The following is a 53,273-nucleotide window of genomic DNA, read 5'->3' as shown; positions in this document are numbered from 1 at the left end:
CAAGGGCGTGATTAGCCGGTGCCAGGTGGGTCCCAGTCAGGCCGTCATCGTGGTCCCAGATCGGGTTGACACAGCCAACCGCCGGCAGGCGCCGGTGCACGGTCTCGAGCCGCTCCAGCAACGCCAGGCGCTCCGGGGTGGTCAACGCCGTGCAATCGAGGTCGACCACCGCGTCCACGGCCGCCTCCAGAGCGTCGTAGCAGGCGGTGATCTCCTCCCGCGCGTTGATCGAACTCATGTTCTAAAACTAGCGCGACCCCCCGACATCACCCCACATCACCACCGCAATAACCACCGCAATAACCACCGCCACCGCCACCGGTCAGCAGAGTTATCCCCAGTACCCGAACCATCCCCAAACCAAGCCGACAAAAATCAGTACGGCTCCGGGGCGCCGGGCGGTGCGGGTTAGGTTTTCTCCTCGTCGCTACGTGGGAAGCCCCCACCCTTGGGGAACAACGGGAAGACGACGTCATCGAGGGTGCCCGCGTCGCCGAAGCTGCGGTTGACCGTGCCGGCCCAGATGTTGCCGTCCGGGGACAGTTTCAACGACCAGGCGTGACCGTGATTCTCCCCGTCGCGGACCACTTCGGGTTCACCGGTGAGCGCACCGGTGTCCTTCGACACCGACAACACCACCGTCTGTTTGGTGTTCACCAAGTTCACCAGCACCGTGCCCTCCAGGGCCGCGCACCCGGCCACCCCCGGCTTGTCCGGCCAGGTCCAGACCGTCGACACCTCGGATTTCTTGGTGATGCGCTGCAGGCGGTCGCCGGTCGGGCTGCGATCGGTGACATACAGCGAACCGTCGGCCGGGTCGATGCACAGCCCGCCGCCGGCCCCCAGGCCGCTCAGCGCCGTCGTCGGTGGCGCCTGGCCGACCGTGGTCGGCTGTTCGATGCGCAGCAGCTTGCCGGCCATCGATGCCGGATCAGCGGCCGCGGCGGGGTCACCGGCGTCGCCGGTCAGCACGACCAGGGTGGTCGGGCTGGTGAAGATCAGCGCGCCGGTGTTGCCGGTCGGGCCCTTGGGGATACCGGTGAGGATGTCCTTGGGAACGTCGCCGTCGGCGATCCGGATGACGCGGTTGTCGGTCGGGGTGCTGATGTAGGCATACATCAACCGGTCCTGCTCGTAGGTCGGCGACAGCACGATGTCCATCAGCCCGCCGTCGCCGGCGGGGTCGACGTCGAGCACCGTTTTCACGGTCGGCTCGGCGTCGGTGGCGATCTCCTTGATCGCCCCGGTGGTCCGCTCGGCGACCAGGGCGGTTTTGCCGGTGGGGCCCATGATCAGCCCGCTGGTGGGCTCCAGGCAGCCCTGCATCACCCCCGGTGCCGGGCACTCCTTCGGGAACGGCTTGCCCGGTAACGGCGGTGGTGGAGGGGTCGACGACGGTGGCGGCGGAGCCAGCTGCGGTACCTCGGTGAACGGCTCGGATTGGGCATCGTTGAATCGGGCGCACCCGGAGGCCACGAGCGTCAGCGCACAGCCGAGCGCGACCATCCACAGAACCGGCCGGTGCGATCGCATGCCCGCCAGATTACGGACCGTGGTCCGACGCTCGCCACGGAGATGTGTGTGCAGAAGGTCACGGTGTGGATACGCCCTGGATAAGAGGGCAAATCAAATCGCCAAAACAGGGGGGCGGGGCTCTACCCTGTCAGGCGTGCCCCGTCAATCCGATGACCCACAATGGCAGCGACCGGAGGAACCTGTGGCCCCCAGCAACGTGCAATCATCCGGTTCGGCGAGTTTGGTCGATCCCGAGGACGACTTGCCGTCGGCCACCTACGCCGGCGACTTCGAGACCACCGCGATCCCGTCCTATGACCCGCACAACCCGCCCTATCCCAGTTCGGGGTTCAGCCTGCTGGCCGATCAGGAGCCGCTGCCGTATGTGGGGCCGCAGGACCCCGGGGCGCCGCCGGACTGGCACGCCCAGGAGGAGCGGGTCCGGGCGGCCGGGCGCCGCGGCACCCAAGACCTCGGGCTGCTGATCCTGCGGGTGACCCTGGGTGGGCTGTTGATCGGGCACGGCCTGCAGAAACTCTTCGGGTGGTGGGGCGGATCGGGGCTCACGGGCCTGAAGAATTCACTCTCCGACGTCGGCTACGAGCACGCCGACATCCTCACCTATGTCGCCGCCGGTGGTCAGATCACCGCCGGGGTGCTGCTGGTGCTGGGGCTGTTCACGCCCCTGGCGGCCGCCGGCGCACTCGCGTACCTGATCAACGGCATGCTGGCCGGGGTCTCGGCCGACTCCGGGCGGTTCGCGTTCTTCCTGCCCGACGGGCACGAATACCAGGTGACGCTGATCGCTCTGGCGGTGGCGATCATCCTGGTCGGGCCCGGCCGCTACGGGTTCGACGCCGGCCGCGGCTGGTCGCGGCGGCCCTTCATCGGCTCGTTCCTGGCGCTGCTGCTCGGCATCGGCGGCGGGGTGGCGATGTGGGTGCTGCTCAACGGGGCGAATCCGCTGACCTGAGCGGCCGTCTCACCGGTACGGGTTGGGTACCCGCCCGGCGCTGGCCTCGGCGAGGCGCGGCAACGTCGCGAACGTGACCGCGGGCAGGAGCAACTCGGTGCCATCGGTGAGGTGGGCGCGGGCCCACGATCCCTTGGTGAACCGCAATCCCTCGACGTCGTCCCAGCCGACCGTGCGGCTGGCCGCCAGGGTGCGCGCGGTCACGCCCGCCGAGTCGGCGACGGTGCGAACCCGGATGATCCAGACCGACGCGGCGACCGGCACCAGCAGCAGGGCAGCAGCCGGCGGCCAGACCGCCGCCGGTGCCACCAGGCACACGGCGACGAACCCGACCGCCAGATGGGCCATCGGCGAGATCCGGATCACGACCGGTTCGGTGCGCGCGCGGGATTGGCTGGTCACCCCGGCATCATCGCACCATCGGCGGCCGCCGTCGGCGGCGGGCATATTTGACGGTTGACCTGTGGGGACGCTACCGTCGAGGCATGAACAGTCGCGGCATGCTCGTAGTACTTGGTCAGCGCGTTGGCGGCTGACTGACCCAACCGGGTACTCGAGCACCGACGCGCAACCCTCGTGCAGCAGCTGCTGGCGGGGGTTTTTGTTTGTCTCGGCACAGAATCTTCGACAGCAAAGAAGGACACCGTGAGCGCACCCACCACGCGGCCGCCGGCCGATCCGCGACCTGCGGATAACGGCGCCGCCGACTCCACCGACGCGAAGACCGACGCAAAGACCGCGACGAAGACCGACGCAAGGACCGCGAAGGCCCGCCGTGTCGCTCCCGAGCAGGTGACCGGCGCCGAATCGGTGGTCCGGTCGTTGGAGGAGCTCGACGTCGAGGTCATCTTCGGCATCCCCGGCGGTGCCGTGTTGCCGGTCTACGACCCGCTGTTCGACTCCCGCAAGCTGCGCCATGTCCTGGTCCGCCACGAGCAGGGTGCGGGGCACGCCGCCAGCGGCTACGCCCACGCCACCGGCCGGGTGGGGGTGTGCATGGCCACCTCGGGTCCGGGCGCGACCAACCTGGTCACCCCGCTGGCCGACGCGCAGATGGACTCCATCCCGGTGGTCGCCATCACCGGGCAGGTGGGCCGCCAGCTCATCGGCACCGATGCGTTCCAGGAGGCCGACATCTCCGGGGTGACGATGCCGATCACCAAACACAACTATCTGGTGAGCAACGGCGACGACATCCCCCGGGTCATCGCCGAGGCGTTCCACATCGCCGCATCGGGGCGACCCGGCGTGGTGCTCGTCGACATCCCCAAGGACATCCTGCAGGGGCCGTGCACGTTCTCCTGGCCGCCGACGATGGAGCTGCCCGGCTACAAGCCGAACACCAAGCCGCACAACCGGCAGATCCGGGAGGCCGCCAAACTGATTGCCGCCGCGCATCGCCCGGTGCTCTATGTGGGCGGCGGAGTGATCCGCGGCGACGCCACCGCCGAGTTGGCCGAACTCGCCGAGCTGACCGGCATCCCGGTGGTCACCACCTTGATGGCACGCGGCGCCTTCCCCGACAGCCATCCGCAGCACCTGGGGATGCCCGGAATGCACGGCACGGTCGCCGCGGTCGCCGGACTGCAGCGCAGCGACCTGATGATCACCCTGGGTGCGCGATTCGATGACCGGGTGACCGGACAGCTGGATTCGTTCGCCCCGGACGCCAAGGTGATCCACGCCGACATCGACCCTGCCGAGATCGGTAAGAATCGGCACGCCGACGTGCCGATCGTCGGTGACGTCAAGGCCGTGATCGCCGATCTGCTGGCGGTGCTGCGCCGTGACCAGATCAGCCTGGACATCGACGAATGGTGGGGCTACCTCAACGAGATCAAGACCACCTATCCGCTCAGTTACGGTCCGCAGAGTGACGGCAGCCTCGGCCCGGAGTACGTCATCGAGCACCTCGGCCGCCTTGCCGGGCCCGACGCGATCTACGTCGCCGGCGTGGGGCAGCACCAGATGTGGGCTGCGCAGTTCGTCAACTATGAAAAGCCGCGCACCTGGCTGAATTCCGGCGGCCTGGGCACGATGGGCTTCGCGATTCCGGCTGCGATGGGCGCCAAGATGGGACGGCCCGACGCCGAGGTGTGGGCGATCGACGGGGACGGCTGTTTCCAGATGACCAACCAGGAATTGGCGACGTGTGCGATCGAGGGGCTGCCGATCAAGGTGGCGTTGATCAACAACGGCAACCTCGGGATGGTGCGTCAGTGGCAGACGTTGTTCTACGGCGAGCGGTATTCGCAGACCGACTTGGCCACCCATTCCCGCCGCATCCCCGATTTCGTGAAGTTGGCCGAGGCGCTCGGCTGCGTCGGGTTGCGTTGCGAGCGTGAGGAAGACGTCGAGGACGTCATCAACCAGGCGCGTGCGATCAACGACCGGCCGGTGGTAATCGACTTCATCGTCGGGGCTGACGCCCAGGTGTGGCCGATGGTGGCCGCCGGAACCAGCAACGACGAGATCCAAGCGGCGCGCGGAATCCGTCCGCTCTTCGACGACGACGACAACGAGGGGCACGCCTGATGACCACTGTCACCACACACACCCTGTCGGTGCTGGTCGAGGACAAACCCGGTGTGCTGGCCCGGGTGGCCTCGTTGTTCTCGCGCCGCGGGTTCAACATCGAGTCACTCGCGGTCGGTGCCACCGAGACCAAGGGCATGTCGCGGATGACGATCGTCGTATCGGTCGAAGACACCCCGCTGGAGCAGATCACCAAGCAGTTGAACAAGCTGATCAACGTGATCAAAATCGTCGAGCACGACGAGACCCAGTCCGTCTCCCGAGAGTTGGCGCTGATCAAGATCCGCGCCGATTCCACCACTCGCGGCCAGGTCGTCGAAGCGGTGAACCTCTTTCGCGCCAAGGTCATTGACGTCTCCACCGAGTCGTTGACGGTCGAGACGACCGGAACCGAGGAGAAACTGGAGGCGCTGCTGCGGGTCCTGGAGCCCTTCGGCATCCGCGAGATCGCACAATCCGGACTGGTCACCTTGTCCCGCGGTCCGCGGGGCATGGGGTCCGGCAAGTAATCTGCTCGGGGCGCGAGCAGTCAAAACTCACGAACTACCACCTGAAAACGATTAGAGGAGAAGAGACACGTGGCAGTGCAGATGTTCTACGACGACGACGCGGATCTGTCGATCATCCAGGGCCGCAAGGTCGGCGTGATCGGATACGGCAGCCAGGGGCACGCCCACTCGCTGAGCCTGCGCGACTCCGGTGTGCAGGTCAAGGTCGGGCTCAAGGAGGGCTCGAAGTCGCGGGCCAAGGTCAGTGAGCAGGGCCTGGAAGTCGACACCCCCGCCGAGGTCGCCAAATGGGCTGACGTGATCATGTTGCTGGCCCCCGACACCGCCCAGGCGCAGATCTTCACCGAGGACATCGAGCCGAACCTCAACGCCGGTGACGCGCTGTTCTTCGGTCACGGTCTGAACATCCACTTCGGGCTGATCAAACCGGCCGACGAGATCACCGTCGCGATGGTCGCCCCCAAGGGGCCGGGGCACCTGGTGCGCCGCCAGTTCGTCGACGGCAAGGGCGTGCCCGCGCTGATCGCGGTCGCCCAGGATCCCACCGGTGCCGGTGAGTCGCTGGCACTGTCGTATGCCAAGGCGATCGGCGGCACCCGGGCCGGGGTCATCAAGACCACGTTCAAAGAGGAAACCGAAACCGATCTCTTCGGGGAGCAGGCCGTGCTCTGCGGCGGCACCGAGGAATTGGTCAAGGCCGGTTTCGAGGTCATGGTGGAGGCCGGCTACGCCCCGGAGATGGCCTACTTCGAGGTGCTGCACGAGCTCAAGCTCATCGTGGACCTGATGTACGAGGGTGGTATCGCCCGGATGAACTACTCGGTGTCCGACACCGCGGAGTTCGGGGGCTACCTGTCCGGGCCGCGGGTCATCGACGCCGACACCAAGCAGCGGATGCGCGACATCCTTCGCGACATCCAGGACGGCACCTTCGTCAAACGCCTGGTCGCCAACGTCGAGGGCGGCAACGCCGAACTCGAGTCGCTGCGCAAGGAGAACGCCGAGCACCCGATCGAGGTGACCGGCAAGAAGTTGCGCGACCTGATGAGCTGGGTGGACCGCCCCATCACCGAGACCGCCTAGCCGCGGAGACCGAAGGGCACCCCCGCGGTCAGGGGGCCAACTCGGGGAGTTCGCGGATGCCGAACTCGCGGCGCAACACCGTGCGGGCGGCGTAGTAGCCGGCCATCCCGTGGACCCCGGCGCCCGGGGGAGTCGCCGCCGAACACAGATAGGCCCCCGGGATCGGTGTGGCCCAGGGGTTGGCGCGCGGGGTGGGGCCGGCCAGGGCGCGCCAGGCGTTGTTGGCGCCCACCCCGATGTCGCCGCCGACGTAGTTGGCGTTGTGGTCGGCCATCCGGGCCGCGGGCGTGCACCGGGCGGCGACGACGACGTCGGCGAATCCCGGGGCGAACCGCTCGAACACCGCGCGCACGGCGTCGGTCTGATCCCGCGGAGAGCCGGCGGGGACATGCGCGTAGGTCCACAGCGGGCGGCGTCCGGCCGCATCGACACGCCCCGGGTCGGTCAGGTGCGGCAGTGCGGCAAGCACCATCGGCTCGGCGGCATGCCGCCCGGCGGCCACCGCGGCCTCCGCGCGGGCCATCTGTGCGCGGTCGCCGCCGAGATGCAGCGTGGGTGCGGTTGCCAACCGAGGATCGGCCCAGGGGATCTCGTCGGAGAGAACGAAATCGACTTTGGTCACGCCGGCGCCGAATGTGTAGCGGCGCAGCGAATTCTGATAGCGGTTCGGCAGCTGATCGCCGTAGATGTCGAGTAGCGCAGTCGGTGCGGTGTCGTAGAGGACGACACCCGGCGGTGGCGTGGTGACCTCGGTGTCGGTCTGCACACTGGCGCCGTGCGCACGCAGATCCGCGAGGAGCGCATCAACGATCGCCTGACTGCCGCCGGCGGGAACCGGCCAACCCACGGTGTGTGCCAGTGTCGCCAACAACATGCCCGCTCCGGCCGAGGTCATCGACGGCATCGTCGAAATGGTATGGGCGGCAACACCGGTGAACAGCGCTCGTGCGTCCCCGGCGGGAAGGCTCGCATTCCACGCCGGGGTGCCCTGCCAAAGCATCCGTAGTCCCAGCCGCGCTACGGTGGTCAGCCCGAAGGGCAGTGATCGTTTATCGCCGAGCAGGAACCCCACCACCGCGTCAGGGTGCTCCACCAGCGGCCCGAGAAGGCGCCGCCAGCCACGCCCGTCGGACAACTCCTCACAGGTGTGATCGAAATCGCGGTAGGCGATGGCCGCGGGCCGCCCCGGCAGCGGGTTGCCGTAGGAGACGGCCGGGGAGACCAGGTCGACACCGCGGGCCGGTAGATCGAAGGCGGCGAAAAACGGCGACGCCAGCGCCAGCGGGTGCACGGCCGAGCAGATGTCATGACGCACGCCGGGGAACTCCGGGTCGGCCATCGTGCGGGCGCCGCCGCCGAGCGTCGATTGCGCCTCGAGGACCTGTACCGACAAACCGGCCCGGGCGCAGACCACGGCCGCGGCCAGACCGTTGGGGCCGCTGCCGACCACGGTGACATCCATGCCTCGATGGTAGGGGCCGCGCACTGACACGCTTTAGAACGTCATCCCGGAGAACATCACCCGGCCGGGATCGTACTTCTGGCGCACCGCGCTCAGTCGGGAAAGGTTGGCACCGAAATACCGTGCCGGTGACTGGTTGGCCTCCACGTAATTGACATAGCCACCCGCTGAATACCGTTGCACCGCTTGGTGTGCGGTATTGAGCCACGCTGTGGCCGCCGACGGTGGCCCGGCGGTTTCGACGTACCACTGCACCAGCGCGGAGTGCCGGCGCCAGGGGAAGGCGGTGGCGTTCGGTGCGACGCTGGCCAGCGCGCCGTCGAGGGCGTGCATGATCACGAACACCCGGCCCGCCCCGGGCGGGAACGCGTCGCGCGCCGCGGCGATCGCACGCGCGACGTCGGCGGTGATCGCCGGCAGCACATCGGAGCCACCGACGTAGGCCAGCGGCGCCGGGTTGAGGTTGCCGGCCAAAAAGCGCACCAGATCCAGATGGCTGAAGGTGTGGTGTTCGGTGCCGGTCGGTTGAGCGCCGACAGCGGCCACCAGGGCATCGGCGGTGGCGGGGCCGGAGCCCACCGGACCGGTCGCCAATATCCGGCACTGCGAACCGTGGCCGTCGGCGACGGCGTCGGCCAACGCCCAGCGGCTGCGGTCGGCCGAGCGCAGCCAGTTCTGCCAGCCGAGCAGGACCCGCGCGAACGCCTCCGGCGGGAACGTGAGGTTGACCACATCGACGTCGCTGGTGGGGAAGGTGGCGAAGGTCAGCGAGGTGACCACACCGAGGTTGCCGCCGCCGCCCCCGCGCAGCGCCCAGAACAGATCGGGGTTGGCCGAGGCCGACGCGGTGACCGACTGGCCGTCGGGCAGCACGACCGTGGCCGATCGCAGCGCGTCCGACATCAGGCCGGCGTGACGCGAATCGGCCCCGAGGCCGCCGCCGAGCGCATGTCCGGCGGTGCCCACGGTGGGGCAGATCCCGGTGGGGATCCCGCGTCCTGCGCCGGCCAGCGCCTCGTGCAACGGGTAGAGGCCGGTCGCGGGGGAGACCGTGACCTGCCCGCTGGCCTGATCGATGTCGATGGTTGCGGGCAGCGGGCGCAGGTCGAGCACCATGGTGCCGTTGGCGGTGGAGGCGCCGACGTAGGAGTGCCCGCCGCTGCGGGGCGCGACCTTCAACCGGTGCGCCGCGGCGAAGGCCATCGCCTTCTGCACGTCGGCGGCGGAGGTGGCGGTGACGATCGCCGCCGGCGTCGCATCGTTGAAGTTGGTGTTGAACACCTGTTTCGCGCTCGCGAACTGCGGCCCGTCGGTGGGGCGCAAGACCTGCCCGCCGATGGCGCCGGCCAGCGGGTCCCACCCGCCGGTGTTCGGGTCGGCGCCGGCGCTCCCCGGTCGCAGCAGCGCCCCGGCCACCAGCGTCCCGGCGGCGCCGCGCAAAAAGGTCTGGCGGGTGATCTCACGGGCCACGATGCGGGCCCGTCATCGGTCTCATGGGGGAATTGTCGACGGTCCACAACCGCAGGTGGGCGAGGCGGCCGGTGTGTCGGGTCATCCGTTAGACGGCTGTGACCTTGTGGTTCCCGGGGGGTGCGGGAGCGTGGCCTGCGCCCGGCTCCGCGACCCGATCACCCGGCCCTTTAGGCTGTCGGGGTGAGCCTGCCCGTTGTGTTGATTGCCGACAAACTCGCCGACTCGACCGTTGCCGCCCTGGGTGACCAGGTAGAGGTGCGCTGGGTCGACGGCCCCGACCGGGAGAAGCTGCTGGCCGCGGTCCCCGACGCCGACGCGCTGCTGGTCCGCTCGGCCACCACCGTGGACGCCGAGGTGCTGGCCGCCGCACCCAAGCTCAAGATCGTCGCGCGCGCCGGCGTCGGGCTCGACAACGTCGACGTCGACGCCGCCACCTCCCGCGGGGTGCTGGTGGTCAACGCACCGACCTCCAACATCCACAGTGCCGCCGAGCACGCGATCGCGCTGATGCTGGCCGCGGCGCGCCAGATCCCGCCGGCCGACGCCTCGCTGCGCGAACACACCTGGAAACGGTCGTCGTTCTCGGGCACCGAGATCTATGGCCACACCGTCGGGGTGGTCGGGTTGGGCCGCATCGGACAGCTGGTCGCGTCGCGGCTGGCCGCGTTCGGTGCGCACATCATCGCCTACGACCCGTATGTCTCCTCGGCGTTGGCCGCCCAGCTCGGTATCGAGTTGCTCAGCCTCGATGAGCTGCTTCAGCGCGCCGATTTCGTCTCCGTGCACCTGCCGAAGACCCCGGAGACCGCGGGGCTGATCGGTTCCGAGGCGCTACGGAAGGTCAAGCCGGGGGTCATCATCGTCAACGCCGCCCGCGGTGGGCTCATCGACGAGGCCGCGCTGGCCGAGGCGATCACCGACGGGCGGGTCCGGGCGGCGGGCCTCGACGTGTTCGCCACCGAGCCGTGCACCGACTCACCGCTGTTCGAGTTGCCGCAGGTCGTGGTCACCCCGCATCTGGGGGCATCGACCGCCGAGGCGCAGGACCGGGCCGGCACCGACGTGGCCGAGAGCGTCAAACTCGCGTTGGCCGGTGACTTCGTGCCCGACGCGGTGAACGTCGCGGGCGGTGCGGTCGCCGAGACCGTCGTGCCGTGGCTGGACCTGGTGCGCAAACTCGGGGTGCTGGCCGGGGTGCTCTCCGCGGAGCTTCCCGCCTCGCTGTCGGTGCAGGTTCGCGGTGAATTGGCCACCGAAGAGGTTGAGGTACTGAAACTTTCGGCGGTTCGGGGACTGTTCTCGGCGGTGATCGAGGATCCGGTGACGTTCGTCAACGCACCCGCTCTCGCCGAGGAACGCGGGGTGAGCGCGGAGTTGACCGTCGCCACCGAGAGTCCCAAATACCGCTCCACCGTGGAAGTCAAGGCGGTCGGCGCCGACGGCGTCGTCACCACGGTGGCGGGCACGCTGGCCGGACCCGAGCAGGTCGAGAAGCTCGTCAGCATCAACGGCCGCAACTTCGATCTGCGCGCCGAGGGCATCAACCTGATCATCAACTACGACGACCAACCCGGCGCGTTGGGCAAGATCGGGACGTTGCTCGGCGGTGCCGACATCAACATCCATGCGGCGCAACTCTCCGAGGACGTCAGCGGCCCCAACGCCACCATCCTGCTGCGCGTCGACCGTGAGGTGCCCGCCAACGTGCGCGCGGCGATCGGCGCCGCTGTCGACGCCAGCAAGCTCGAGGTGGTGGATCTGTCGTGAAACTCGCGGTAATTCCCGGCGACGGGATCGGCCCCGAGGTGGTCGCCGAGGCGGTCAAGGTGCTCGACGAGGTCCTGCCGGGTACCGAGAAGACGAGCTATGACCTCGGTGCGCGGCGCTACCACGCCACCGGGGAGGTGCTGCCGCCCACGGTGCTCGACGAGTTGCGCGGCCACGACGCGATCCTGCTCGGCGCGATCGGTGACCCTTCGGTGCCGTCGGGGGTGCTCGAGCGGGGGCTGCTGCTGGCGACACGGTTCGCTCTGGACCACCACGTCAACCTGCGCCCGGGCCGGTTGTACCCGGGTGTGGCCAGCCCTCTCGCCGGTGAGCCCCACATCGATTTTCAGGTGGTGCGTGAGGGAACCGAAGGGCCCTACACCGGCAACGGCGGGGCCATCCGCGTCGGCACCGAGCATGAGGTGGCCACCGAGGTCAGCGTCAACACCGCATTCGGGGTGGCCCGGGTGGTGCGGTACGCCTTCGACCGGGCCCGGGCCCGGCGCAAGCACCTCACGTTGGTGCACAAGAACAACGTGTTGGCCTTCGCCGGGTCGTTGTGGTCTCGCGTGGTCGCCGAGATCGGCGAGGACTACCCGGATGTCGAGGTGGCCTACTGCCACGTCGATGCGGCCACGATCTATCTGGTCACCGACCCGGGGCGGTTCGACGTGATCGTCACCGACAACCTGTTCGGCGACATCATCACCGATCTGGCCGCGGCAGTCTGTGGCGGAATCGGACTCGCTGCGTCGGGCAACATCGACGCGACCGGTTCCAACCCGTCGATGTTCGAACCGGTGCACGGCAGTGCGCCCGACATCGCCGGGCACGGCGTTGCCGACCCGACCGCCGCGATCATGTCGGTGGGTTTGCTGCTCAGCCACCTCGGTGAGCACACCGCAGCCGAGCGTGTGGATCGTGCCGTCGAGCAGCACCTGGCCACCCGTGGCGACACCGCGCGGTCCACCTCGGCGGTCGGTGACCGGATCGTCGGGCTGCTCTAAGGCGCTCTAAGGCCGCGGCGACGACTTCGGCGTCCGGGCGACATTCGCCGCGCTGTTAAGCTGCCCGAATGTCCAATCCGTACTATGGCAACCCACCCCACGGGGGCAGCCCGGGGCAACCGGGCGCCGTGCCCTACGGTGGCGCCCCGTCCGGTGGGGCTCCCTACGGTGGGCAGCCCTACGGCAGCGCCCCCTACGGCGGCGCCCCCTACGGTGGGCAGCCCTACCCGCCACCGCCCTACGGCGCTCCACCGCCGGCGTACCCGCCCTATCAGGGGGCGCCCTACGGGCCCGGCCCCTATGGTCAGCAACCCTACGGCCCGCCGGGGAAGCCACCGGGCAACAAGACACCGTGGATCATCGTCGCCGTCGTGGCCGTGGTGGCGGTCCTGGCGGTCATTGTGGTCGTGGTGGTCAACAGCGGGGATTCCACCAGCAAGGATCGGACCGACTCCTCGCCGAGCGGCAGCGCCCCCACCAGCGCCGCCCCGGCCGACAGCATCACCTACGAGATCACCGGCACCATCAAGGCGCCGCTGACGGTGATCTACAGCGGCGCGAAGGATCCTGTCGAGACCACCGTCGACACCCTGCCCTGGTCGACCACGGTGTCGCCGAACCCCGGCGCGGCGAGCATCTACGCGCTGCCGACCGATTTCCTCACCGACGCTCAACCCGACATCACGCTCAAGATCAAACGCGGTGACGAGGTGCTGAAAACCTGTAGCAGGCTTGACGCCTGCGTCGCCATCACCTGAACGCGCCTGTTGGTCAGCCGGCGTCGCGTCCCGGGGCGGCGGGCGCCGCAGCCGCGGACTGCCGTTTCTCCGGGCCCACCGGAATCAGCGGCAGCGCGAGCACCGCGACCGCGCCGCAGACGGCGAATGCCGTCGGGTAGCCGCCGACATCGATGATCTCACCGAAGATCGGGGGTGTGGCACCCGCGGTGAGCCGTTGGGTGGTGTTCTGCGCACCCATGGCGCGTCCACTCCAGTAACGGCCGGCGGATTCGGCGACCGCGGTGAACGCCAGCCCGTTATCCAGCACGGTGACCACTGCGCCGACGACCATCAGCGGTATCGCCAGCGCGGAGTCCAGCCGATCGGCTAGGGCCAGGGCCAGCATGCACAAGGCGGCGGCAACGGCGATCATCCGGACCGGGCCCATCCGGGCGCCAACCCGGTCCGACCAGCGGCCGACGGCGACGCGGCCCAGTGCTCCCAGCAGTTGTGAGACGCTGACCAGCACGCCGGCGGAGCCCACCGACCAGTGGTGGTCGCGCATCAGCCAGACCAGCATGAAGGTCAGCACCACGGTCTGGGGGATCATCAACAGCGCCGAAACCAGATGGATCCGCCACAGCATCGCGGAGCGCCGGTAGGGGTTGGCCGTCTCCTGCGGATCGGCGATGGACGGTGTCGGCCGGTGCGGATCACGCACCCCGAATGCGCAGGCCGCCGCCGAGATGGCGCAGGCCGCCGCGGGGAACAACAGCGCGACGTTGAAGTCGCGCTCGCCCAGTTCGGGCAGCACCAGGGCGGCGACCGCGATCCCGAGGGGCTGTGCGGTCTGCCGGATACCCATCGCCAGGCCACGCTGCTGGACGGGGAACCAACCCGTCACCAGTCGTCCGCTAGCCGTATTGGCGCTGGCGGCGGCCGCCCCGCCCACCAGCAGACAGCCGGCCTCGGCCGCCATGCCGTGCACTGATGCCGCGGCGAACACCGCGATGGAGGTGGCACCCAAACCGGCTGTGAGCACGAACCGTTCCCCGAACCGGTCGACCAGATAGCCCCAGGCGATCAGCGTGAACACCATGCCCACGCTCGGCATCGCCGAGAGCAGACCGGCTTCGGCCAGACTGATGCCACGCTCACGATCGAGGGCCGGAATCAGAAACGCGACACCGTTGATGAATGTCGTCGCCGACATCGTCGCCACTAATCCGAGGCTCAGCATCCCCCAAGCCCGCAGGGAGCGGATGGTCTCGGTGCCCACGGTGCGATGGTGTCACAGCCGGCTGAACGCGACCGTTCAGCTCCGTGAGGTATCGGCCTCTGATGTGGTGGGTGCCGATCGTGACCCGTCGGGGTCGGCGGGGATCAGCGGCCAGGCCAACAGTGCGACCACCCCGCAGACGCCGAATGCGAGCGGATAGCTCGCCGCGTCGACCAGCACACCGAACAGTGGGGGACCGGCGGCCGCGGTGAGCCGCTGACTGGTGTTCTGCACTCCCAGCGCCCGGCCGCTCCAGTACGGTCCGGCCATCTCAGCGATCGCGGTCGAGGACAATCCGTTGTCCAAGACGGTGACCACCGCCGCGACGACCATCACCGCGGTGGCGGCCGCCCAGCCCAAAAAGGTGGTCAGTCCCAACAGAACCATCACCAGACAGCTCGCCACCGCCAGGATGCGGATCGGTCCCAGCCGCGAACCCACCCGGTCGGACCACCGGCCGGCGACGATCCTGAACGCCGCACCCAACAGCTGGGCCACGGTCACCAAAGTGCCCGCCGTCCCGATCGACAGATCCTGTTCGCGGATCAGCCAGACCAGCATGAACGTCGCGATCACGCACTGCGGCACCATCATCGCCGCCGAGGCGACGTGGATGCGCCACAGTGTCGAGGAGCCCCGGTAAGGGCTGACCAGGTATTCGGCCGGCGCCTCCGTGCGCGGTGGGCGCGGCGGATCGAGTACACCGAGCGCACAGGCCACCGCGGCCACCGTGCAGATCATCGCCGGGAACTTCAGCGCCGGTTCGAGGCCATGCTGGGCGAAACGCGGAATCACCATGGCCCCCAACGCGATACCCAACGGTTGGGCGGTTTGACGAATCCCCATCACCAGGCCGCGTTGGTGAGCGGGGAACCAGCCGGCCACCAGCCGTCCGCTGGCGGTGTTGGCGCACGCGGCCGCCATACCGCCCAGGAACAGAAAAACGCCGACGGCGGGCAGTGAATGCATCGACGCCGCGGCGAAACAGGCACCACCGGTCAGGGCCATACCGAAACTGAGGACGACGCGTTCACCGATGCGGTCGAGCAGGTAGCCCCAGCCGAACAGGGTCAACACCATTCCGGCGCTGGGCATCGATGCCAGCAACCCGGCCTGGGCGAGGTTGGTGTCGCGTTTGCTCTCCAGCATCGGGATGACGAAGGCGATGCCGTTGATGAAGGTGAACGCGCACAAGGTGGCCAGCAGCGAGACAATCAGAATCCACCACCGCGTCGCGGTGCTGATCGACTGCACGGGCACCGGTTGATGGTGCCACAACGGCTGCGGCCCGGTGGCGGGTGCCGCCGCGGTCGGCCGGGTCAGCCGGTCTTGGCCTGCGGGCCGGCGGCGAGCTTGTCGTGGCGACGGTAGCTGCGGTCACCACCGGTCTCGGTGAAGCCGCGCTGAACGAACCTGCGGCGACTCCACTGACCGATCTCCTCGTTGAGCCGGGTCACCCCGGGGAGCAGCCGCGGCAACTCCAGCACCCGATTGACCGCTGAAATCCCCAGCACCGCGGCCTGCATCGGCTTATTGTCGGCCAGGCCCAACTGATCGGCGTTGCGGTTGCCCAGCACCAGTCGGCTGTACGAAGAGAGCATGGCGCGCGCCACCCGCATGGCGGCGTCGTCGTCGTCCTGGTCGCCGTGCAGCGCCTGGGCCAATTTCAACGAGTCCTCGTCGGGCAGGAATTCGGTGTCGGCCTGCAGCCAGAACAGCCGCCAGGTGTCGGGCTCGTTGGCAGGCATCAACTCCGGATCCACGCCCATCAGTTGGCCGATGTAGCGCCACAGGTGATACACCGCCTCGCGCTCCCGGGCGGAGAAGCGCAGCCCCATCGCCTGGCATCCCACCAGGTTGGCGAGGGAGAACAGCATCACGGTGCCCGACATCTGAGCCTGGTTGAGTGGGTGGTCCCACTGCTCGAAATCCCAGTCCGGGCGGCGACACATCGCCGAGCGGACGATGGCGTGCATCAGTCGTACCCGCAGCGTGCCGGTGAATCCGGCAGCGAAGCGCTCCAGGCCGCCGGGGGAGGTGACGTCGATGTACCAGGTGGCGGTCTCGTTGAGCCGCCGCGGCGCCATTCGGCGCAGGTCGCCGGTGCCGACGAGCGGCTTGTCGGCCTTGGACGCCAAATAGCCACCGGTCAGCGCCAACCCGGGCAAGGCGAAGCCGATACCCCACAGCCCGGTGCGCATGCTCACCCGGATGGCCAATTCGATCTTGTCGTCGTCGAGCCAGTAGGGCCGGGTGTCGACCTGCTCGAAGAACGCCACCAACTCGGCGGGCGGATCGTCGAGGGCGTCGATGCCGTGCTCGACGGCGGTCTCGAAGAGTCGGCGCCCCTCGCCGGTGGGCAGACGCTGGATCATCGTCACGACCCCGTCGGCGAGCGGGTCACCGATCTGGGCGTAGCGGCGGAATGCGTCGCGCTGGGCGGGTGTGGCCCGCAGGTCCCGTGGGGCCAGGAGCCGCAGGAACACGTTGAAGGGGAACCCCTTGAGGAAGGGGGGCGTCGGCAGCTTGGTGTTCGTGGACGTCATCGCGGATCCTTCCCACCCGGTCCAGGGTATCTGGTGACAGTCTTCACCAGATACCGGGGCGGGTCAAGGATGCGGGCACAAATGTGACAATGGGGGCTATGGCGGGCGCACGAACTTACGGCGGTGCCACCCACAGCGAGCGGCGATCGAAGCGGCAGGCGGCGCTGCTTGACGCCGCCCTCGACGCCGCGGCGGCCGAGGGGGTGGCGGCGATGACCGTGCGCGGGGTCTGCACGCGGGCCCGGCTCAACGACCGGTACTTCTACGAGAGTTTCCGCACGGTCGACGAGCTGGTGGCGGCCCTCTTCGACGACCAGATCACCCGGGCGTTCGGCGCGTTGCTCCCGGCGATCGAAACGAGCCCCCCTGACCCGGTTCAGCGCGCCCGTGCGGCCATCGGCGCGGGACTGAACTTCCTGGACGGCGATGCGCGCCGGGGGCGGCTGCTGATCGAGGCGCAGACCACCGAGACGCTGCGGGCCCGCTGGCGTGACCTGGTCAAAATGCTGGCCCAGGTCATGGCCGACCAGGGACGGGTGTTGCTGGCCGGCCAGGAGGCGGTGGATCCCGACATCGACCTCGCGGCATTGACCCTGGTCGCCGGCGGGTTCGAGGTGGTGACGCTGTGGCTGCGCGGTGAGCTCGCCGTCGAACGTGACCACCTGGAGGACTTCCTGGTGCGGATGGTCACCGCCCGTTAGGGGCGCGGGGCTGGTCGCGCCGAGCCGTTGCGCCCGGCTGCGCCGCGCCGGCCCGCTGCGCCTAAGCTGTCTCGAATGCGCCTCGGTCGAATCGCCAGCCCGGACGGGGTCGCCTTCGTCGGCATCGAAGGTGAGCCTGAGATCGCCCGCGAGATCGCCGAGCATCCCTTCGGCACACCGACGTTCACCGGACGCTCCTGGCCGCTGGCCGACGTGCGGATCCTGGCGCCGATCCTGGCGACCAAGGTCATCTGCATCGGCAAGAACTACGCGGCGCACATCGCCGAGATGGGTGCCGAAGCCCCCGCCGATCCGGTCATCTTCCTGAAGCCGAACACTGCGATCGTAGGGCCCAATGCGCCGATCATGTTGCCGGCCAACGCCTCTCCGGTGCACCACGAGGGGGAGCTGGCAGTGGTGATCGGTCGGCCCTGCAAGGACGTTCCGGCCGCACGCGCCGGCGACTACATCTTGGGTTACACCATCGCCAACGACGTCTCCGCGCGCGACCAGCAACAAGCCGACGGCCAGTGGACGCGGGCCAAGGGTCACGACACCTTCTGTCCGGTCGGCCCGTGGATCGTCACCGATCTCGATCCCGCCGACGTCGCGATACGCACCGAGGTCAACGGTGTGGTCCGCCAGCAGAGTCGGACCTCGATGATGATCCACGACGTCGGGGCGATCGTGGAGTGGATCTCGGCGGTCATGACGTTGCTGCCCGGCGACCTCATCCTCACCGGCACCCCCGAGGGGGTCGGCCCCATCGAGGACGGCGACACGGTCGCGATCACCATCGACGGGATCGGCACCCTGTCCAATCCCGTTGTTCGCAAGGGGCAGAGCACCGAATCGGTTAAAGGAGGAACATGACGGTTCGGGTGAGGTTCTGCCCTTCGCCCACGGGGACACCGCACGTCGGGCTGATCCGCACGGCCCTGTTCAACTGGGCCTACGCGCGTCATACCGGCGGCACACTGGTTTTCCGCCTCGAGGACACCGACGCGCAGCGTGACAGCGAGGAAAGCTATACCGCCCTGCTGGATGCGCTGCGATGGTTGGGCATCGACTACGACGAAGGCCCCGACGTGGGCGGCCCCTACGGGCCCTACCGGCAATCCGAGCGCAAACAGCTGCACCGCGAGGTGGTCGACCGATTGTTGGCGGCAGGGGAGGCCTACGAGGCGTTCTCCACGCCCGAGGAAGTCGAGGCCCGCCACCTCGCCGCGGGGCGCAACCCGAAATTGGGCTATGACAACTTCGATCGCGATCTCACCGACGATCAGCGCGACGCCCTGCGCGCGCAGGGCCGTCGGCCCGTGGTGCGCCTGCGGATGCCCGACGAGGACCTGGGCTGGAACGACCTGGTGCGCGGCGTCACCAACTTCCCGGCCGGCAGCGTCCCGGACTTCGCGCTCACCCGGGCCAACGGCGACCCGTTGTACACGTTGGTCAACCCGGTCGACGACGCGTTGATGAAGATCACCCACGTCCTGCGCGGCGACGACCTGCTGCCGTCGACGCCGCGGCAGATCGCGTTGTACCGCGCGCTGATCCGCATCGGGGTTGCCGACCAGGTGCCCGAATTCGGGCACCTGCCCAGCGTGCTCGGTGACGGGAACAAGAAGCTGTCCAAACGCGACCCGCAGTCGAACCTGTTCGCCCACCGCGATCGGGGGTTCATCCGGGAGGGGCTGCTGAACTATCTCGCGCTGCTGGGCTGGTCGATCGCCGACGACCGTGACGTGTTCTCGATGGAGGAGATGGTCGCCGCCTTCGACGTGGTCGACGTCAACTCCAACCCGGCCCGATTCGACCAGAAGAAGGCCGACGCGATCAACGCCGAACACATCCGGTTGTTGGCACCGCAGGACTTCGCCGCGCGGTTGGCCGAGCATCTGCGTGCCCACGGCCACGACACCGGGCTCGATGACGAGCAGTTCGCGGTGGCCGCAGACCTGGTCCAGACCCGCATCGTCGTGCTCGGAGACGCGTGGGCGTTGCTGCGGTTCCTCAACGACGACATCTATTCACTCGATCCGAAAGCAGCGGCCAAAGAACTTCGCGCCGCCGCGCGCCCGGTGCTCGGCGCGGCGGTCACCGCCCTCGACCGGGTCACCGACTGGCGGACCGCCGCGATCGAGGCCGCATTGAAAACGGCTCTGCTGGAGGATCTGCAACTCAAACCACGCAAGGCGTTCGGCCCGATCCGGGTGGCGGCCACCGGCGCGGCGATCAGCCCGCCGCTGTTCGAATCGTTGGAGTTGCTGGGGCGCGAACGCAGCCTGGAGCGACTGCGCGCGGCGGCCGCCGGACTCCCCGAGGAAGCGCCGGAGAATATTTGATAGTCTGCACGTCGGCCCTCAACGGCGGCCAGTGACGGCTCCCGGCGCACACCACGTCGACGAAACCCGTCGCTAGCAGCGGTTTTAGGTGTCCAGTGGGGTATGGTGTAATTGGCAACACAGCTGATTCTGGTTCAGCCATTCTAGGTTCGAGTCCTGGTACCCCAGCAGAAGTGTTCACCGGCAACGCTCGCCACGGCGATTAGGTGGACACCCCGGGTTACGCTATGCTGACAGCCCGGATCAGTTCTGGCCCCGTCGTCTAGCGGCCTAGGACGCCGCCCTCTCACGGCGGTAGCGTGGGTTCGAATCCCATCGGGGCTACAACTCGGAAGCGGCGCGTACGCGCCGCGCGAGCAGACGCAGAAGGTCCCCCATCGCTCAGTCGGTGGGGGACCTTCTGCGTCGGTGCTATCTGCGTCGGTGCTATCTGCGTCGGTGCGCCCCGGCCCGGCCTACTGGGGCGCGGTGGAACCGGCCAGCGGCATCGCCGGCAGTCCCAGTTTGCGGTGATCCCAGGACCGGGTGCGCCGGGTGCGGATGCGTACCGCCACCCGCTTGTTCATCATCGCGTCGACGGCCGGGCGCATCTCGTCGCTGTAGGGGCCGGTGTAGCGCTCCCACACGCTGATCCCGACACGCAACAGCGTCTCGGGGTCCTCAACGATCTCGGCGGTGCCCTCGAACGAGACGCCGCGCAGCGTGTCGTAGGTCTGCCCGCCCTCGATGAGGAAACTCACCCGCGGGTCGCGGCGCAGGTTCACGGCCTTCTGCGACTTGGCCTTCGTCTCCAACCAGATCTCGCCGTCGAGCACCGCGTACCACATCGCCGTCAGATGCGGCTGGCCGTCGCGGCCGATCGTGGCCAGGGTGCCGGTGCGGCTGGTGGTGACGAAGTCGGCGATCTCGGCGTCGGACATGAGGATCTGTGCGCGCTGGTTGGTTCCCATGTGAGTCAGTCTGGCAGGCGATCACAGGCGCTCGGTAAGCGCATCGGCGACGCTGAGCAGGTCGGCGGCCCATCGTTCCCCGGGCCGGCGGCCCATCCGGTCGATCGGTCCGGACACCGAGATCGCGGCGATGACCGCGCCCCCGGCGTCGCGCACCGGTGCCGAGACGCTGGCGACGCCGGGCTCGCGCTCTGCGGCGCTCTGCGCCCAGCCGCGCCGCCGGACATCGGCCAGTGTCCGGTCGCTGAACTTCGCCTCCGGCAGCACCGCCGCGCGCAACTCGGCGTCGCCGTAGGCCAGCAGCACTTTGGCGCCGGATCCGGCGGTCATCGGCAGCCGTGCCCCCACCGGAACGGTGTCGCGCAGGCCGGCGGACGGTTCCAGCGCGGCGACGCAGACCCGCCAGGTGCCGTCGCGCCGGTACAACTGCACGCTCTCGCCGGTGATCTCGCGCAGCTGCGGCAACACCGCGGCGCCGGCGGCGAGCAGCGGATCGCTGACGTGGGTGGCCAGTGCGGTGATCGTCGGCCCCAGTTTCCAGCGCCCGTCCTCGCCTCGCCGCAGCAGGCCGTGCGTCTCCAGGCCGGAGGCCAGCCGGTGCGCGGTGGCGCGGGGCAACCCGGTGCGTTCACACAGGTCGGCGAGCCCGCACGGCGCTTCGGCCACCGCGTGCAACACCCCGACGGCTTTATCGAGAACGCCAATGCCGCTATCCTGTCTCATAGAGAGATACTAACGTCTCATATAGTGAGATTGCGACAGTGGGAGATCCGATGAGTCAGCGACCACGCACCTTGGCGGAGAAGGTCTGGGATCAGCACGTGGTGGTGTCCGGTGGGGGCACCGAACCCGATCTCATCTACATCGACCTGCATCTGGTCCACGAGGTCACCAGCCCGCAGGCTTTCGACGGGCTGCGCCTCGCCGGTCGGCCGGTGCATCGCCCCGACCTGACGATCGCGACCGAAGACCACAATGTGCCGACCGTCGACATCGACAAACCGATCGCCGATCCGGTGTCGCGCACCCAGGTGGGGACCCTGCGGCGCAACTGCGCCGAGTTCGGTATCCGGCTGCACCCCATGGGTGACATCGACCAGGGCATCGTGCACATCATCGGGCCGCAACTGGGCTTGACCCAGCCGGGAATGACCGTCGTCTGCGGCGACAGCCACACCTCCACCCACGGCGCGTTCGGCGCTCTGGCGATGGGGATCGGCACCTCCGAGGTGGAGCACGTGTTGGCCACCCAGACGTTGTCGCTGCGCCCGTTCAAGACGATGGCGGTCAACGTCGACGGCGAACTGCCGCCCGGGGTCAGTGCGAAGGATCTGATCCTGGCGGTGATCGCCAAGATCGGCACCGGCGGTGGACAGGGCCACGTCATCGAATACCGTGGCAGCGCCATCGAATCGCTGTCGATGGAGGCGCGGATGACCATCTGCAACATGAGCATCGAGGCCGGCGCCCGAGCCGGCATGATCGCTCCCGACGCCACCACCTACGAGTTCCTGCGCGGCCGCCCGCATGCGCCGACGGGACAGCAGTGGGACGACGCCGTCGCCGCGTGGGACCAACTGCGCACCGACGAGGGCGCCACCTTCGACACCGAGGTGTTCCTCGATGCCGCCGATCTGAGCCCGTTCGTCACCTGGGGAACAAACCCCGGCCAGGGCGTCCCGCTGGCCGACGAGGTGCCCGACCCGCAACTGCTCGGCGACGAGGTCGCGCGACGGTCCGCGGAGAAGGCCTTGGAGTACATGGATCTTCGCCCCGGCACCCCGATGCGCGACATCGGTGTCGACGTGGTCTTCGTCGGCTCCTGCACCAACGGCCGCATCGAGGATCTGCGAGTCGTGGCCGACGTGCTGCGTGACCGGACCGTCGCCGACGGTGTGCGGATGCTGATCGTGCCCGGCTCGATGCGGGTGCGCGCCCAGGCCGAAGCCGAGGGGCTCGGCGACGTGTTCACCGCCGCCGGCGCCCAGTGGCGTCAGGCGGGATGTTCGATGTGCCTGGGGATGAACCCCGACCAACTGGCGACCGGCGAGCGTTGCGCCTCAACGTCCAACCGCAATTTCGAGGGCCGCCAAGGCAAGGGTGGGCGCACCCATCTGGTCTCTCCGGCCGTCGCAGCGGCCACCGCGGTGCGCGGCACCCTGTCCTCGCCCGCCGACCTGACCTGACCTGACCTGACCACCTCAGCACTCCAGGAGAGAAGCATGGAAGCCTTCCACACCCACACCGGTATCGGTGTCCCGTTGCGGCGCTCCAACGTCGACACCGACCAGATCATCCCGGCGGTCTACCTCAAGCGGGTCACCAGGACCGGTTTCGAGGACGGGTTGTTCGCCTCGTGGCGCACCGATCCGTCGTTCGTGCTCAATCTCAGCCCATTCGACAAGGGATCGGTTCTGGTCGCCGGACCGGATTTCGGTACCGGATCCTCACGCGAACACGCCGTGTGGGCGTTGATGGACTACGGGTTCCGCGCCGTCATCTCCTCGCGGTTCGCCGACATCTTCCGGGGCAACGCGGGGAAGGCCGGCCTGGTGGCCGCCGAAGTTGACCAAGACGGGGTGGAGTTGCTCTGGAAGCTCATCGAAGAACACCCCGGGCTGGAAATCACTGTCGACCTTGAAAATCGGACCGTCAGTGCTGGAACCGCCGTGCTGCCGTTCAGCATTGATGATTACACCGCCTGGAGGCTGCTCGAAGGCCTCGACGATATCGGCCTTACGCTGCGCAAACTCGACCAGATCACCGAATTCGAGGCTACCCGGCCGGCATGGAAACCGCGGACGATCACGACCGGATGAACACCTGTGGAGAGCGCTCGGGAGCGGTCTCGGGAGCGGTCTCGAGAGCGGTATAGTCGTCGCCGCGAGCCACTTTGCGTCGCCGCGTGAAGCGCGTAACGGCCCCCTCCCGATAGCGCGGTGCGACTGCCCGACACGACATTTCTGCTCGCAACCTTGCGTTTTGCATGGAAATCAGTCCTTTTAGGGTTTACCGTGTCCCCTAGTCGGTCCAAGGCGGACCACCGATTTCGGAGGACTGGATGAACAAAGCAGAGCTGATCGACGCCCTCACGGAGAAGATGGGCACCGATCGCAAGCAGGCGACCGCCGCCGTGGAGCACGTGGTCGACACGATTGTTCGCGCGGTGCACAAAGGTGAAAGCGTCACCATCACCGGCTTCGGTGTGTTCGAGAAGCGTCGGCGCGCTGCGCGTGTCGCCCGCAACCCGCGCACCGGCGAGACGGTGAAAGTGAAGCCGACGTCGGTTCCCGCATTCCGGCCGGGCGCACAGTTCAAGGCCGTCGTCTCCGGGTCGCAGCGGTTGCCGGCTGCCGGTCCGGCGGTCAAACGCGGTATCGCCACGGCCGCTCCGGCGAAGGCCGCCAAGAAGACCGCGGCCAAGAAGACCGCGAAGAAGGCGGCGGCGAAGAAGAGCACCGCGGCGAAGAAGGCCGCCACCAAGGCGACCGCGAAGAAGACCGCAGCCAAGAAGGCGCCGGCGAAGAAGGCCGCTACCAAGGCGACTGCGAAGAAGACCGCGGCGAAGAAGACGACCGCGGCGAAGAAGACCGCCAAGAAGACGACCGCGCGTCGCGGCCGTAAGTAGTCACCGCGGCACTGAACGACCCCTGACGATGCGTCGTCGGCACCGATGCCGGCGGCGCATCGTCGTATCGGGACCCCGTGTCAGCGCGCAGCCAACGGACTGCCGAGGTGGTCGGCGGCGAGCAGGCGCCCCTCCGACAGCGAGAGCACCCAGATGCTGCCCTTGCGGTTGCGGGACTTGTCCGGGCGCACACCGTCGCGGTCGCACCACCAGCCGATGAGGTCGGGAATCACCTTGCCCTGGGTGCAGATCACCGGGATTCCGGGCTTGTCGGCGATCTCGAGCACTCGCCGACGTCCCGGTTTGGGACGATCGGCGTAGGCCTCCTCCGACAGCGTCGGTTCGCTGTCGATCGCCACGTCGAGTCGGTCGGCCAACGGCTGAACGGTCTGCTCGCAGCGCAGCCGATCGGCGGCGTGGACATCGGTGGCTCCGAAGGCCAGCAGTACGTCGGTGAGCGCGCGAGCCTGGGCGCGGCCGTTCTTGTCCAGGGGGCGTTGACGGTCATCACCGGAGAAACGCCGCCTGCTGCCGGCGGTGGCGTGCCGCACGATCAGCACCGTTCGGGTCTCGGCCGGTTTCTTGGCGAAGCGGCGCAATACCTTCCGGTCGGTGGTGTAGCCGAGCAGTTTCATCGCCTCGGGGACCGGCAGCCAGGTGAGGTCATCGACTTCGTCGTTGGGCGCGAAACGGCCCCCCTGGCTGCACGCCGCCCAGTAGCGCACCCGTTTGGTGGCGTTGGTCAGCGGATAGCTGACGGTCTCCAGGTAGCGGCCGAGTTGGGCGTGAAACCCGGTCTCCTCGAGGATCTCGCGGACCGCGGTCACCGGTTCGACCTCGCCGTCGTCGACTTTGCCCTTGGGCAGCGACCAGTCGTCGTAGCGGGGCCGGTGCACCAGGGCCACCTCCACGTCGCCCGACGGTGCGGCCGGGTCGGCTCGACGCCACAGCACCGCGCCCGCAGCGCACACCAACTTCTCTGGTTTGGGCACCTGTCATCTCCTGACGGCTGAAGCGGTCGGTCCGGATCGGCGACGGTGTGCGATCAAGGGCTGCGGCGACTCTTCATCAACGCCACCTGATGGTCGCGGACGGTCTGCCCCTCCCGCGGCGACGGGGTCCACTTGCCGTCGGGACCGAGTTCCCAACAGCGGGTCGCCGGGTTCAGCGCTGAGTCGAACACCTCGGAGAGCTGACCGGCCAGCCGCGGGTTCTTCACCTGCACCATCACCTCCACCCGGCGATCGAGGTTGCGGTGCATCATGTCGGCGCTCCCGATCCAGAGCTCGTCGATCGCCCGGAAATGAAACATTCTGGAGTGTTCCAAGAACCGGCCGAGAATCGAGCGGGCGACGATGTTTTCGGAGAATCCCGGAACCCCGGGGCGCAGCGCGCAGATGCCGCGCACCACGATCTCGACCGGAACCCCGGCCCGTGACGCGCGGTAGAGGGCATCGATGACCTGCTCGTCGACGAGAGCGTTGGCCTTGATACGGATCCGGCCGGTCCCGCTGTCCCGGTGGGCGGCAACCTCGGCGGTGATCCGTTCGATGATTCCCGCGCGGATACCGCTGGGCGCCACCAACAGGTTGCGGTAGGCGACGTTGCGGGAGTATCCGGTCAACGAGTTGAACAGGTCGGTCAGATCCGCCCCGATGTCGGGGTCGGCGGTCAGAATTCCGACATCCTCGTACAGTCGGGCGGTTTTGGAGTTGTAGTTGCCCGTGCCGATGTGGCAGTAGCGTCGGATGACCGCGCCTTCCCGGCGCACCACCAGGGCGGTCTTGCAGTGGGTCTTCAACCCCACCAAGCCGTAAACCACGTGGACACCCGCCTGCTCGAGAGCTCGGGCCCATTTGATGTTGGCCTGTTCGTCGAACCGGGCCTTGATCTCGACCAGGGTCACGACCTGCTTGCCGGCCTCGGCGGCATCGATGAGGGCGCGAACGATCGGGGAGTCACCGGAGGTGCGGTACAGGGTTTGTTTGATCGCCAGCACGTTGGGGTCCGCGGCGGCCTGCTCGATGAACCGCTGCACACTTGTGGAGAACGAGTCGTAGGGGTGATGCACCAGGATGTCGCCTTCACGCAGGGTGGCGAAGATGCTCTTCGGCGTCTCCCGTTCGGCGAAGGCGGGGTGGGTGGCAGGTACGAACGCCGGATCCTTCAGGCCCGGCCGGTCCAATTTGTACAGCTGCCACAACGCCGACAGGTCCAGCATGCCGGGCACATCGATCACATCGCCGGGGTCGACGTTGAGTTCACGCAGCAGCAACTCCAGCATGTGTTCGGTCATGTCGTCGGAGACCTCCAGGCGCACCGGCGACCCGAACCGGCGCCGAGCCAACTCCCGCTCCAGCGCCTGCAGCAGATCCTCGTCGCGGTCCTCTTCAACCTCGAAGTCGGCGTTGCGGGTGATCCGGAAGACGTGGTGCTCAACGATCTCCATGCCCGGGAACAGCACCGGCAGGAACGCCGCGATCAGTTCCTCCATCGGCAGGAAGCGGGCCACCGGCGGACCGTCGCCGTCGGCGGTGTCCTCGGCGAGCTCGACGAACCGGTCGACGTTGTCGGGAACCTTGACCCGGGCGAAATGCTGGCCGCCGTCATCGGGTTGGCGCACCGTGACCGCCAGGTTCAAGCTCAGCCCGCTGACGAACGGGAACGGGTGGGCCGGGTCGACCGCCAGCGGGGTGAGCACCGGGAACACCTGCTCGTGGAAATAGGTCGACAAGCTCGCGCGTTCGGCGCGGTCGAGATCCGCCCACGTGACCACGTGGATGCCCTGCTCGGCCAGCGCCGGGCGCACCGAGTCCAGAAACACCCGAGCGTGGCGGTCCTGGCTCTGCTGGGAGCGCTCAGCGATGCGGCGCAACTGTTCCCGCGGGGTCAGACCGTCAGCGGAGCGCACCGACAGACCCATCTCATCGCGACGTTTGAGTCCGGCGACGCGCACCATGTAGAACTCGTCGAGGTTGGAGGCGACGATCGCCAGATACTTCGCCCGTTCCAGCAGCGGCATCGACGGGTCGGCGGCCAGGGCCAGCACCCGCTCGTTGAAATCCAGCCAGCTCAACTCGCGGTTGAGGTAACGGTTCTCCGGAAGGGCGTCGTGCTCGGGCTCGACGGTCTCCGCCGGCGGCGCGGTCGGTGCCGTGTCGGCCGATCGCCGCTCGTCGCGCTCGGTGCTCAGCTGAATCTCGGTCACACTGCGATCATTCCCTAGTTCCGGGGGTCATCGCCACCGATACCGCCACCGATACCGCCACCGATACCGTTACCGGGAGTGCGCGGAGGTGTCGATCACCGCCGTGGTCGACGCGCCCACACCCAGCCGTCGGGCCGCCGCCAGATCGGCAGGGGTGTCGATGTCGCAGCGCAACCCGGGCCAGCGCCCGGTCAATTCGACTGCCCCCGACCGGCGGTGGTGCTCCCGCGAATCGTTGCCGAATCGGGCGTCGAGAGGCACCCCGAACGCGAAGAGTGCCGCGGTGCCGCTGCGGTGGCGGTCGGCGACGAAACTGCGCTGGTGGGCAGAGGCGGCGTCGATGGCGGCACCGAGTTCCTCGGGACGCAAGGCCGGCAGATCACCCTGCAGAACAACGATATTCGCGGTCAGATCGGCAACCGTCCGTTCGGCATGGGTGATGGCGTGGTTGAGCGGGTCGCGGTACCCCGGTGGGGCGGCGTCGACGACGATGCGCGCACCCAGGCGCCGTGCGCTGGCCGCCACCCGCTCGTCGGGGGTGACGACGGTGATCGTGGTGACCGCGGGAACGGCCGTGGCGGCGGTCACCGTGTCGGTGAGCATCGCGAGCACCAACGCCTCGCGGGTGGGCGGGTCGAACGCGGAGGCCAGGCGGGTTTTGGCGCCGGTCAGCCGTTTGACGGCGATGATCAGCCCCAGCGCGGTCGGCGGGCTCACGGCCGGGTCGGCCGGGCCGGTCGTGCGCGGCAGAACATGGCTGTCATCCTGCCAGCAGCACACCCACGCGGTCGCGACGCGGGTTTGCCCTGCGGGCTCGCGGGTCCCGCTCGCTAGGGTGATATCGGCGAGCGCAGAGGAGGGGCGATGGTCGGCAACGACGGCGCGGTAGCGGTGATGGGTGCCGGGGCCTGGGGCACCACGTTGGCCAAGGTGCTGGTCGAGGCGGGTACGCCGGTGCGGTTGTGGACCCGTGAAGACGCTGTCGCCGAGGAGATCAACGCCACCCGGTACAACTCGGGATATCTTCCGCAGGTGCGGCTGCCCGATGGGCTGACGGCCACCTCCGACGCCGCCGCGGCCCTCGACGGCGCGACCACGGTGCTGCTGGGGGTGCCGGCCCAGGCGTTGCGTGACAATCTCGCGCGGTGGACGCCGCTGCTGGCGCCCGGGGTCACCCTGGTCAGCCTCGCCAAGGGCATCGAACTGGGCACGCTGATGCGGATGAGCCAGGTCATCACCTCGGTGACCGGTCTGCCCGCCGAGCAGGTCGCGGTGCTGTCGGGCCCGAACCTGGCCAGCGAGATCTCGGTCGGCCAGCTCGCCGCCACGGTGATCGCCTGCCCCGATTCGGCGCGGGCGGTGGCGGTGCAGCGGATGCTGGCCACCGGCTACTTCCGTCCGTACACCAACACCGACGTGATCGGCACCGAGATCGGCGGCGCGTGCAAAAACGTCATCGCGCTGGCCTGCGGGATGGCCGCCGGGGTGGGTCTCGGGGAGAACACCGCCGCGGCGATCATCACCCGCGGGCTCGCCGAGATCACCCGCCTCGCGGTGGCGCTGGGTGCCAAAAACGAGACACTGGCCGGGTTGGCCGGGGTGGGGGACCTGGTGGCGACCTGCACCTCACCGCACTCCCGCAACCGCAGCTTCGGTGAGCGCCTCGGGCGCGGCGCCAGCGTGGCCGAGACCCTGGCCGAGTCGGGCACCCTGGTCGAGGGGGTCAGCTCCTGTGAGTCGGTGCTGGCGCTGGCGTCGAGCTACGACGTGGAGATGCCGCTCTCCGACGCGGTGTACCGGGTCTGCCACCAGGGCTTGTCGGTCGACGAGGCGATGATGTTGTTGGTCGGCCGACGCACCAAGCCGGAGTGAACCTGCCGCACCGTGGCCCCACCGCCCACAGGTAGCCTCTGTGAATTGTGACTGACCGTGTCCGGGTCGCCGTGGTGTTCGGCGGCCGCAGCAGCGAACACGCCATCTCGTGCGTCTCGGCGGGCAGCATCCTGCGCAACCTCGATCCGCAGCGTTTCGAGGTGGTCGCGGTCGGCATCACCGCCGAGGGGACATGGGTGCTCACCGATGCCGACCCGGACGCGTTGGCGATCACCGACCGGCAGTTGCCCGCCGTCACCGCCGACCGCGGTGCCGAGCTGGCGCTCACCGCCGACCCGCAGCGCGCCGGCCAGATGGTGGCGCTGGAGGCCGGGCGGGTGCTCGACGCCGTCGACGTGGTCTTCCCGGTGCTGCACGGGCCCTACGGCGAGGACGGCACCATCCAGGGGCTGCTGGAGTTGGCCGGTGTGCCCTACGTGGGGGCCGGGGTGCTCGCCAGCGCCGCCGGCATGGACAAGGAGTTCACCAAGAAACTGCTCGCCGCCGAGGGGCTGCCGATCGGAGCGTACGCGGTGTTGCGTCCCGCCCAGCCCACACTGAGCCGCGAGGACCGCGAGCGGCTCGGCCTGCCGGTATTCGTCAAACCGGCCCGCGGGGGCTCCTCGATCGGGGTCAGCCGGATCGGGCACTGGGATGAGCTGGACGCCGCGATCGCCGCCGCGCGTCGCCACGACCCGAAGGTGATCGTCGAAGCGGCGATCGACGGGCGCGAAGTCGAATGCGGGGTACTGGAGTTCCCCGACGGTACCGTGCAGGCCAGCGCACTCGGGGAGATCCGGGTGAGCACCGCCGACGGCGAAGACGCCTTCTACGACTTCGCCACCAAATATCTGGACAACGTCGCCGATCTCGACGTGCCCGCCGACGTCGACCCGGAGACCGCCGCCCAGATCCGATCCCTGGCGGTGCGGGCCTTCGCCGCGATCGACGGGCAGGGGCTGGCCCGGGTGGACTTCTTCCTCACCGCCGACGGGCCGGTGATCAACGAGATCAACACCATGCCCGGGTTCACCACGATCTCGATGTACCCGCAGATGTGGGCCGCCAGCGGGGTGGACTACCCGACGCTGCTGGCCACCATGGTCGACACCGCGCTGGCCCGCGGCACCGGGCTGCGCTGACGCGCCCCGCTGGTCAGCCGACCGGCGCCGGATCGATCGGGCGGGCGTCCAACTGGGTCGCGATCACCGCGGAGACCTCCTGAATCGGGGTCGGCCCCGAGCCGGCGGGCAGGGTCAACGCCACGTACACCGGCCGGTCGACGGCGAACCAGGTGGCGCGATCGTCCTCGCGGACGGAGAACCACTGCACCGCGTCGACCACCTGGATCGGGGAGCCCACGACGAACTCGGCCGGTCGCGCCAGCCCACAGCGCAACACCACCGGATCCTCGGTGCCGCCGCCGCGCCAGGCCGCCACACCGGGCGGGGCCGGATCGGCGACCGGGGCGCGGGTGAAATCGCCGAGCCGGTCCGGCAGATGCTCCAGCAGCCCCGCACAGTCGGGCCCGGAGGCCGCCGGGGCGGGCACCGCGGCGATCGGCACCGGCGACTGCGGGGTGCGACGGTTGGCGGCCACCACCAGCACGGTGAGCACCGCGACGACGGCCACCGTCAGCGCGGTGATCAATGCCCAGCGCGGCGGGCCGTCCGGTTCGTCCATCCGCGACCACCCCTTCTCGGCTTACACTGCCAACGCCGCCCCGCGGCCGTGCAGGAAGAACCTACCCGGCGGTCGTGGCGGTGAGGAATAGACGTGAGCGAGGACATCACGGTGAACGACACCACCACGGTCGGCGAACTCGGCGAGTTCCCGATGATCGCCCGGCTGGTCAGCGGGCGTCGCCAGCCCGACGCCACGTTGTTGGGCCCCGGCGACGACGCCGCGGTGGTGCGTGCCGGTGACGGGCGCACGGTGGTCTGCACCGACATGCTGGTGGCCGACCGGCATTTCCGGTTGGACTGGTCCACCCCGCACGACGTCGGGCGCAAGGCGATCGCGGCCAACGCCGCCGACATCGCCGCGATGGGGGCGTATCCGACCGCGTTCGTCGTCGGGTTCGGCGCTCCGGCGCACACCCCGGCCGCCCACCTCGCCGAGGTCGCCGACGGAATGTGGGCGGAGGCCGCGCCGCTGTCGGCCGGCATCGTCGGCGGCGACCTGGTGCAGTGCGACCGTTGGGTGGTGTCGGTGACGGCGCTCGGGGACCTGCGTGGCCGGCCCCCGGTGTTGCGCTCGGGAGCCACCGCCGGGGCGGTGATCGCGGTCGCCGGGGAGCTGGGTCACTCGGCTGCCGGATATGCGCTGTGGGACAACGGTATTGATGGTACTGGCGAATTCGACGAATTACGTCGTCGTCATCTCGTGCCTCGGCCGCCCTATCAGCAGGGTCCGGTGGCCGCTGCGGCCGGCGCGGTCGCGATGACCGACGTCTCCGACGGCCTACTCGCCGACGTCGGGCACCTCGCCGCCGAATCCGGGGTCGACATCGACCTGTCGCGCGCCGCGCTGGATCACGACCATGCCGCCCTGCGCCCTGCGGCCGCCACGGTCGGCGTCGACGCCTGGACCTGGGTGCTCGGCGGGGGAGAAGACCACGCGCTGGTGGCGGCCTTCGCCGAGGACATCCCGCCCGGCTGGCGCCGGATCGGTGTGGTGCGTGCCGGAACGGGGCGGGTCCTGATCGACGGGGCGCCACCGACTGCACCCGGCGGCTGGCAGTCCTTCGACGGCCCGGGGGAGCGGCGATGACCTCCGTCGACGAGGTCGAGTTCTCCACCGCGGTGGCCCGGGTGGATCGTGAGTGGCTGTGGCAGGAACTGACCGCGCACACTTACTGGGCGAAATACCGCACCCGCGCGATGTTCGACCGGCAACTCGACTGCGCGTGGCGGATCGTCGGCGCCTACCGCGTCGGTGACGGTCAGATGGTGGGGTTCTGCCGGGCCTTCTCCGACGAAGTCGCCATGCATGGCCTACCTCGCCGACGTGTACGTCTGTGCCGCGCAACGGGGCCGCGGTATCGGTCAGAAGCTGATACGCGTGATGATCGACGACGGGCCGGGGCGCGACTTCCGGTGGATGCTGCACACCGCCGACGCGCACCGGCTGTACGCCGCGTTCGGGTTCACCGCACCGGATTCGATGTTCATGGAGCGTCCGCCACGACTGCCCCACGTCCGGTGAGTCTCGACGGCGCTCGGACCGGTATCGAGGCGGTCGAGCGATGCCTGCCTCTTCGCGTGGTGACTTTCGCGGCCCGCGGCCGGCACCTCAGATTTGGTTGGGTGGTATCCATTCGGGAAATTGGGGTTTCACCGGTTCGCGTGCGACTTCCGATGATGACCAAGGCTGCGACCGGGGTTGTAGTTCGGGGAGTTGGGATGTCTGCCAGTCGAAACAGTCGGTGGGAATGTCATCGTAGAAAAACAGTTCCCAGATCCGGGCGATGTGCCAGGTGGTGAACACATTCCACGATGGTGGCATCTGTGCCCCCGGGTTGGGCATGTTCGGGTCATCGTCGATGAGGCTGGTCAGCCCGGAATCTGGATTCGGGTTGGACAGTTCGATTTCGGTCGCGAACAGTTTGGCAACGTTCCACCAGCCAGACATGTTGTTGTCAGGCGTCAGAATGTGATAACTGCACACGAGTGCGGAGATCGTCGTTGCGTCGGCTGACACCGACAGGTCAGCGAGGTGATAATAGTTGGTCATCGGTGTATCAGCGTCGTCGCGCCACGGCGGTTCCGCTTGTGAGGTGGTGCCGAACCGGTAGTTGGGGTCGTATTGGGGGTCTTTGGGCCCGCCGATGGCATTGAGGTATCCGGGGAAGGTCTTGTCTGGGCCGTAGACCCGCGTGAGGTATTGGCCTTCTTGGGTTGCGCGTACCAATTCAGCCGGCCGTGACAACAGATCGATTCCCGGTGCGGCGGACCACACCGAGGTAAAAGGCGGGTGGAGCTGGTCTACCGCGGGTGGTGGTTCCGATGTCGTGGGTGGTTGCGACGACCGTTCCGGCGACCATGTGCATCCGGCGGCGACCACGGTCAACGCGAACGCGATCGCGATAGCACGCCGGTTCATCGCGATAATGGAGTGGGGTGTTGAAGAACATCGGAGTGGCCGTTGCGGAACGCTTGGCTTTGACCTGTGCTCGGCGACGCATCCAACATGGCCTGGTAGGCGGCAGCCATGCTGACCTCGCCTATTCCATGTCGGCCGGCAATCTTCAATGCGTCACTGGGCTCCGGACCGACATAGAACTGCTTCAGCGCATCGGCTCCCACGGTGACATGCAGCAGGTTCGCAAACTTCCCATACGGCAGCAACCCGACGCCCATTTTGCCCAACTTAATCAGCGACTCATCCTTGAATGGTACCTGCAGCCGTCAGATGCCCACGGGTCTGCTGCACGCTCAGGTGACAGTTGCGGTCACGCGGCCTGGCTGGCCGGTGTGGTCATGATTGCTTCGAATTCGATCGGGGTCAACCGTCCTGCCACGACTGCCTCACGTCCGGTGATCGGTGACCCAGTACCCTCTGCTCGACACCGCAACCCCACTGCGATTGGCGCCCACATGACTTCACTGCACGAACGGCACGACGACGGGCCGGGCCGCCGGTGAGTGCGCGACCGCTGGGTGAGCTCGTCGAGTCGGGCTGGGCTGCGGCCCTGGCCCCGGTCGCCGAGCGGGTGACCGCGATGGGGCAGTTCCTGCGGGAGGAGAACGCCGCCGGCCGCGGCTATCTGCCGGCCGGGGAGAACGTGTTGCGCGCGTTCACCACGCCGTTCGACTCGGTGCGCGTCCTCATCGTCGGTCAGGACCCGTACCCGACACCGGGGCACGCGGTGGGCCTGAGTTTCTCGGTGGCCCCGCAGGTGCGGCCGCTGCCCCGCAGTCTGGCCAATATCTTCACCGAGTACAGCGCCGACCTGGGTCTTCCGCCGCCGTCGTGCGGGGATCTGACCCCGTGGACCAGTCAGGGGGTGCTGCTGCTCAACCGGGTGTTGACAGTGGCTCCGGGAACGCCCGCGTCGCACCGCGGCAAGGGGTGGGAGGCGGTCACCGACTGCGCGATCCGGGCGCTGGCCGACCGGGAGCGCCCGCTGGTGGCGATCCTGTGGGGCCGCGACGCCGCGACGGTCAAGCCGGTGCTCGCCGGCGGGCACTGCGTGGCGATCGAATCGCCGCATCCCTCCCCGCTGTCGGCGTCGCGGGGGTTCTTCGGGTCGCGTCCGTTCAGCCGCGCCAATGAGGCCCTCGCCCGGCTGGGCGCCGAGCCCGTCGACTGGCGGCTGCCGTAGCCGCGGGAGCACCGGCGCGGTGCCGGCCCCTACCCGCGGGCCAGCGTGAGGCCGCGCTCGGCCAGCGCCGGGCCGAGCAGGTCGACGACCACCCAGTGCCGATCCGGATCGGTGCCGGTCACCACGCCGAGGTTCGCGGTGACGCCGTCGATCTCGACGGTGACCGGCGACCCCAAGATCAGGGTGTACACCGGTGGCGGATCGGCGTCGGGGTCGTCGGCGGCGACGACGACCCGCTGCACGGTCGCCGGCATCGTCGCCAGCTCCGGGGTGGTCGCCGGATCCAGGATGTGCCCGGTCACCGTGGTTCCGGAGAAACTCGTCCAGGTCGCGGTCGCGTCCCGGTGGAACACCTCGTCGGGATGCTGCACGTCCCGCGCCGGGACCGGCCGCCCGCGCACCGTTGTCGCCACCGGTAGCGCCCACTCGCCGGCCTGCGGCCCGAAGACCGCCACCGGCGAGAACGGCAGGCGCCACGGCGGGTCGACGGTGTCGGGCACGCCGGGGCGCAGATAGCTGATCACGCCGATGCGTTGCTCGCCGACCTCGTCGGTCCGCTCACCGGGTGCGGGGCGGGTCACCGACACCGCGGCGTGGGGGTCGCCGTGGGCGCACTGAGCGGCGGTGAGGAACCGGGTGATGTGCGTCCCATCGGTGACCGCGAACCCGGCCTGGCAGATGCGGGTGGGGTCGGTGCGGTCCTCACCGAGCATGATCGGGGCGCCGGGGGTCAGCACCGCCACCGGGGCGGTGTAAAGCCGAGCGGAGTTGACCGGGGGCGGCAGCGGCCCGAAGGTCATGCTGGCGGGGGTGCCGGTGTGCGGTGGCGGGCGGTCGTCGGGCCCGGTGCCGCAGCCGACCAGGGTCACGAGCAGCGCAACGCCCAGTGCTGCGCGGGGACCGAGGCGCGGGGTCATCCCCCTACGGTAGGGCCGGTTAGCGGCCCCGGGGCACGCGATTTGCGGTCGCCGCGACGCGCCCGCCGACCGCGGTGGGGCGGCTCAGCCGCGGCCGACCTTGCCGGCCTTGAGGCAGGAGGTGCAGACGTTCATCCGCTGCTTGTTGCCGCCCGGACGGGACACGGCGCGCACCGTCTGGATGTTGGGGTTCCAGCGACGGCTGTGGCGACGGTGCGAGTGCGACACCGACTTACCGAAGCCCGGGCCCTTGCCACAGATATCGCACACGGCAGCCATTGCTAACACTCCTCGAAAACGTCTGCTTGAGGGCCCGGTTCCTGCTAGCCCTGTCGTCTTGTCGTCACGCCGCCACCGGGCCAGCGACCCGAAGGGTGGCCCGACAACCTGACCAGAATAGCGGCCACCGCCCGAACTGCCAAAACCATCCACACCCGGGCCTGCCGGTGGGCCCCTTGCGCCGGGTTTCGTCGTGCCCACTGGCTAGGCTGGCGCCCACCGACGGCGCGAGGAGGGGTTCGGCGATGGGCGCACGCGTGCTCGACGGCGCTGCTCTGCGGGACTGGGCGCACACCGCCGTCGGTGACCTGCTCACCCACGCCGACGAGATCAACCGGCTCAATGTGTTCCCGGTCGCCGATTCCGACACCGGCACCAACATGCTGTTCACGCTGCGCTCGGCGTTGGCCGAGGCCAACACCGCCGCCGGTGCGGGGGACCTGACGCGGGTCGCCGCCGCGCTGTCGGTCGGTGCGCTGCACGGGGCGCGGGGCAACTCCGGGGTCATCCTGTCGCAGATCCTGCGCGGGCTGGCCGAGGTCACCGCCGAAACCCCGGCGACGACCGCCCTGGACGTCGCCACGCTGGGGGCCGCGCTGCGCCGCGGGGTGCGGTTGACGATCGCGTCGATGGGCGGGCGCGAGATCCCCGGCACGATCGTGTCGGTGCTGGCGGCCGCCGCCGCGGCCGCCGAGGCGTGCGCCGCCGAACGCGCCGGGCTGGGGGCCGCGCTGCTCAGCGCCGGTGAGGCCGCGGCGACCGCGCTGGACGCCACCCCGGGGCAGTTGCCGGCGCTGGCCGAGGCCGGTGTGGTCGACGCCGGCGGGCGGGGACTGGTGGTGTTGCTCGATGCGCTGTCGGCGACGGTCACCGGCCAGGTCCCGGTGCGCCGGTCCTACGAGCCCGCCCGGCGCGTCGAGGAGCCGACCGCCGCCGCGCCGGGCCCGCGGTTCGAGGTGATGTACCTGCTCGCCGACTGCGTCCCGGCCGCGGCGGAGGCGCTGCGCACCGAACTGGACAGGCTCGGCGAGTCGGTGGCGATCGCCGCCGCCGGCGGCGCCGACGGGTACTCGGTGCACGTGCACACCGACGATGCCGGCGCCGCGGTCGAGGCGGGGCTGGCGGCCGGGCGGCTCAGCCGCATCCAGATCTCCGGGTTGGCCGGCGCCCCGGCCGCCGGCAGCTGGGCGCGCGAACGTGCGGTGCTCGCCGTCGTCGACGGCGACGGCGCGGCCCAGTTGTTCGGCGCGGAGGGGGCCGGCGTGCTGCGTGCCGGGGAGCAGCCCGTCAGCGCCCAGCAGCTGCTGCGCGCCGTCGTCGACACCGGCGCCGCGCAGGTGCTGGTGCTGCCCAACGGGTTCGTCGCCGCCGAGGAACTCGTCGCCGGCTGCACCGCCGCCAACGGGTGGGGTATCGACGTGGTGCCGCTGCCGACCGGCTCCATGGTGCAGGGGCTGGCCGCCCTGGCCCTGCATGACCCGACCCGGCAGGTGGTCGACGACGGGTTCACGATGGCCCGCGCCGCCGCCGGCGCCCGCTACGGTTCGGTGCGCATCGCCGCCGAGGAGGCGCTGACCTGGGCCGGTCCCTGCCGCGCCGGCGACGGCCTCGGGATCGCCAGTGGTGAGGTGCTCATCGTCGCCGCCGACGCGCGCACCGCCGCGGTCGGGCTGATCGACCTGCTGTTGGGTTCGGGTGGGGAGCTGGTGACGGTGCTCGTCGGCGCCGGGCTCGCCGATCGGGAGGCGAGCGAGGAGGTGCTGCGTCGGCATGTGCACGACGCCCACCCGGGCACCGAGCTGATGATCTACCACACCGGCCACCGCGGTGACGTGTTGTTGATCGGGGTGGAGTAACGGTGGCCGCACTCGGCGACCGCTTGGATTTCGTCGTCGGCGCCAAGGCCGCCGGCCAGCTCGCCGAAGTGTTCGACATCCGTACCGTCGACGGGCTGCTGCGCCACTACCCGCGCAACTACGCCATCGCCGGCGGCGTGGTGCGCGACCTCAGCGACGGCCGCCCCGAACCCGGCGAGCACATCACCATCGTCGACATCATCACCAGCTCGAAACTGGAGAAGCCGCGGAACCCCACCGCGCGCACCGGCAGCCGGTTCCTGCGGATCACGCTCGGCCGCGCGGGGACCACGGTGACCGCGACGTTCTTCAACGCCAAGAAGTGGATCGCCGATCAGCTGGCGACCGGCACCCGGGTGATGCTGTCCGGGGAGGTGCACTACTACCGCGGTGCTCTGCAGCTTCGCCACCCCGATTTCCTGGTCCTCGATGCCACATCCGGACCCCACCGGGGCAGCCGCGCCCTCAAACGGATCGCCGAGGCGTCCGAGGCCGTCTCCGGGGAGGTGGTGCAGGCCGAGTTCGAGCGCTCCTGCTACCCGATCTACCCGGCCAGCGTGAAACTGCAGAGCTGGGACATCTTCAACTGCGTGCGCCAGGTGCTCGAGGTGCTCGATCCGGTGCTCGACCCGCTGCCCGAGCAGCTGCGCGAACGCCTCGGGCTGCTCAGTGAGGACGCGGCGCTGCGGGCGGTGCATCTGTCCGAAGACCCCGACCTGCGTGAGCGCGCCCGCAACCGACTCGCCTTCGACGAAGCCGTCGCGCTGCAGTGGGCGCTGGTGCGGCGCCGCCACAGCGAATTGTCCCGCTCCGGCCCGCCCTCCCCGGCCCGGCCCGCCGGTCGCGCCGCGGCGCTGGAAGCCGCGTTGCCGTTCACCCTGACCGCCGGGCAGCGGTCGGTGCTCGAGGTGATCTCCGGCGAGCTCGCCGAACACCGCCCGATGAACCGCCTGCTGCAAGGCGAGGTCGGATCCGGCAAGACGATCGTGTCGGTGTTGGCGATGCTGCAGGTGGTCGACGCCGGCTACCAGTGCGCGCTGTTGGCGCCCACCGAGGTCCTCGCAGCGCAGCACCGCGACTCGATCACCGCGGCGCTGGGGCCGATGGCGCTCGGCGGCCAACTCGGCGCCACCGACGACGCGATCGCGGTGGCCCTGTTGACCGGGTCGATGAGCGCCGCCCAGAAGAAGCAGGTGCGCGCCGAGATCAGCAGCGGTGCAGCGTCGATCGTGATCGGCACGCACGCCCTGTTGCAGGACAGTGTTCAGTTCCACGGGCTCGGCATGGTCGTCATCGACGAACAACACCGGTTCGGTGTCGAGCAACGTGATCAATTGCGCGCCAAGGCCCCCGACGGCATCACGCCGCACCTGCTGGTGATGACCGCCACCCCGATCCCGCGCACGGTGGCGCTCACCGTCTACGGCGACTTGGAGACTTCGACGTTGCGTGAACTGCCGCGCGGACGTCAACCGATCACCTCCCGAACGATTTTCGCGGGGGAGAAACCCGATTGGCTTGTGCGCGCTTGGAATCGAATTCGTGAGGAGGTGGCCGCCGGCCGGCAGGCCTATGTGGTGACCTCCCGCATCGATGACAGTGACACCGCCGATCAGGGATCGGGGGGTGACGTCGACGAGACCGGCGGGCGGCCCCCGGTGACCGCGGTCGACGGGTTCACCCGGCTGTCCGCCGGGGCGCTGGCCGGCCTGCGTCTCGGGCTGATGCACGGGCGGCTCTCCGCCGAGGACAAAGACGCCGTGATGTCGGCGTTTCGTGACGGCACGATCGACGTGTTGGTCTGCACCACGGTGATCGAGGTCGGAGTCGACGTGCCCAACGCCACCGTCATGGTCGTGATGGACGCCGACCGGTTCGGGATCAGCCAGCTGCACCAGCTGCGCGGCCGGGTCGGCCGCGGGGCCCATCCGAGCCTGTGCCTGCTGGTCAGCTGGGTGAATCCGCGTTCCCGCCCGGGACAACGGTTGACCGCGGTGGCCGACACCCTCGACGGCTTCGCGTTGGCGGACCTGGATCTGCGCGAACGTGGCGAGGGAGATGTGCTGGGGCGCAATCAATCCGGAAAGTCAATGAAACTACCCCTGCTGTCACTGGCCGAGCACGGCGAGCTGATCGAGAAGGCCCGGCAGTTCTGTGTGCAGACCCACGACCGCGACCCGCAGAACCGGGCCCTGGAGGCGCTGGCGGCCCGGTTCACCGAGACCGATGCCATCGAGTATCTGGACAAGGCGTGAGCATGACCGCCGAACGCCGCAGACTGATCTGGCTGGTCGTGTTGGCGGCGACCGCGGTGCTGGTGGCCTATCAGACGGTCAGCGCCGAGCGTTCCCCGGCCGCGCACGCCGGTCTGCGCCCGCCGAGCGTGATCGCCGGCACCGACGTGTTGGCCGGCCTGCCGGTGTGGCCGGCCCGACCCCACCGCTACGACTACCGCCGGGCCGCGTTCGGGCAGGCCTGGGACGACGACAACGACGCCCCCGGCGGGCGCAACGGCTGCGACACCCGCAACGACATCCTCAACCGTGACCTGGTGCAGATCACCGCGGTGGCGACCACGCGGTGCCCGCACGCGGTGGCCACCGGGGTGCTGCACGACCCGTACAGCAACGCCACCGTGGCGTTCACCCGCGGGGCGCACACCGGCCAGGCGGTACAGATCGATCACCTGGTGCCCCTGGCCTACGCCTGGGATATGGGAGCCTACGACTGGCCGGCGGGGCAGCGGCGCCGATTCGCCAACGACCCGGCCAACCTGCTGGCCGTGGCCGGGGCGCCCAACCAGGACAAGGGCGACTCCCCACCGGCGGGCTGGATGCCGCCGAACACCGCATTCGCCTGCCAGTACGCGATGCAGTTCGTCGCGGTGCTGCGCGGCTACCGCCTGCCGGTCGACGCGGCGTCGGTGCCGGTGCTGCGGGAGGCGGCGAGCACCTGCCCGGCCGGGTGACTCACGCGCTGAGCGCCGCCAGCGCCTGCTCGAGGTCTGCGATGAGGTCGGCGGGATCCTCCAGCCCGATCGAGAGCCGGACCAAGCCGTCGCTGATGCCGCGCGCGGCGCGCTCGGCGGCGGGCATCCCGTGGTGGCTGGTGGTGATCGGCTGGGTGACCAGGCTCTCCACCCCGCCCAGGCTGCCGGCGATCGAGAACAGGCGCAGCCGGTCGACGACCGCGGCGGTGGCGGTGGCGTCGGCGTCGAGCACGAAGCTGAGCATGCCGCCGTGGCCGCGCATCTGCTTGTCCACCACAGTTTTCGCCGTCCCGGTCGCCAGTCCCGGATAGTTGACCGCCACCACCGCGGGATGCCCGGCGAGGAAGGCCGCCACCGCGGCGGCGCTGCTGTTGTGGCGGGCCACCCGGACCGGCAGTGACCGCAGTGAGCGGGCCAGCAGCGAGGCCACCTCGGGGGCGATCATCTGGCCCAGGTTCTTGCGCCAGAACGCCACCGGCGCCAGCAGTTCCGCCGAACCCATCAACGCCCCGGCGGTCAGATCGGAATGCCCGCCGAGATATTTCGTCGCCGAGTGCATGACCAAATCCGCCCCGTGGGCCAGCGGATTCTGGTTGACCGGGGTGGCGAAGGTGTTGTCGATGAGCGTCAGGGCGCCCGCCGCCCGCGCCTGTGCGCTGATCGCGGCGATGTCGAGCACCCTCAACGTCGGATTCGACGGGGTCTCGAAGAACACCACGCGGGTGGCATCCGAGCACACCTCGGTGAGGCGGTCGAGGTGCTCGGCGGGCAGAAACGTGGTGGTGATGCCCAGGTGCGGCAGATTCTCGGTGAGCAGCTCATAGGTGCCGCCGTAAAGGTCGCCGACGCAGACGATCTGCTCGCCGGCGCGGGTGTGGGCCAACAGCGCCGCCGAGATCGCCGCCATGCCCGCGGAGAACGCCAACGCCGTCTGTGCGCCCTCCAAGTCGGCGAGCTTGGCCTCGGTCGCCACCACCGTCGGATTGCCGCCGTAGCGGGTGTACAGGGCGCCCGCGGTGCGCTCCTCGATGACGTCGAGCAGCTCGGCGGTGCGGGCGAACGCGAACGTCGAGTGCGGATAGATCGGCGGGTGGATGGCCCCGTGCGCGTCGCGGTGATCGCCGGCGTGCACGGCGCGGGTGCCCAGCCCCGGACCACCGTCGTCACGCGGGTGCTCGGTCATCGGTGCTACTGACCGGTCCTACTGACCGGTGTAGGTGAGCGGATCGGGACGCACCCGGGTTCCGTCGTTGAGCCCGTTGAGGGTGTTCATGTGCTCCTCGGCGAGTTCGAAATCGAACACGTCGAGGTTGCCGGCGATCCGCTGCGGGTCGGTGGACCGGAACACCACCGCGTTACCCAACTGCAGGTTCCAGCGCAACAGCACCTGGGCGGGGCTGCGCTGGTATTCGGCGGCCACCGCGGCGACGGTCTCGTTGTCGAGCAACGCACCGTTGGCCAGCGGACTGTAGGACTGGGTGACCACGGCGTGCTCGGCGTTGGCCTCCCGCAGCTCCTGCTGGTTGAGCAGCGGGTGCAGCTCGACCTGGTTGACCGCCGGGGTGGCGAACGTCAGGTCGATCACCGTGCTCAGCAGGTCGGCGGTGAAGTTCGACACCCCGATCGACACGGCGTGACGGTCCTCGGCCAACGTCATCATCCCGCCGAAGCTGTCGACGTAGGTGCCCAGGGCCGGCGCGGGCCAGTGCACCAGGTACAGGTCGACGTAGTCCAAGCCGAGCCGCTCCAAGCTGGCCATACAGGCCTGCTGGCTGCTGGTGAACCCCTGGTCGGCGATCGCCAGCTTGGTGGTCACGAACAACTCGGCACGCGGGATCCCGGACGCCGCGATCGCCCGGCCGACACCGGCCTCGTTGCCGTACACCGACGCGGTGTCGATGAGGCGCGCCCCGGCCTGCAATGCCGCGGCCACGGCGTGCTCGGCCTGGTCGTCGGAGAGTTCGCCGACGCCGACACCCAACACCGGCATGGTGTTGCCGTCATTGAGCCCGATCGTGGGGATATCGGTTGCCATCTCACCTGCCTGTGACAAATTGGTCTTCGTGGTACCTCCGTGCCCGGGCGCGTGCCCGGGCCGGTTTGCGGACTCACGATATCGGGTTCGCGTCGTCCGTCGTCAACAAGGGAGCAGCGATGATGCCAACTCTGCCTGGCCTGCGGGTGCCCGACCGGTGGAAAGACCGCCTGACCGGGGTGGGGGCCAAGGTGTTGCCGCGCCTGCCCGGCGCGCTGAAATGGCTGCTGACCGGGGGACGCGCGGTCACCATCGACGGCAACACCCTGGATCGGACCGTGCAGGTGATGCTGAGCTCGCAGGCGATGATGGGGGTCGACGGGCTGGTCGTCGACGAAGACGTCGCGGCCTCACGGGCGGCGACGCAGGCGCTGACCGCGGCGTTGAGCGGCCCGGAGATCTATGTCGGCACCGCTGCGGTGACCATTCCCGGCCCCGCCGGTCCGATCGCCGCCCGCCACTACCGGCCGGCCGGCGACGGGGTGGCGCCGCTGCTGGTGTTCTACCACGGCGGCGGATGGGTCATCGGGGATCTGGAGTCCCACGACATGATCTGCCGGCTGGTCTGCCGTGACGCCGGGATCCATGTGCTCTCCGTCGACTACCGTCGCGCCCCCGAACATCCCGCCCCCGCGGCGGCCGAGGACGCTCTCGCGGCCTTCACCTGGGCGGTGCAGCACGCCGGTGAGCTCGGCGCCGACCCCGAGCGGGTCGCCGTCGGCGGCGACAGCGCCGGGGGCAACCTGGCGGCGGTCGTCGCCCAGCAGGCCCGCGACGCCGGCGGCCCCGCGCCGGTGCTGCAGTGGCTGCTCTACCCGGCCACCGACTTCACCGCGGTGACCCGCTCGCGCACCCTGTTCGCCTCCGGGTTTCTGCTGACCAAGGCCGACATGGACTGGTTCGAGGCGAACTACATCGACGGCTCGGGGCTGGAGCGCACCGATCCGCGGGTCTCCCCGGCGCTCGCGGCCGACCTGTCCGGATTGGCACCGGCGTTGATCGTGACCGCCGGTTTCGATCCGCTGCGCGACGAGGGCGACCGGTACGCGGCGGCGCTGCGCGACGCCGGTAACCGCGTCGATCACCGCCGGATGCGATCACTGACCCACGCCTTCGCCAACCTCGTCGCTCTCGGCGGGGGCAGTGCGGCCGGCATGAGTGAGGTGGTCTCGGCATTGCGCGCGCACCTGAGCCGGACCTGACCGGCGCGGTTGCCACGCCGGTACGCTGTCCACGACACTGTCGACCGATCATCACCGCCCAACCAGGAAGCCGAGCACACCTGTGTCGAAAAAACCCAAGCGTCCCGCGGGCTACGACCTCAAGGCCGCCGACCGGCGACGCAACCATGCGATCCAGATCGGCATGACCGCGGTCGTGGTGCTGTTCGCGCTCGGCATCGTCGGCTACATCGTGATGCTCAACAGCAAAAAGCCCGAGGCGGGCCAGGCCATCCGCGTGGTCTCCGAACAGGTGATCACCGCGGACGACTCCGATCAGCCCAAGGTCGTGCTCTCGATCTACGAGGACTTCCTCTGCCCCGGCTGCGGCAACTTCGAACGCAACTACGGCAAGACGATCAGCAAACTGGTCGACATCGGTGCGGTCGCGGTGGACTACCACCCGGTGAACATCCTGAGCAAGCAGGGCCGCGACAACTACTCCGGGCGGGCCGGTGCGGCCGCGTTCTGCGTCGCCGACGAGTCGATGGAGGCTTTCGAGCGGTTCCACGCCGCGCTCTACACCAAAGAACTGCAGCCCGACGAGTTGGCCGCCAGCTTCCCCGACAACGCCCGGCTGATCGAGCTGGCCCGGCAGGCCGGCGCCGCCGGCGGCGTGCGGGACTGCATCAACAGCGGCAAGTACCTCAAGCTCGTCGACGGGATGGCCGCCGCCGGCAAGATCCAGGCGACCCCCACCGTCCGGATCAACGGCGAGGACTACAGCCCGAAGAGCCCGGCGGCGCTGGTCGACAAGGTCAAGAGCATCGTCGGCGACGTTCCCGGCATCGCCGAGGCCGCGGCGGTCGCCCCGGCAAAGCCCGCCGCGTGAGCACGCCGGCACCCGCCGAGAGCGCGCCACCGCCGGCGCCGACCCCGACCGGGGTGATTGCCGGCGCGCCCGGGGCGTGGTGGGTGCTGTGCGGCGGGGTGATCGGGCTGATCGCCTCGATGGCGCTGACGGTGGAGAAGGTGCGCCTGCTCGCCGACGCCGATTACGTCCCGTCGTGCAGCCTCAACCCGGTGTTGTCCTGTGGGTCGGTGATGGCGACGCCGCAGGCCGGTGTGCTGGGTTTTCCCAATCCGCTGATCGGGATCGCGGCATTCACCGTTGTGGTGGTCACCGGTGTCCTCGCGGTCACGAAAGTGCCGCTGCCGCGCTGGTATTGGCGCGGTGTCACCGCCGGTGTGTTTCTCGGCGCGGTGTTCGTGCACTGGCTGATCTTTCAGAGCCTGTACCGCATCGGTGCGCTCTGCCCCTATTGCATGGTGGTGTGGGCGGTCACCATGACGCTGCTGGTGGTGTTGGCATCCATCGCAGGCGCGGGCGGGTCCGGACACAAATATTTGCAGATTGTGCACCGGTGGCGTTGGACGTTGACTGCGTTATGGTTCATCGGGCTGGCTCTGTTGATTTTCCTCCGTTTCCAGGATTATTGGCTCACCCTGATCTAAGGCTGGTTGTGGGGCCGGTTCCGATCCGCGGTCTGCGGCGCTGACGAGAACAACGGGTTCGAAGGAGTTGGGGGAGTTGGAGGACGTTGGAGGGCTACCGGTGATCTCCAAGGTGTTGGTCGCCAACCGCGGTGAGATCGCCATCCGGGCGTTTCGCGCCGCCAACGAACTCGGTGTCGCCACCGTGGCGGTCTACCCGTACGAGGACCGCAACTCGATGCACCGGCTCAAAGCCGACGAGTCCTACCAGATCGGGGAGGAGGGCCACCCGGTCCGCGCCTACCTGTCGGTGGCCGACATCGTCGCCACGGCACGGCGCTGCGGCGCCGACGCCATCTACCCCGGCTACGGGTTCTTGTCGGAGAACCCCGAACTCGCCGCGGCCTGCGACGCTGCGGGCATCACGTTCGTCGGCCCGCGCGCCGATGTTCTGGAGTTGGCCGGCAACAAGTCGCGGGCCATCGCCGCCGCCCGGGAAGCCGGTCTGCCGGTGCTGGCCTCCTCGGAGCCGTCGGCGTCGGTGGACGAGCTGCTCAGCGCGGCCGAGCAGATGACGTTCCCGTTGTTCGTCAAGGCCGTCGCCGGTGGCGGGGGCCGCGGGATGCGGCGGGTGAGCGACCTCGACGCGCTGCGCGAGGCGATCGAGGCAGCCAGCCGCGAAGCCGAATCGGCGTTCGGTGACCCGACGGTCTACCTGGAGCAGGCGGTGATCAACCCGCGCCACATCGAGGTGCAGATCCTCGCCGACACCCACGGCAACGTGATCCACCTCTACGAGCGGGACTGCAGCGTGCAGCGCCGCCACCAGAAGGTGGTCGAACTGGCGCCCGCGCCGAACCTCGACCCTGAGGTGCGGGAGAAGATCTGCGCCGACGCGGTGGCCTTCGCCCGCCACATCGACTACAGCTGTGCGGGCACCGTGGAGTTCCTGCTCGACGAGCGCGGCCACCACGTGTTCATCGAGATGAACCCGCGGATCCAAGTCGAGCACACCGTCACCGAGGAGATCACCGACGTCGACCTGGTCTCCTCGCAGCTGCGCGTCGCGGCCGGGGCGTCACTGGCCGATCTGGGCCTGAGCCAGGAGGCGATCGCGCCGCACGGCGCGGCCCTGCAGTGCCGGATCACCACCGAGGACCCCGCCAACGGTTTTCGGCCCGACACCGGCCGTATCAGCGCCTACCGCAGCCCCGGCGGCGCCGGCATCAGGCTCGACGGCGGGACCAATCTGGGCGCGGAGATCACCGCACATTTCGACTCGATGTTGGTCAAACTCACTTGTCGCGGAAGGGATTTCCAGACCGCGGTGGCCCGCGCGCGACGTGCGGTGTCCGAGTTCCGGATCCGCGGGGTCGCCACGAACATCCCCTTTCTGCAGGCCGTTCTCGACGACCCGGATTTTCAGGCCGGCCACATCACGACGTCGTTCATCGAGGAGCGTCCCGCGCTCCTGACCGCCCGCACATCGGCCGACCGCGGCACCAAGATCCTCAACTATCTGGCCGACGTCACCGTCAACACCCCGCACGGATCGCGGCCGTCGACGGTGTACCCACACGACAAACTGCCCGAGGTGGACCTGTCGGCACCGCCACCGGACGGGTCGCGGCAACGGCTGAACGCGTTGGGGCCCGAGGGTTTTGCCCGGTGGCTGCGTGACAGCCGGGCCGTGGCGGTGACCGACACGACGTTTCGGGACGCCCACCAGTCGCTGCTGGCCACCCGGGTGCGCACCAGCGGGTTGTCGCGGGTGGCGCCCTATTTGGCACGCACCATGCCCGAGTTGTTGTCGGTCGAATGCTGGGGTGGGGCCACCTACGATGTGGCGCTGCGGTTCCTCAAGGAGGACCCGTGGGAGCGGCTGGCCACGCTGCGCGAGGCCATCCCCAACATCTGCCTGCAGATGCTGCTGCGCGGGCGCAACACCGTCGGGTACACCCCGTATCCGGAGCTGGTGACCTCGGCGTTCGTCGCCGAGGCCGCCACGACCGGGATCGACATCTTCCGCATCTTCGACGCGCTGAACAACGTCGACTCGATGCGCCCGGCCATCGACGCGGTGCGCGAGACCGGATCAGCGGTCGCCGAAGTCGCCATGTGCTACACCGGTGACCTCTCCGATCCCGGTGAGTCGCTCTACACCCTGGACTACTACCTGCGCCTGGCGGAGCGGATCGTGGAGGCCGGCGCCCACGTGCTGGCGATCAAGGACATGGCCGGGCTGCTGCGGCCCCCGGCGGCGGCCACCCTGGTCACCGCGTTGCGCAGCCGCTTCGACCTGCCGGTGCACGTGCACACCCACGACACCCCCGGCGGGCAACTCGCCACCTACGAGGCGGCCTGGCAGGCCGGTGCCGACGCCGTCGACGGTGCGGCCGCCCCGCTGGCCGGCACCACCAGCCAACCGGCGTTGAGTTCGATCGTCGCCGCCGCCGCCCACACCGACTACGACACCGGCCTGTCGCTGTCGGCGGTCTGCGACCTCGAGCCCTACTGGGAGGCGCTGCGCAAGGTCTACAGCCCGTTCGAATCGGGGCTGCCGTCACCGACCGGGCGGGTCTACACCCACGAGATCCCCGGCGGCCAGCTGTCCAACCTGCGCCAGCAGGCCATCGCGCTGGGCTTCGGCGACCGGTTCGAGGAGATCGAGGCCAACTACGCCGCCGCCGACGCGGTGCTGGGCCGGCTGATCAAGGTGACCCCCACCTCCAAGGTGGTCGGTGACCTCGCGTTGGCGCTGCTCGGTGCCGGTGTCAGCGCCGAAGAGTTCGCCGCCGATCCGGCCCGGGTGGACATCCCCGACTCGGTGATCGGGTTCCTGCGCGGCGAGCTGGGCGAACCCGCCGGTGGCTGGCCGGAGCCGCTGCGCTCCACCGCCCTTGCCGGGCGCGGCCCGGCACGGCCCACCGAGGAACTCTCCGCCGACGACGAGGCGGTCCTGGCCGCGGCGGGTCGACCGCGGCAGGAGGCGCTCAACCGGCTGCTGTTCCCCGGGCCGACCACGGAGTTCGAGGAGCACCGCGAGGCCTACGGCGACACCTCGCAGCTCTCGGCGAACCAGTTCTTCTACGGGCTGCGCCGCGGCGAGGAGCACCGGGTGAAACTCGAACGCGGGGTGGAACTGCTGATCGGCCTGGAAGCCATCTCCGAGCCCGACGAACGCGGCATGCGCACCGTGATGTGCATCATCAACGGCCAGCTGCGCCCGGTGGAGGTTCGTGACCGGTCGATCGCCAGCTCGGCACCGCTGGCAGAGAAGGCCGACCGCGCCCAACCGGGCCACGTGGCCGCGCCGTTTGCCGGGGTGGTCACCGTCGCGGTGGCCGAGGGCGACACGGTGGAGTCCGGCCAGACCATCGCCACCATCGAGGCGATGAAGATGGAGGCCGCCATCACCGCCCCCACCGCCGGCACCGTGGAGCGCATCGCGGTGGCAGAGACCGCCCAGGTGGAAGGCGGCGACCTGCTGGTGGTGCTGAGCTGACCCGCATCATCGCCGGGGCCGCGCGCGGCCGCCGGCTCGCGGTGCCGCCGCGCGGAACCCGGCCCACCAGCGACCGGGTGCGCGAAGCGCTGTTCAACGTGCTGGGCGCGCGGCGCGATTTCGCCGGCCTGACGGTGCTCGACCTCTACGCCGGATCCGGGGCGTTGGGCCTGGAGGCGTTGTCGCGCGGTGCGGCGGCGGTGCGGTTGGTGGAGTCGGATGCGCGGGCCGCGGCGACCATCACCGCGAACATCGCCGCGGTCGACCTGCCCGGCGCGGTGCTGCACCGCGCGCCGGTCGCCGCGGTGTTGGCCGCCGGCACCGACGCCGCGGTCGACCTGGTCTTCGCCGACCCGCCCTACCACGTCGACGGCGACGAACTAGTCCGGATGCTGGGGCTGCTGGTCGACGGTGGCTGGGTCGACCCCGGCGCCCTGGTGGTCTGCGAACGCCCCGCCGGCGGTGCCGCGCTGGCCTGGCCCGACGGCTGGGAGCCCTGGGAGCCGCGGCGCTACGGCGACACCCGCCTGGAGCTGGCCGAACGGCTGGTCGGCGCCGATGACCGGCCCTGATAGCGTCGTGCACCATGAGCGGAGCGGTATGCCCGGGCTCGTTCGACCCGGTGACCCTGGGCCACGTCGACATCCTGGAGCGCGCCGCCGCCCAGTTCGACGAGGTGGTGGCCGCGGTGCTGGTCAACCCGGCCAAAAAGGGGATGTTCGACCTTGATGAGCGGCTGACGATGATCGCCGAGGCCACCGCACACCTGCCCAACGTGCGGGCGGAGTCCGGGCAGGGCCTGGTGGTCGACTTCGTCCGCGAGCGTGGGCTCACCGCGATCGTCAAGGGCCTGCGCACCGGCACCGACTTCGAATACGAGCTGCAGATGGCGCAGATGAACAAACACATCGCCGGGGTGGACACCTTCTTCGTGGCCACCGCCCCGCGGTACTCGTTCGTCTCCTCCTCGCTGGCCAAAGAGGTCGCGTCGATGGGCGGCAACGTCTCCGACCTGCTTCCCGAGCCGGTGAACCGGCGGCTGACCGAGCGACTCGCGCAGCGGTCATAGGCCAGGTGTGTGCAGGCGTCACCGGGATATCGCCAGGCACTTCTCTGCGGACGAGTCAGCCATCCATGATCTGCGCGATGGTGCGCACGCTGGTTACCGTGGTGTTTATGTCTGGCTTCGACTGCCCGCCGGGCGGGTCGAGAACCTACCCCCCTGTTGGATAGTCGCTCACCGGCGGCAGACACGCGGAATCCCCAGCCGTCGGCAAATCCGGACAAGCAGTGGACCGCAGATCTGATGAGGCGTCGGATGTCAGCCCGCGACGGTAAACTCGGCGTCATGTCCAGTGTCGAGCAACCCGAAGAGCCAGTCGTGCGAACCTACACGCCCGATGAGGCAATCCGGCGTGCCCGGCCACTACCTTCCCGCGATCGGCTCGTCATTGAGGATGTGCCCGAGGATGAGTGGGCCGCCTTTCAGGCTGCACTAGCGGGCGCATGACCAACGCCCCGCCATCGGGGGTGGTCGTGGACACGATGGTCGTCAGCTGGCTGTTTGATGACCGTCCCAATCGGCTCGCTGAGCACTACCGCATGCTGATCGGCCCAAGGCCCGTCCTGCTCGCGTTCCAAACCGTGATGGAACTCCGCTATGGAGTTCTGCGCGCCGGGTGGGGCCAACTGCGGCGCCGACGACTCGAATGCCGCATCGCTGAACTGACCGTCGTCGAGCCTGATGATCAGATGATCACCACCTGCGCCACCTTGCGTGCGCACTGCGCAGAGATCGGCCATGCGCTCGCCGGCAAGCTCCATGACGGCGACAGATGGATCGCCGCCGCCGCGATGCGCCTCGGCGTGCCGCTGGTCTCCCATGACGGGATATTCGAGGGAGCACCCGGACTTAAGTGCATCACTGCTATCGGCGACGAATAGCGCCCGTATAGCGAAAGCTAGGTTCGCGGATAGGTCTACCACTGCGATCCCGCTGCCATGATCCGGCAGAGCAATCACACCTACCTCACGTGTCGCAAACAACACCCCATCGCCCTGTCAGCGCTCTAAGCTGGGATTCCGCCGAATTCTACGGCCAAAAACGGCAGAGGCACGCGCCCTGGTGGCAAATCGGGAACCTACCCCCACTTGGGCGGTGGCAGGAACGACCGGAACCGACTTGACTCCCGGCACCCGGCGATGCGTTTCTACAGGCCCCCAGTGGTCCCCACGGATGGCCAATCGAACGCCGGATCGCGCGCAGGTCGTCCAGCGTTGCGGTTGACGAGCCGCGCGTTATCAATCTCGACGAGGATCGCGGCCTGGGTACGCTGCGCAAGTCCGACGACAACCCGCTCCTGGCACTGACTCGCGGTCGGTATGGTTTGCCCTAGAAGCGTACGTACAGGTACCGTACGTTGAAGTTGGTCAGTTAAGGGGATGTTGTCGTGGCAGTCAAAGCGAAGCGCTTCGAACTTCGCGCGGAGGAGGCAACCCTGGACCGCATCCAGCTAGCCGCCAACGTTGTGCATGAGCAGACCTCGGAGTTCGTCCGGAAAGCTGCGATCCAGCGTGCCGAGGACATCTTGCGCCAAGAACTGTTAACGGTGATGGATCCCGAACAGTTCGACAAGCTGATGTCCTCACTCGATGCCGCCGACGCCGCACCACGACTTGCGGCAGCCGCACGCAAGCCTGCGGCGTTCAAGCGGCGTTGAGCAAATGTTCGAGTCCGGGCGGCTCGACGACGCACACACGCTGGAAGGGTTCGACTGCGGCAATGAGTCACTGAACTGCTGGCTGATCAAACAGGCTCGCCGCGCGGACAGCAGCGGAGTAGCGCACGTTTACGTGTGGACCCCGCGCGGGGAGCCGAAGGTCTGCGCCTATTTCGCCATCTGTCCCACCGAAGTCGTGCGGAAAGACGACGGCGTGTCGGGGTCGATGGCTGGGGGCTATACCCGCATACCCGGATATTTGATTGCCCGTCTGGCCATCGATGCAGCGCTGCATGGCCAGGGCTACGGCGAGCAGCTACTCCTAGATGCGCTGGGGAAAGCGGTTGCCGCGTCGGAGATCGGCGGAGGGCGACTTGTCGTCGTTGATGCGATAGATGACCAAGCACAGTCGTTTTACGAGCACTACCACTTCGTTCCCGTCCGGCATCGCGAGCGCCGTCTCGTGATGAAGGTGTCCACCGCGGCCAAGGCACTCGGCGAGCGCTGGCACGACTCGACAGCAGACTGAACGGCGGGTTTCGCAAGTGGCACAAAGCCCGCTAGGCCCTTGCACAACGATGTCGACACATTGGTGGTACGGACAATGCCAGGTGTAGCCGGCGTCGGGCTTCCGAGGCGTCGATTGGCGTTGGCGCCCGCCCGTGCATTGGGCCGACTCATGCGGGTCACCTCAGATCTCTCAAATAACACCCCTGACCCGATCATTGCTCCTACCAGCAAGTTTCGCCAGCGACCACGCCGAAATGACCGAGCAACATGACCTTGCCCACATACGTTGTGTCCCGAGAAGACCTGGACCGAGGCCCAGACGGTGATCCAGTCCCCGGGCTTGCTTGAAATGCGGTCACCCGCCGCGGGGAGGTCGCCGGCTGTGTGCTGCACACGGACCGCGGGTCGCAATCTTGCAGCCGGAAATTCTTTGCTGCTGCACCGCTACGGCATGGCCGGCTCCATGGGCCGTGTCGGGGCCGCAGGCGACAACGCGGCCATGGAGTCGTTATTCGGCTCTTCCGACTTGATGGGGGTTCTGGGGTGACCGATTCGGAGCGTGTCGGTGGCTGATTTGGGGCTCGCGCCCTTGTGAACTGGGTGTTCGTCACGCATCCAGTACAAAAAGGCGCGAGCCTTGTCCAACGATAGTTCCTTGCTGCTCGGCCTTGACGGCATCGTCGTCGATGCAGTCGTGGCGTCGGTGGCTGACATCTGGCGGGGATTCGGCTGGCACGTCGAACCGCGTGACAGTGAGATGGTTGCCCGCACACCGGATGGCTACACGCTCATCATCGACGGCACAGGGGTCTGCTGCACGAATAGGTGACAGTTTTGGTCACGCGGCCTGACTGGCCGGTGGGGTCATGATTGCTTCGAATTCGATGGGGGTCAACCGGCCGAGACCGGT

At 69.0% G+C, this 53,273-nt stretch carries 50 protein-coding genes, 2 tRNA genes and 3 pseudogenes; 35 read left to right on the top strand and 20 right to left on the bottom strand.

Annotation, left to right across the window (positions count from 1 at the left end; translation table 11 throughout):
• Positions 1 to 238 (bottom strand): annotated as a pseudogene (locus B8W67_RS13430) (hypothetical protein); the annotation flags it as partial.
• Positions 239 to 408: 170 nt separating this feature from the next.
• Positions 409 to 1,533: a PQQ-dependent sugar dehydrogenase gene (locus B8W67_RS13425; protein ID WP_197747591.1), complete on the bottom strand. Its 1,125-nt coding sequence runs from the start codon at positions 1,531 to 1,533 to the stop codon at positions 409 to 411.
• Between the two features lie 184 nt (positions 1,534 to 1,717).
• On the opposite strand from B8W67_RS13425, the gene B8W67_RS13420 reads away from it, so the two are divergent.
• Positions 1,718 to 2,488 (top strand): DoxX family protein, encoded by a 771-nt coding sequence (locus tag B8W67_RS13420; RefSeq protein ID WP_234806757.1) that lies wholly within the window; start codon positions 1,718 to 1,720, stop codon positions 2,486 to 2,488.
• 9 nt (positions 2,489 to 2,497) lie between these two features.
• Here B8W67_RS13420 and B8W67_RS13415 read toward each other — a convergent pair whose 3' ends face one another.
• Positions 2,498 to 2,836, bottom strand: coding sequence for a PH domain-containing protein (locus B8W67_RS13415; RefSeq protein WP_069393505.1), 339 nt, complete (start codon positions 2,834 to 2,836; stop codon positions 2,498 to 2,500).
• Positions 2,837 to 3,133: 297 nt separating this feature from the next.
• Between B8W67_RS13415 and B8W67_RS13410 the strand changes: the two genes are divergently transcribed.
• The 3 genes from B8W67_RS13410 (at position 3,134) to ilvC (ending at position 6,615) form a co-directional block, all read left to right on the top strand.
• A complete protein-coding gene (locus B8W67_RS13410) occupies positions 3,134 to 5,023 on the top strand; it encodes an acetolactate synthase large subunit (protein WP_085304485.1) in 1,890 nt (629 codons plus the stop codon).
• A complete protein-coding gene (ilvN, locus tag B8W67_RS13405) occupies positions 5,023 to 5,532 on the top strand; it encodes an acetolactate synthase small subunit (RefSeq protein WP_085304484.1) in 510 nt (169 codons plus the stop codon). Before B8W67_RS13410 ends, ilvN begins: the two co-directional genes overlap by 1 nt.
• 81 nt (positions 5,533 to 5,613) lie before the next feature.
• Positions 5,614 to 6,615 carry a ketol-acid reductoisomerase gene (gene ilvC / locus B8W67_RS13400; protein WP_174254771.1) on the top strand — a complete coding sequence of 334 codons (1,002 nt, stop codon included), beginning with the start codon at positions 5,614 to 5,616 and terminating at the stop codon, positions 6,613 to 6,615.
• Positions 6,616 to 6,643: 28 nt separating this feature from the next.
• On the opposite strand, the gene B8W67_RS13395 is transcribed toward ilvC, so the two are convergent.
• Together B8W67_RS13395 and B8W67_RS13390 are read right to left on the bottom strand one after the other, a co-directional pair.
• Positions 6,644 to 8,077 (bottom strand): phytoene desaturase family protein, encoded by a 1,434-nt coding sequence (locus B8W67_RS13395; protein WP_085304482.1) that lies wholly within the window; start codon positions 8,075 to 8,077, stop codon positions 6,644 to 6,646.
• A 33-nt stretch (positions 8,078 to 8,110) separates the two neighbouring features.
• Positions 8,111 to 9,547: an FAD-binding oxidoreductase gene (locus B8W67_RS13390; protein WP_085304481.1), complete on the bottom strand. Its 1,437-nt coding sequence runs from the start codon at positions 9,545 to 9,547 to the stop codon at positions 8,111 to 8,113.
• A 183-nt stretch (positions 9,548 to 9,730) separates the two neighbouring features.
• Here B8W67_RS13390 and serA point away from each other — a divergent pair, with 183 nt between their 5' ends.
• The 3 genes from serA (at position 9,731) to B8W67_RS20330 (ending at position 13,082) form a co-directional block, all read left to right on the top strand.
• Positions 9,731 to 11,317 (top strand): phosphoglycerate dehydrogenase, encoded by a 1,587-nt coding sequence (gene serA / locus B8W67_RS13385; protein ID WP_069393495.1) that lies wholly within the window; start codon positions 9,731 to 9,733, stop codon positions 11,315 to 11,317.
• The gene (locus B8W67_RS13380; RefSeq protein ID WP_085304480.1) at positions 11,314 to 12,324 is read left to right on the top strand and encodes a 3-isopropylmalate dehydrogenase; all 1,011 of its coding nucleotides are present in this window, start codon (positions 11,314 to 11,316) and stop codon (positions 12,322 to 12,324) included. Before serA ends, B8W67_RS13380 begins: the two co-directional genes overlap by 4 nt.
• A 68-nt stretch (positions 12,325 to 12,392) precedes the next feature.
• On the top strand, positions 12,393 to 13,082 hold the full coding sequence (locus tag B8W67_RS20330) for an MmpS family transport accessory protein (protein WP_109470194.1): 690 nt from the start codon (positions 12,393 to 12,395) through the stop codon (positions 13,080 to 13,082).
• A 13-nt stretch (positions 13,083 to 13,095) separates the two neighbouring features.
• On the opposite strand, the gene B8W67_RS13370 is transcribed toward B8W67_RS20330, so the two are convergent.
• From B8W67_RS13370 to B8W67_RS13360, 3 genes are read right to left on the bottom strand one after another with little or no spacing between them, the layout of a single operon-like run.
• Positions 13,096 to 14,322 (bottom strand): MFS transporter, encoded by a 1,227-nt coding sequence (locus tag B8W67_RS13370; protein WP_234806756.1) that lies wholly within the window; start codon positions 14,320 to 14,322, stop codon positions 13,096 to 13,098.
• Positions 14,323 to 14,358: 36 nt separating this feature from the next.
• On the bottom strand, positions 14,359 to 15,582 hold the full coding sequence (locus tag B8W67_RS13365; protein ID WP_085304479.1) for an MFS transporter: 1,224 nt from the start codon (positions 15,580 to 15,582) through the stop codon (positions 14,359 to 14,361).
• 59 nt (positions 15,583 to 15,641) lie between these two features.
• Entirely contained in the window at positions 15,642 to 16,868 is a 1,227-nt protein-coding gene (locus B8W67_RS13360) for an oxygenase MpaB family protein (RefSeq protein ID WP_069393491.1), read from the bottom strand.
• 98 nt (positions 16,869 to 16,966) lie between these two features.
• Between B8W67_RS13360 and B8W67_RS13355 the strand changes: the two genes are divergently transcribed.
• The 5 genes from B8W67_RS13355 (at position 16,967) to B8W67_RS13335 (ending at position 20,238) form a co-directional block, all read left to right on the top strand.
• Complete coding sequence (locus B8W67_RS13355) at positions 16,967 to 17,569, top strand: TetR family transcriptional regulator (RefSeq protein ID WP_163797143.1); 603 nt, start codon at positions 16,967 to 16,969, stop codon at positions 17,567 to 17,569.
• Positions 17,570 to 17,644: 75 nt separating this feature from the next.
• Positions 17,645 to 18,442: a fumarylacetoacetate hydrolase family protein gene (locus B8W67_RS13350; protein ID WP_069393489.1), complete on the top strand. Its 798-nt coding sequence runs from the start codon at positions 17,645 to 17,647 to the stop codon at positions 18,440 to 18,442.
• Positions 18,439 to 19,914, top strand: coding sequence for a glutamate--tRNA ligase (gltX, locus tag B8W67_RS13345; RefSeq protein WP_085304478.1), 1,476 nt, complete (start codon positions 18,439 to 18,441; stop codon positions 19,912 to 19,914). The genes B8W67_RS13350 and gltX overlap by 4 nt, the downstream gene beginning before the upstream one ends.
• 96 nt (positions 19,915 to 20,010) lie before the next feature.
• Positions 20,011 to 20,082 (top strand) — tRNA-Gln (locus tag B8W67_RS13340).
• Positions 20,083 to 20,165: 83 nt separating this feature from the next.
• A tRNA-Glu gene (locus B8W67_RS13335) sits at positions 20,166 to 20,238 on the top strand.
• Between the two features lie 131 nt (positions 20,239 to 20,369).
• Here B8W67_RS13335 and B8W67_RS13330 read toward each other — a convergent pair.
• Positions 20,370 to 20,864: a pyridoxamine 5'-phosphate oxidase family protein gene (locus B8W67_RS13330; protein ID WP_069393487.1), complete on the bottom strand. Its 495-nt coding sequence runs from the start codon at positions 20,862 to 20,864 to the stop codon at positions 20,370 to 20,372.
• A 21-nt stretch (positions 20,865 to 20,885) separates the two neighbouring features.
• Positions 20,886 to 21,587: an IclR family transcriptional regulator gene (locus B8W67_RS13325; RefSeq protein WP_085304477.1), complete on the bottom strand. Its 702-nt coding sequence runs from the start codon at positions 21,585 to 21,587 to the stop codon at positions 20,886 to 20,888.
• Between the two features lie 50 nt (positions 21,588 to 21,637).
• Here B8W67_RS13325 and leuC point away from each other — a divergent pair, with 50 nt between their 5' ends.
• From leuC to B8W67_RS13310, 3 genes are all read left to right on the top strand, one after another.
• A complete protein-coding gene (gene leuC, locus B8W67_RS13320) occupies positions 21,638 to 23,050 on the top strand; it encodes a 3-isopropylmalate dehydratase large subunit (RefSeq protein ID WP_085304476.1) in 1,413 nt (470 codons plus the stop codon).
• A gap of 36 nt (positions 23,051 to 23,086) precedes the next feature.
• Complete coding sequence (gene leuD, locus B8W67_RS13315) at positions 23,087 to 23,683, top strand: 3-isopropylmalate dehydratase small subunit (RefSeq protein ID WP_085304475.1); 597 nt, start codon at positions 23,087 to 23,089, stop codon at positions 23,681 to 23,683.
• A gap of 242 nt (positions 23,684 to 23,925) precedes the next feature.
• On the top strand, positions 23,926 to 24,492 hold the full coding sequence (locus B8W67_RS13310) for an HU family DNA-binding protein (protein ID WP_085304474.1): 567 nt from the start codon (positions 23,926 to 23,928) through the stop codon (positions 24,490 to 24,492).
• A gap of 80 nt (positions 24,493 to 24,572) precedes the next feature.
• On the opposite strand, the gene mutT1 is transcribed toward B8W67_RS13310, so the two are convergent.
• The 3 genes from mutT1 to cofC all read right to left on the bottom strand — a co-directional run bounded on the left by mutT1 (position 24,573) and on the right by cofC (position 28,417).
• Positions 24,573 to 25,484 carry an 8-oxo-(d)GTP phosphatase MutT1 gene (gene mutT1 / locus B8W67_RS13305; protein ID WP_085304473.1) on the bottom strand — a complete coding sequence of 304 codons (912 nt, stop codon included), beginning with the start codon at positions 25,482 to 25,484 and terminating at the stop codon, positions 24,573 to 24,575.
• A gap of 53 nt (positions 25,485 to 25,537) precedes the next feature.
• Complete coding sequence (locus B8W67_RS13300; protein ID WP_085304472.1) at positions 25,538 to 27,700, bottom strand: RNA degradosome polyphosphate kinase; 2,163 nt, start codon at positions 27,698 to 27,700, stop codon at positions 25,538 to 25,540.
• A 69-nt stretch (positions 27,701 to 27,769) separates the two neighbouring features.
• Positions 27,770 to 28,417 carry a 2-phospho-L-lactate guanylyltransferase gene (gene cofC / locus B8W67_RS13295; RefSeq protein ID WP_085304488.1) on the bottom strand — a complete coding sequence of 216 codons (648 nt, stop codon included), beginning with the start codon at positions 28,415 to 28,417 and terminating at the stop codon, positions 27,770 to 27,772.
• Positions 28,418 to 28,564: 147 nt separating this feature from the next.
• On the opposite strand from cofC, the gene B8W67_RS13290 reads away from it, so the two are divergent.
• Both B8W67_RS13290 and B8W67_RS13285 read left to right on the top strand, forming a co-directional pair.
• On the top strand, positions 28,565 to 29,572 hold the full coding sequence (locus tag B8W67_RS13290; RefSeq protein WP_069393480.1) for an NAD(P)H-dependent glycerol-3-phosphate dehydrogenase: 1,008 nt from the start codon (positions 28,565 to 28,567) through the stop codon (positions 29,570 to 29,572).
• A 47-nt stretch (positions 29,573 to 29,619) separates the two neighbouring features.
• Complete coding sequence (locus B8W67_RS13285) at positions 29,620 to 30,714, top strand: D-alanine--D-alanine ligase family protein (protein ID WP_234793987.1); 1,095 nt, start codon at positions 29,620 to 29,622, stop codon at positions 30,712 to 30,714.
• Between the two features lie 13 nt (positions 30,715 to 30,727).
• Here the strand turns inward: B8W67_RS13285 and B8W67_RS13280 are convergent, their stop codons facing one another.
• The gene (locus tag B8W67_RS13280) at positions 30,728 to 31,255 is read right to left on the bottom strand and encodes a DUF3515 domain-containing protein (protein ID WP_085304471.1); all 528 of its coding nucleotides are present in this window, start codon (positions 31,253 to 31,255) and stop codon (positions 30,728 to 30,730) included.
• Positions 31,256 to 31,366: 111 nt separating this feature from the next.
• On the opposite strand from B8W67_RS13280, the gene B8W67_RS13275 reads away from it, so the two are divergent.
• Positions 31,367 to 32,344, top strand: a complete 978-nt coding sequence (locus tag B8W67_RS13275) for a thiamine-phosphate kinase (protein WP_109561791.1) — start codon at positions 31,367 to 31,369, stop codon at positions 32,342 to 32,344.
• 219 nt (positions 32,345 to 32,563) lie between these two features.
• Entirely contained in the window at positions 32,564 to 32,779 is a 216-nt protein-coding gene (locus B8W67_RS21335; RefSeq protein WP_234806755.1) for a GNAT family N-acetyltransferase, read from the top strand.
• An 87-nt stretch (positions 32,780 to 32,866) separates the two neighbouring features.
• On the opposite strand, the gene B8W67_RS13265 is transcribed toward B8W67_RS21335, so the two are convergent.
• Together B8W67_RS13265 and B8W67_RS20580 are read right to left on the bottom strand one after the other, a co-directional pair.
• Positions 32,867 to 33,676 (bottom strand): hypothetical protein, encoded by an 810-nt coding sequence (locus B8W67_RS13265; RefSeq protein ID WP_085304458.1) that lies wholly within the window; start codon positions 33,674 to 33,676, stop codon positions 32,867 to 32,869.
• Positions 33,673 to 33,933: a hypothetical protein gene (locus B8W67_RS20580; protein ID WP_133056112.1), complete on the bottom strand. Its 261-nt coding sequence runs from the start codon at positions 33,931 to 33,933 to the stop codon at positions 33,673 to 33,675. The genes B8W67_RS13265 and B8W67_RS20580 overlap by 4 nt, the downstream gene beginning before the upstream one ends.
• Positions 33,934 to 34,214: 281 nt before the next feature.
• On the opposite strand from B8W67_RS20580, the gene B8W67_RS13260 reads away from it, so the two are divergent.
• Positions 34,215 to 34,898, top strand: coding sequence for a uracil-DNA glycosylase (locus tag B8W67_RS13260; protein WP_085304456.1), 684 nt, complete (start codon positions 34,215 to 34,217; stop codon positions 34,896 to 34,898).
• 29 nt (positions 34,899 to 34,927) lie between these two features.
• Here B8W67_RS13260 and B8W67_RS21330 read toward each other — a convergent pair whose 3' ends face one another.
• A complete protein-coding gene (locus B8W67_RS21330; RefSeq protein WP_234806754.1) occupies positions 34,928 to 35,815 on the bottom strand; it encodes a hypothetical protein in 888 nt (295 codons plus the stop codon).
• Between the two features lie 84 nt (positions 35,816 to 35,899).
• On the bottom strand, positions 35,900 to 36,094 hold the full coding sequence (rpmB, locus tag B8W67_RS13250; RefSeq protein ID WP_069393475.1) for a 50S ribosomal protein L28: 195 nt from the start codon (positions 36,092 to 36,094) through the stop codon (positions 35,900 to 35,902).
• A 245-nt stretch (positions 36,095 to 36,339) separates the two neighbouring features.
• Between rpmB and B8W67_RS13245 the strand changes: the two genes are divergently transcribed.
• From B8W67_RS13245 to B8W67_RS13235, 3 genes are read left to right on the top strand one after another with little or no spacing between them, the layout of a single operon-like run.
• Positions 36,340 to 37,950 (top strand): fatty acid kinase ATP-binding subunit FakA, encoded by a 1,611-nt coding sequence (locus B8W67_RS13245; protein WP_069393474.1) that lies wholly within the window; start codon positions 36,340 to 36,342, stop codon positions 37,948 to 37,950.
• Positions 37,951 to 37,952: 2 nt separating this feature from the next.
• Entirely contained in the window at positions 37,953 to 40,205 is a 2,253-nt protein-coding gene (gene recG / locus B8W67_RS13240) for an ATP-dependent DNA helicase RecG (protein WP_085304452.1), read from the top strand.
• 2 nt (positions 40,206 to 40,207) lie between these two features.
• Positions 40,208 to 40,918 (top strand): HNH endonuclease family protein, encoded by a 711-nt coding sequence (locus B8W67_RS13235; protein ID WP_085304450.1) that lies wholly within the window; start codon positions 40,208 to 40,210, stop codon positions 40,916 to 40,918.
• A 1-nt stretch (position 40,919) separates the two neighbouring features.
• Here the strand turns inward: B8W67_RS13235 and B8W67_RS13230 are convergent, their stop codons facing one another.
• The gene (locus tag B8W67_RS13230) at positions 40,920 to 42,122 is read right to left on the bottom strand and encodes a trans-sulfuration enzyme family protein (RefSeq protein ID WP_085304448.1); all 1,203 of its coding nucleotides are present in this window, start codon (positions 42,120 to 42,122) and stop codon (positions 40,920 to 40,922) included.
• A gap of 18 nt (positions 42,123 to 42,140) precedes the next feature.
• Positions 42,141 to 42,974 (bottom strand): aldo/keto reductase, encoded by an 834-nt coding sequence (locus B8W67_RS13225; protein WP_069393470.1) that lies wholly within the window; start codon positions 42,972 to 42,974, stop codon positions 42,141 to 42,143.
• Positions 42,975 to 43,093: 119 nt separating this feature from the next.
• Here B8W67_RS13225 and B8W67_RS13220 point away from each other — a divergent pair, with 119 nt between their 5' ends.
• The 12 genes and pseudogenes from B8W67_RS13220 (at position 43,094) to B8W67_RS20570 (ending at position 53,192) form a co-directional block, all read left to right on the top strand.
• Positions 43,094 to 44,176: an alpha/beta hydrolase gene (locus B8W67_RS13220; RefSeq protein ID WP_069393469.1), complete on the top strand. Its 1,083-nt coding sequence runs from the start codon at positions 43,094 to 43,096 to the stop codon at positions 44,174 to 44,176.
• Between the two features lie 82 nt (positions 44,177 to 44,258).
• Positions 44,259 to 45,026 carry a DsbA family protein gene (locus tag B8W67_RS13215; protein ID WP_174254735.1) on the top strand — a complete coding sequence of 256 codons (768 nt, stop codon included), beginning with the start codon at positions 44,259 to 44,261 and terminating at the stop codon, positions 45,024 to 45,026.
• Positions 45,023 to 45,649: a vitamin K epoxide reductase family protein gene (locus B8W67_RS13210; RefSeq protein WP_069393467.1), complete on the top strand. Its 627-nt coding sequence runs from the start codon at positions 45,023 to 45,025 to the stop codon at positions 45,647 to 45,649. Before B8W67_RS13215 ends, B8W67_RS13210 begins: the two co-directional genes overlap by 4 nt.
• Before the next feature lie 100 nt (positions 45,650 to 45,749).
• On the top strand, positions 45,750 to 49,133 hold the full coding sequence (locus tag B8W67_RS13205) for a pyruvate carboxylase (protein WP_085304446.1): 3,384 nt from the start codon (positions 45,750 to 45,752) through the stop codon (positions 49,131 to 49,133).
• Complete coding sequence (rsmD, locus tag B8W67_RS13200) at positions 49,130 to 49,705, top strand: 16S rRNA (guanine(966)-N(2))-methyltransferase RsmD (protein WP_085304444.1); 576 nt, start codon at positions 49,130 to 49,132, stop codon at positions 49,703 to 49,705. Before B8W67_RS13205 ends, rsmD begins: the two co-directional genes overlap by 4 nt.
• A 14-nt stretch (positions 49,706 to 49,719) precedes the next feature.
• On the top strand, positions 49,720 to 50,202 hold the full coding sequence (gene coaD / locus B8W67_RS13195; RefSeq protein ID WP_085304442.1) for a pantetheine-phosphate adenylyltransferase: 483 nt from the start codon (positions 49,720 to 49,722) through the stop codon (positions 50,200 to 50,202).
• A gap of 13 nt (positions 50,203 to 50,215) precedes the next feature.
• A pseudogene (locus B8W67_RS20575) lies at positions 50,216 to 50,344 on the top strand (GTP pyrophosphokinase); the annotation flags it as partial.
• Positions 50,345 to 50,669: 325 nt separating this feature from the next.
• Entirely contained in the window at positions 50,670 to 51,077 is a 408-nt protein-coding gene (locus B8W67_RS13185) for a PIN domain-containing protein (RefSeq protein ID WP_165757319.1), read from the top strand.
• Between the two features lie 506 nt (positions 51,078 to 51,583).
• A complete protein-coding gene (locus B8W67_RS13180; protein WP_085304439.1) occupies positions 51,584 to 51,853 on the top strand; it encodes a type II toxin -antitoxin system TacA 1-like antitoxin in 270 nt (89 codons plus the stop codon).
• A 4-nt stretch (positions 51,854 to 51,857) separates the two neighbouring features.
• Complete coding sequence (locus B8W67_RS13175; protein ID WP_069393461.1) at positions 51,858 to 52,382, top strand: GNAT family N-acetyltransferase; 525 nt, start codon at positions 51,858 to 51,860, stop codon at positions 52,380 to 52,382.
• 332 nt (positions 52,383 to 52,714) lie between these two features.
• Positions 52,715 to 52,877: pseudogene (locus B8W67_RS20320) on the top strand (IS3-like element ISAar45 family transposase); the annotation flags it as partial.
• A gap of 123 nt (positions 52,878 to 53,000) precedes the next feature.
• Positions 53,001 to 53,192 (top strand): hypothetical protein, encoded by a 192-nt coding sequence (locus tag B8W67_RS20570; protein ID WP_133056111.1) that lies wholly within the window; start codon positions 53,001 to 53,003, stop codon positions 53,190 to 53,192.
• The last annotated feature ends 81 nt before the right edge of the window (positions 53,193 to 53,273 follow it).

This window comes from Mycolicibacillus koreensis (assembly GCF_002104795.1).
Lineage (GTDB): Bacteria > Actinomycetota > Actinomycetes > Mycobacteriales > Mycobacteriaceae > Mycobacterium > Mycobacterium koreense.
This window is presented reverse-complemented; position numbering and strand designations above follow the sequence as displayed.

What these genes read in the sequence shown, in the direction of transcription:
- B8W67_RS13395 (WP_085304482.1), bottom strand. Translation starts at nt 8,077, where the DNA reads ATGGATGTCACCGTGGTCGGCAGCGGCCCCAACGGTCTGGCCGCGGCC.
- B8W67_RS13245 (WP_069393474.1), top strand. Translation starts at nt 36,340, where the DNA reads ATGGGCGCACGCGTGCTCGACGGCGCTGCTCTGCGGGACTGGGCGCAC.
- gltX (WP_085304478.1), top strand. Translation starts at nt 18,439, where the DNA reads ATGACGGTTCGGGTGAGGTTCTGCCCTTCGCCCACGGGGACACCGCAC.
- ilvC (WP_174254771.1), top strand. Translation starts at nt 5,614, where the DNA reads ATGTTCTACGACGACGACGCGGATCTGTCGATCATCCAGGGCCGCAAG.
- B8W67_RS13350 (WP_069393489.1), top strand. Translation starts at nt 17,645, where the DNA reads ATGCGCCTCGGTCGAATCGCCAGCCCGGACGGGGTCGCCTTCGTCGGC.
- B8W67_RS13355 (WP_163797143.1), top strand. Translation starts at nt 16,967, where the DNA reads ATGGCGGGCGCACGAACTTACGGCGGTGCCACCCACAGCGAGCGGCGA.
- B8W67_RS13290 (WP_069393480.1), top strand. Translation starts at nt 28,565, where the DNA reads ATGGTCGGCAACGACGGCGCGGTAGCGGTGATGGGTGCCGGGGCCTGG.
- B8W67_RS13280 (WP_085304471.1), bottom strand. Translation starts at nt 31,255, where the DNA reads ATGGACGAACCGGACGGCCCGCCGCGCTGGGCATTGATCACCGCGCTG.
- B8W67_RS13360 (WP_069393491.1), bottom strand. Translation starts at nt 16,868, where the DNA reads ATGACGTCCACGAACACCAAGCTGCCGACGCCCCCCTTCCTCAAGGGG.
- coaD (WP_085304442.1), top strand. Translation starts at nt 49,720, where the DNA reads ATGAGCGGAGCGGTATGCCCGGGCTCGTTCGACCCGGTGACCCTGGGC.
- B8W67_RS13330 (WP_069393487.1), bottom strand. Translation starts at nt 20,864, where the DNA reads ATGGGAACCAACCAGCGCGCACAGATCCTCATGTCCGACGCCGAGATC.
- ilvN (WP_085304484.1), top strand. Translation starts at nt 5,023, where the DNA reads ATGACCACTGTCACCACACACACCCTGTCGGTGCTGGTCGAGGACAAA.
- B8W67_RS13225 (WP_069393470.1), bottom strand. Translation starts at nt 42,974, where the DNA reads ATGGCAACCGATATCCCCACGATCGGGCTCAATGACGGCAACACCATG.
- B8W67_RS13235 (WP_085304450.1), top strand. Translation starts at nt 40,208, where the DNA reads ATGACCGCCGAACGCCGCAGACTGATCTGGCTGGTCGTGTTGGCGGCG.
- B8W67_RS13230 (WP_085304448.1), bottom strand. Translation starts at nt 42,122, where the DNA reads ATGACCGAGCACCCGCGTGACGACGGTGGTCCGGGGCTGGGCACCCGC.
- B8W67_RS13265 (WP_085304458.1), bottom strand. Translation starts at nt 33,676, where the DNA reads ATGAACCGGCGTGCTATCGCGATCGCGTTCGCGTTGACCGTGGTCGCC.
- B8W67_RS20580 (WP_133056112.1), bottom strand. Translation starts at nt 33,933, where the DNA reads ATGGGCGTCGGGTTGCTGCCGTATGGGAAGTTTGCGAACCTGCTGCAT.
- B8W67_RS13310 (WP_085304474.1), top strand. Translation starts at nt 23,926, where the DNA reads ATGAACAAAGCAGAGCTGATCGACGCCCTCACGGAGAAGATGGGCACC.
- leuC (WP_085304476.1), top strand. Translation starts at nt 21,638, where the DNA reads ATGAGTCAGCGACCACGCACCTTGGCGGAGAAGGTCTGGGATCAGCAC.
- B8W67_RS13425 (WP_197747591.1), bottom strand. Translation starts at nt 1,533, where the DNA reads ATGCGATCGCACCGGCCGGTTCTGTGGATGGTCGCGCTCGGCTGTGCG.
- B8W67_RS13175 (WP_069393461.1), top strand. Translation starts at nt 51,858, where the DNA reads ATGTTCGAGTCCGGGCGGCTCGACGACGCACACACGCTGGAAGGGTTC.
- B8W67_RS21335 (WP_234806755.1), top strand. Translation starts at nt 32,564, where the DNA reads ATGGCCTACCTCGCCGACGTGTACGTCTGTGCCGCGCAACGGGGCCGC.
- B8W67_RS21330 (WP_234806754.1), bottom strand. Translation starts at nt 35,815, where the DNA reads ATGACCCCGCGCCTCGGTCCCCGCGCAGCACTGGGCGTTGCGCTGCTC.
- B8W67_RS13415 (WP_069393505.1), bottom strand. Translation starts at nt 2,836, where the DNA reads ATGGCCCATCTGGCGGTCGGGTTCGTCGCCGTGTGCCTGGTGGCACCG.
- B8W67_RS13325 (WP_085304477.1), bottom strand. Translation starts at nt 21,587, where the DNA reads ATGAGACAGGATAGCGGCATTGGCGTTCTCGATAAAGCCGTCGGGGTG.
- B8W67_RS13220 (WP_069393469.1), top strand. Translation starts at nt 43,094, where the DNA reads ATGATGCCAACTCTGCCTGGCCTGCGGGTGCCCGACCGGTGGAAAGAC.
- leuD (WP_085304475.1), top strand. Translation starts at nt 23,087, where the DNA reads ATGGAAGCCTTCCACACCCACACCGGTATCGGTGTCCCGTTGCGGCGC.
- B8W67_RS20330 (WP_109470194.1), top strand. Translation starts at nt 12,393, where the DNA reads ATGTCCAATCCGTACTATGGCAACCCACCCCACGGGGGCAGCCCGGGG.
- rpmB (WP_069393475.1), bottom strand. Translation starts at nt 36,094, where the DNA reads ATGGCTGCCGTGTGCGATATCTGTGGCAAGGGCCCGGGCTTCGGTAAG.